The 57,671-nt window shown below is 41.6% G+C and carries 56 protein-coding genes and 1 pseudogene (1 of these 57 running past the window's edge); 17 read left to right on the forward strand and 40 right to left on the reverse strand.

Annotated features, from left to right (window positions below; all coding sequences use genetic code 11):
- Positions 1–19: 19 nt before the first annotated feature.
- The 4 genes from V7K62_RS20020 to aat form a co-directional block, all read right to left on the reverse strand.
- Positions 20–214, reverse strand: a complete 195-nt coding sequence (locus V7K62_RS20020; RefSeq protein ID WP_334867068.1) for a hypothetical protein — start codon at positions 212–214, stop codon at positions 20–22.
- A gap of 287 nt (positions 215–501) precedes the next feature.
- The gene (locus V7K62_RS20025; protein WP_334867069.1) at positions 502–996 is read right to left on the reverse strand and encodes a DUF3368 domain-containing protein; all 495 of its coding nucleotides are present in this window, start codon (positions 994–996) and stop codon (positions 502–504) included.
- Entirely contained in the window at positions 993–1,241 is a 249-nt protein-coding gene (locus V7K62_RS20030) for a UPF0175 family protein (protein ID WP_334867072.1), read from the reverse strand. The genes V7K62_RS20025 and V7K62_RS20030 overlap by 4 nt, the downstream gene beginning before the upstream one ends.
- Before the next feature lie 57 nt (positions 1,242–1,298).
- On the reverse strand, positions 1,299–1,874 hold the full coding sequence (aat, locus tag V7K62_RS20035) for a leucyl/phenylalanyl-tRNA--protein transferase (RefSeq protein ID WP_334867075.1): 576 nt from the start codon (positions 1,872–1,874) through the stop codon (positions 1,299–1,301).
- 102 nt (positions 1,875–1,976) lie between these two features.
- On the opposite strand from aat, the gene V7K62_RS20040 reads away from it, so the two are divergent.
- Complete coding sequence (locus V7K62_RS20040; protein ID WP_292760139.1) at positions 1,977–2,306, forward strand: hypothetical protein; 330 nt, start codon at positions 1,977–1,979, stop codon at positions 2,304–2,306.
- A 54-nt stretch (positions 2,307–2,360) separates the two neighbouring features.
- Here V7K62_RS20040 and rpsN read toward each other — a convergent pair whose 3' ends face one another.
- The 9 genes from rpsN to V7K62_RS20085 all read right to left on the reverse strand — a co-directional run bounded on the left by rpsN (position 2,361) and on the right by V7K62_RS20085 (position 12,449).
- A complete protein-coding gene (gene rpsN / locus V7K62_RS20045; protein ID WP_334867077.1) occupies positions 2,361–2,663 on the reverse strand; it encodes a 30S ribosomal protein S14 in 303 nt (100 codons plus the stop codon).
- 77 nt (positions 2,664–2,740) lie between these two features.
- Positions 2,741–3,412: an endonuclease III gene (gene nth, locus V7K62_RS20050; RefSeq protein WP_334867081.1), complete on the reverse strand. Its 672-nt coding sequence runs from the start codon at positions 3,410–3,412 to the stop codon at positions 2,741–2,743.
- Between the two features lie 16 nt (positions 3,413–3,428).
- Positions 3,429–4,529 carry an RIP metalloprotease RseP gene (rseP, locus tag V7K62_RS20055; protein ID WP_334867083.1) on the reverse strand — a complete coding sequence of 367 codons (1,101 nt, stop codon included), beginning with the start codon at positions 4,527–4,529 and terminating at the stop codon, positions 3,429–3,431.
- An 88-nt stretch (positions 4,530–4,617) separates the two neighbouring features.
- Positions 4,618–4,749 carry a hypothetical protein gene (locus V7K62_RS20060; protein ID WP_334867085.1) on the reverse strand — a complete coding sequence of 44 codons (132 nt, stop codon included), beginning with the start codon at positions 4,747–4,749 and terminating at the stop codon, positions 4,618–4,620.
- 21 nt (positions 4,750–4,770) lie between these two features.
- Positions 4,771–5,754, reverse strand: coding sequence for a hypothetical protein (locus V7K62_RS20065; RefSeq protein WP_334867087.1), 984 nt, complete (start codon positions 5,752–5,754; stop codon positions 4,771–4,773).
- An 18-nt stretch (positions 5,755–5,772) separates the two neighbouring features.
- On the reverse strand, positions 5,773–9,792 hold the full coding sequence (locus V7K62_RS20070) for a hypothetical protein (RefSeq protein WP_334867089.1): 4,020 nt from the start codon (positions 9,790–9,792) through the stop codon (positions 5,773–5,775).
- A gap of 213 nt (positions 9,793–10,005) precedes the next feature.
- A complete protein-coding gene (gene serS / locus V7K62_RS20075) occupies positions 10,006–11,286 on the reverse strand; it encodes a serine--tRNA ligase (protein WP_334867091.1) in 1,281 nt (426 codons plus the stop codon).
- Positions 11,287–11,435: 149 nt separating this feature from the next.
- Positions 11,436–11,636 (reverse strand): hypothetical protein, encoded by a 201-nt coding sequence (locus V7K62_RS20080; protein ID WP_334867093.1) that lies wholly within the window; start codon positions 11,634–11,636, stop codon positions 11,436–11,438.
- A 234-nt stretch (positions 11,637–11,870) separates the two neighbouring features.
- Entirely contained in the window at positions 11,871–12,449 is a 579-nt protein-coding gene (locus tag V7K62_RS20085; protein WP_334867095.1) for a DUF3611 family protein, read from the reverse strand.
- Between the two features lie 789 nt (positions 12,450–13,238).
- Here V7K62_RS20085 and V7K62_RS20090 point away from each other — a divergent pair.
- Complete coding sequence (locus tag V7K62_RS20090; protein WP_334867097.1) at positions 13,239–13,586, forward strand: PadR family transcriptional regulator; 348 nt, start codon at positions 13,239–13,241, stop codon at positions 13,584–13,586.
- Between the two features lie 52 nt (positions 13,587–13,638).
- The gene (locus V7K62_RS20095; RefSeq protein WP_334867099.1) at positions 13,639–14,169 is read left to right on the forward strand and encodes a cofactor assembly of complex C subunit B; all 531 of its coding nucleotides are present in this window, start codon (positions 13,639–13,641) and stop codon (positions 14,167–14,169) included.
- A 451-nt stretch (positions 14,170–14,620) separates the two neighbouring features.
- Here V7K62_RS20095 and V7K62_RS20100 read toward each other — a convergent pair whose 3' ends face one another.
- Positions 14,621–14,938, reverse strand: coding sequence for a DUF3155 domain-containing protein (locus V7K62_RS20100; RefSeq protein ID WP_041566316.1), 318 nt, complete (start codon positions 14,936–14,938; stop codon positions 14,621–14,623).
- 287 nt (positions 14,939–15,225) lie between these two features.
- Between V7K62_RS20100 and V7K62_RS20105 the strand changes: the two genes are divergently transcribed.
- Positions 15,226–16,581 carry an ATP-binding protein gene (locus tag V7K62_RS20105; RefSeq protein ID WP_334867101.1) on the forward strand — a complete coding sequence of 452 codons (1,356 nt, stop codon included), beginning with the start codon at positions 15,226–15,228 and terminating at the stop codon, positions 16,579–16,581.
- A gap of 106 nt (positions 16,582–16,687) precedes the next feature.
- On the opposite strand, the gene V7K62_RS20110 is transcribed toward V7K62_RS20105, so the two are convergent.
- From V7K62_RS20110 to V7K62_RS20125, 4 genes and pseudogenes are all read right to left on the reverse strand, one after another.
- Complete coding sequence (locus V7K62_RS20110) at positions 16,688–17,932, reverse strand: S-layer homology domain-containing protein (RefSeq protein ID WP_334867103.1); 1,245 nt, start codon at positions 17,930–17,932, stop codon at positions 16,688–16,690.
- 614 nt (positions 17,933–18,546) lie between these two features.
- A pseudogene (locus V7K62_RS20115) lies at positions 18,547–19,188 on the reverse strand (S-layer homology domain-containing protein); the annotation flags it as partial.
- A gap of 1,653 nt (positions 19,189–20,841) precedes the next feature.
- Entirely contained in the window at positions 20,842–21,564 is a 723-nt protein-coding gene (locus V7K62_RS20120) for a conjugal transfer protein TrbI (protein WP_334867105.1), read from the reverse strand.
- Positions 21,565–21,967: 403 nt separating this feature from the next.
- On the reverse strand, positions 21,968–23,947 hold the full coding sequence (locus V7K62_RS20125) for an NACHT domain-containing NTPase (protein ID WP_334867107.1): 1,980 nt from the start codon (positions 23,945–23,947) through the stop codon (positions 21,968–21,970).
- Positions 23,948–24,143: 196 nt separating this feature from the next.
- Here V7K62_RS20125 and V7K62_RS20130 point away from each other — a divergent pair, with 196 nt between their 5' ends.
- The 3 genes from V7K62_RS20130 (at position 24,144) to V7K62_RS20140 (ending at position 28,696) form a co-directional block, all read left to right on the forward strand.
- Positions 24,144–24,500, forward strand: a complete 357-nt coding sequence (locus V7K62_RS20130; protein WP_334839140.1) for a hypothetical protein — start codon at positions 24,144–24,146, stop codon at positions 24,498–24,500.
- Entirely contained in the window at positions 24,493–25,161 is a 669-nt protein-coding gene (locus V7K62_RS20135; RefSeq protein WP_334867109.1) for a hypothetical protein, read from the forward strand. The genes V7K62_RS20130 and V7K62_RS20135 overlap by 8 nt, the downstream gene beginning before the upstream one ends.
- Positions 25,162–25,669: 508 nt before the next feature.
- Positions 25,670–28,696 (forward strand): SMC family ATPase, encoded by a 3,027-nt coding sequence (locus tag V7K62_RS20140; RefSeq protein WP_334867111.1) that lies wholly within the window; start codon positions 25,670–25,672, stop codon positions 28,694–28,696.
- Here the strand turns inward: V7K62_RS20140 and V7K62_RS20145 are convergent.
- The 3 genes from V7K62_RS20145 to V7K62_RS20155 all read right to left on the reverse strand — a co-directional run bounded on the left by V7K62_RS20145 (position 28,693) and on the right by V7K62_RS20155 (position 32,691).
- The gene (locus V7K62_RS20145; protein ID WP_334867112.1) at positions 28,693–30,141 is read right to left on the reverse strand and encodes a peptidoglycan-binding domain-containing protein; all 1,449 of its coding nucleotides are present in this window, start codon (positions 30,139–30,141) and stop codon (positions 28,693–28,695) included. The two genes, V7K62_RS20140 and V7K62_RS20145, sit on opposite strands and share 4 nt — an antisense overlap.
- A 246-nt stretch (positions 30,142–30,387) precedes the next feature.
- Positions 30,388–30,897: an SH3 domain-containing protein gene (locus V7K62_RS20150; RefSeq protein WP_334867114.1), complete on the reverse strand. Its 510-nt coding sequence runs from the start codon at positions 30,895–30,897 to the stop codon at positions 30,388–30,390.
- A gap of 282 nt (positions 30,898–31,179) precedes the next feature.
- A complete protein-coding gene (locus tag V7K62_RS20155) occupies positions 31,180–32,691 on the reverse strand; it encodes an AAA family ATPase (protein WP_334867116.1) in 1,512 nt (503 codons plus the stop codon).
- A gap of 296 nt (positions 32,692–32,987) precedes the next feature.
- Here V7K62_RS20155 and V7K62_RS20160 point away from each other — a divergent pair, with 296 nt between their 5' ends.
- Both V7K62_RS20160 and V7K62_RS20165 read left to right on the forward strand, forming a co-directional pair.
- Positions 32,988–33,440, forward strand: coding sequence for a hypothetical protein (locus V7K62_RS20160; RefSeq protein WP_334867118.1), 453 nt, complete (start codon positions 32,988–32,990; stop codon positions 33,438–33,440).
- Between the two features lie 9 nt (positions 33,441–33,449).
- On the forward strand, positions 33,450–35,597 hold the full coding sequence (locus V7K62_RS20165) for an NACHT domain-containing protein (RefSeq protein WP_334867120.1): 2,148 nt from the start codon (positions 33,450–33,452) through the stop codon (positions 35,595–35,597).
- Positions 35,598–35,873: 276 nt separating this feature from the next.
- Here V7K62_RS20165 and V7K62_RS20170 read toward each other — a convergent pair whose 3' ends face one another.
- The 7 genes from V7K62_RS20170 to V7K62_RS20200 all read right to left on the reverse strand — a co-directional run bounded on the left by V7K62_RS20170 (position 35,874) and on the right by V7K62_RS20200 (position 40,174).
- Positions 35,874–36,392 carry a YceD family protein gene (locus V7K62_RS20170; RefSeq protein WP_334867122.1) on the reverse strand — a complete coding sequence of 173 codons (519 nt, stop codon included), beginning with the start codon at positions 36,390–36,392 and terminating at the stop codon, positions 35,874–35,876.
- Between the two features lie 209 nt (positions 36,393–36,601).
- The gene (locus V7K62_RS20175) at positions 36,602–37,129 is read right to left on the reverse strand and encodes a Jag family protein (RefSeq protein WP_334867124.1); all 528 of its coding nucleotides are present in this window, start codon (positions 37,127–37,129) and stop codon (positions 36,602–36,604) included.
- Positions 37,126–38,277: a membrane protein insertase YidC gene (yidC, locus tag V7K62_RS20180; protein WP_334867126.1), complete on the reverse strand. Its 1,152-nt coding sequence runs from the start codon at positions 38,275–38,277 to the stop codon at positions 37,126–37,128. The genes V7K62_RS20175 and yidC overlap by 4 nt, the downstream gene beginning before the upstream one ends.
- A gap of 212 nt (positions 38,278–38,489) precedes the next feature.
- Complete coding sequence (locus tag V7K62_RS20185) at positions 38,490–38,882, reverse strand: PH domain-containing protein (RefSeq protein ID WP_334867128.1); 393 nt, start codon at positions 38,880–38,882, stop codon at positions 38,490–38,492.
- On the reverse strand, positions 38,869–39,291 hold the full coding sequence (rnpA, locus tag V7K62_RS20190) for a ribonuclease P protein component (protein ID WP_334867130.1): 423 nt from the start codon (positions 39,289–39,291) through the stop codon (positions 38,869–38,871). Before rnpA ends, V7K62_RS20185 begins: the two co-directional genes overlap by 14 nt.
- A 25-nt stretch (positions 39,292–39,316) precedes the next feature.
- A complete protein-coding gene (rpmH, locus tag V7K62_RS20195; protein ID WP_094327629.1) occupies positions 39,317–39,451 on the reverse strand; it encodes a 50S ribosomal protein L34 in 135 nt (44 codons plus the stop codon).
- Between the two features lie 210 nt (positions 39,452–39,661).
- Entirely contained in the window at positions 39,662–40,174 is a 513-nt protein-coding gene (locus V7K62_RS20200) for a DUF2808 domain-containing protein (RefSeq protein ID WP_334867132.1), read from the reverse strand.
- Positions 40,175–40,934: 760 nt separating this feature from the next.
- On the opposite strand from V7K62_RS20200, the gene V7K62_RS20205 reads away from it, so the two are divergent.
- From V7K62_RS20205 to V7K62_RS20215, 3 genes are read left to right on the forward strand one after another with little or no spacing between them, the layout of a single operon-like run.
- Positions 40,935–42,101: a Re/Si-specific NAD(P)(+) transhydrogenase subunit alpha gene (locus V7K62_RS20205; protein ID WP_334867134.1), complete on the forward strand. Its 1,167-nt coding sequence runs from the start codon at positions 40,935–40,937 to the stop codon at positions 42,099–42,101.
- A 31-nt stretch (positions 42,102–42,132) separates the two neighbouring features.
- A complete protein-coding gene (locus tag V7K62_RS20210) occupies positions 42,133–42,426 on the forward strand; it encodes an NAD(P) transhydrogenase subunit alpha (protein WP_191757267.1) in 294 nt (97 codons plus the stop codon).
- Positions 42,423–43,829 carry an NAD(P)(+) transhydrogenase (Re/Si-specific) subunit beta gene (locus V7K62_RS20215; RefSeq protein WP_334867140.1) on the forward strand — a complete coding sequence of 469 codons (1,407 nt, stop codon included), beginning with the start codon at positions 42,423–42,425 and terminating at the stop codon, positions 43,827–43,829. The genes V7K62_RS20210 and V7K62_RS20215 overlap by 4 nt, the downstream gene beginning before the upstream one ends.
- Positions 43,830–44,313: 484 nt before the next feature.
- Here the strand turns inward: V7K62_RS20215 and V7K62_RS20220 are convergent, their stop codons facing one another.
- The 5 genes from V7K62_RS20220 to V7K62_RS20240 form a co-directional block, all read right to left on the reverse strand.
- Complete coding sequence (locus tag V7K62_RS20220) at positions 44,314–45,243, reverse strand: endonuclease NucS domain-containing protein (protein WP_334867142.1); 930 nt, start codon at positions 45,241–45,243, stop codon at positions 44,314–44,316.
- An 89-nt stretch (positions 45,244–45,332) separates the two neighbouring features.
- Complete coding sequence (locus V7K62_RS20225; protein ID WP_334867144.1) at positions 45,333–45,479, reverse strand: hypothetical protein; 147 nt, start codon at positions 45,477–45,479, stop codon at positions 45,333–45,335.
- A gap of 136 nt (positions 45,480–45,615) precedes the next feature.
- Positions 45,616–46,002, reverse strand: coding sequence for a type II toxin-antitoxin system VapC family toxin (locus V7K62_RS20230; protein WP_334867146.1), 387 nt, complete (start codon positions 46,000–46,002; stop codon positions 45,616–45,618).
- On the reverse strand, positions 45,999–46,277 hold the full coding sequence (locus V7K62_RS20235) for a hypothetical protein (RefSeq protein WP_334867148.1): 279 nt from the start codon (positions 46,275–46,277) through the stop codon (positions 45,999–46,001). Before V7K62_RS20235 ends, V7K62_RS20230 begins: the two co-directional genes overlap by 4 nt.
- Before the next feature lie 325 nt (positions 46,278–46,602).
- Positions 46,603–47,058: a DUF29 domain-containing protein gene (locus V7K62_RS20240; protein WP_334867150.1), complete on the reverse strand. Its 456-nt coding sequence runs from the start codon at positions 47,056–47,058 to the stop codon at positions 46,603–46,605.
- On the opposite strand from V7K62_RS20240, the gene V7K62_RS31605 reads away from it, so the two are divergent.
- A complete protein-coding gene (locus V7K62_RS31605; protein ID WP_442937315.1) occupies positions 47,005–47,172 on the forward strand; it encodes a DUF4351 domain-containing protein in 168 nt (55 codons plus the stop codon). The two genes, V7K62_RS20240 and V7K62_RS31605, sit on opposite strands and share 54 nt — an antisense overlap.
- Before the next feature lie 135 nt (positions 47,173–47,307).
- Here V7K62_RS31605 and V7K62_RS20245 read toward each other — a convergent pair whose 3' ends face one another.
- The 7 genes from V7K62_RS20245 to petN form a co-directional block, all read right to left on the reverse strand.
- A complete protein-coding gene (locus V7K62_RS20245; protein ID WP_334867184.1) occupies positions 47,308–47,607 on the reverse strand; it encodes a type II toxin-antitoxin system PemK/MazF family toxin in 300 nt (99 codons plus the stop codon).
- Positions 47,608–47,647: 40 nt separating this feature from the next.
- A complete protein-coding gene (locus V7K62_RS20250) occupies positions 47,648–47,944 on the reverse strand; it encodes a hypothetical protein (RefSeq protein ID WP_334867152.1) in 297 nt (98 codons plus the stop codon).
- Between the two features lie 298 nt (positions 47,945–48,242).
- Positions 48,243–48,572, reverse strand: coding sequence for a DUF5615 family PIN-like protein (locus tag V7K62_RS20255; RefSeq protein WP_334867154.1), 330 nt, complete (start codon positions 48,570–48,572; stop codon positions 48,243–48,245).
- 73 nt (positions 48,573–48,645) lie between these two features.
- On the reverse strand, positions 48,646–48,876 hold the full coding sequence (locus V7K62_RS20260; RefSeq protein WP_334867156.1) for a DUF433 domain-containing protein: 231 nt from the start codon (positions 48,874–48,876) through the stop codon (positions 48,646–48,648).
- Between the two features lie 267 nt (positions 48,877–49,143).
- Positions 49,144–52,293 carry a GAF domain-containing sensor histidine kinase gene (locus tag V7K62_RS20265; RefSeq protein ID WP_334867158.1) on the reverse strand — a complete coding sequence of 1,050 codons (3,150 nt, stop codon included), beginning with the start codon at positions 52,291–52,293 and terminating at the stop codon, positions 49,144–49,146.
- Positions 52,294–52,447: 154 nt separating this feature from the next.
- Entirely contained in the window at positions 52,448–52,612 is a 165-nt protein-coding gene (locus V7K62_RS20270) for a hypothetical protein (RefSeq protein WP_292718964.1), read from the reverse strand.
- Positions 52,613–52,616: 4 nt separating this feature from the next.
- Entirely contained in the window at positions 52,617–52,706 is a 90-nt protein-coding gene (petN, locus tag V7K62_RS20275) for a cytochrome b6-f complex subunit PetN (RefSeq protein WP_012408302.1), read from the reverse strand.
- A 278-nt stretch (positions 52,707–52,984) separates the two neighbouring features.
- On the opposite strand from petN, the gene V7K62_RS20280 reads away from it, so the two are divergent.
- From V7K62_RS20280 to V7K62_RS20295, 4 genes are all read left to right on the forward strand, one after another.
- Positions 52,985–54,871, forward strand: coding sequence for an ATP-binding protein (locus tag V7K62_RS20280; RefSeq protein ID WP_334867160.1), 1,887 nt, complete (start codon positions 52,985–52,987; stop codon positions 54,869–54,871).
- A 30-nt stretch (positions 54,872–54,901) separates the two neighbouring features.
- Positions 54,902–56,164, forward strand: a complete 1,263-nt coding sequence (locus V7K62_RS20285) for a sensor histidine kinase (protein WP_334867162.1) — start codon at positions 54,902–54,904, stop codon at positions 56,162–56,164.
- A gap of 125 nt (positions 56,165–56,289) precedes the next feature.
- The gene (locus V7K62_RS20290) at positions 56,290–56,724 is read left to right on the forward strand and encodes a hypothetical protein (protein ID WP_334867164.1); all 435 of its coding nucleotides are present in this window, start codon (positions 56,290–56,292) and stop codon (positions 56,722–56,724) included.
- A 452-nt stretch (positions 56,725–57,176) separates the two neighbouring features.
- A protein-coding gene (locus tag V7K62_RS20295) for a 3'-5' exonuclease (protein WP_334867166.1) crosses the window boundary here: on the forward strand, positions 57,177–57,671 show its 5' portion. 69 nt of this gene lie beyond the right edge of the window; the window shows 495 of its 564 coding nt (coding positions 1–495); the start codon lies at positions 57,177–57,179; the stop codon falls past the right edge of the window.

Genomic DNA, 57,671 nt, shown 5'->3' on the forward strand with positions numbered 1-57,671 from the left:
ATAAGCATTAATTATATACTTAGTAGTATATAGTACTTTGAAGTACGTAAACTTGATTAGCGATCGCTCTTGGGAAAAAACTTTTTGGTTTACTGTTAAATGCAGTTTGTGCTATTACCATTTGTTGTTTGTTGACAAACGCTTGTAGTTCATGGCGAACGTGAGAACCCTCGGCAATGAATGCAATAGCGGTATTAGTATCTAGATTAATCACGTTTTATGTGAACCAAAAATCACAGTGCCAAGTATATTTTGCTGTGATGTGATTGTCCCATAAGTGGTTGTGCAATTTAACGAAATTATCGCTAAATAATGGACATTGACCACTCTATTACCTGTAATAGTGTAAGTGGTTAAGATTGTGAATGGAAAAATATGTTGGGTTTCCTAGCTTTAACCAAACTTATAATATCAGCGATCGCACTAGAACCTATTTTCATCGTACCTGAAGAGCAAATTGAGCGATCGCTCCATCCATTTTAGAAAGATTATATTGCTTACTCAACCTTCATTTACCATATCTAAAATCTGATTGTATAAGGCTGGAGAGACTCTAAACTCTGATGTAGTAATCAAGGCATCCATCAACGGTTTGACAGTAACGATGAGATTTTGGTGTTTCGCCTCAATCAAAATACCCAGCAATCCAGTAATCCTCAACCCCAAGCGATTGGCTTCTGCTCGACCTCTACGCTCATCAATCAATAGTAAATCAGCACTCAGTTCTAAGGCGAGGGCGATCGCCTCAGACTCTCCAGCGTCTAATCTGACCTCATATCGAAGGCGTTCAACAATCTCACGGCTTGCAACTTGTCGAACTTCCAGCCAAGAAACAGCTTGAACTTCAGAGGTTCCAGGAACGGGAGGATCGATATCAGTAAGCTCACAATATACCGCTTCGGGAATGGTGACTTGAGTGTAGAGTTGAGGCAGAAGTTGCAAGTGTTGAATTGCTGCCAAATTTGTGATTGCCGACGTATCGCTGATAACAATCACAGCCTTCCAAGCTCTCGCAGATTTTTCAAATCCAATTCAAAGTCCTCTACTTCATAGGAGTAGAGAGGGATGTTTCGCTGCTTGAGGAGTTGGCGAAAGGTATTGGGTTGCATATCCGCTAGCTGACTGGCGTAGCCTATCGTTAACCGTCCTGTCTGGAATAGGAACAGCGCAATTTCTTGACAAAACTCGCTTGGGGTAAGCTGAGATGCTTGTAGAATTTCGTCTGAGATTACAACACTCATAACAAGGCTAATTTACCGATTGTATCTTTAGGGTAGCCCAAGAAAACTCAAACACCCCTATATCAAGCAACAAGCACGTTGCAACGCTTGCTTAAGTAAAGTTTGATATTCTTTATCCCCAACCCGATAAGCCCCAAATCTTTCCAAATGAGGATTCATCATTTGGGCATCAAAAAACACAAATTTCCTCTGACGCAATCTTTCCACCAACTTAACCATCGCCACCTTAGAACCTTCGGGAATGCGGTAGAACATCGACTCGCCAATGAAAGCCCCACCAATAACAATCCCTAAAATTCCCCCAGCTAATTCGTCACCCTGCCAAGTTTCAAAACTATAAGCATAACCATTCTGGTAAAGTAGCGAATAAATCTTTTGCAATTCCGGTGAAATCCAAGTTGTCTCTCTGTCAGCACACCCAGCCACCACAGCTTGGAAATCCCGATTAATCGCCACAGTAAACCGTTCTTGATTCAGGACACGCTGCAAAGACTTGGGGTAACGAAATCGCTCATCCAAAGGAATAAAAGTCCGATCGCGACTTCCGTACCAACTCAGGCGATCGCGCTCATCAGCCATGAGAAAATAGCCTTGTGCATAGCCCTCAACAATAGCGGCGATATCATATTGCATAAATAAATATAAAAAAACACTCTTAGAAACGCAATTTGATGCTAACAGTGATTCTTTGCGTTCCTCTGCGTTTCCCTCCGCGTCCCTCTGCGTTAAAAAAAAATGACTCAACCAATACCACCCATCACCCTACCACCGCCTGAAAATCCCCAACTCGAAGGTGAATGGTTACGAGAGCGCTTACAACGGTGGCTAGATACAGAATTTATCCCCGAAGCCGTAAACCAAAATATTGCCCAACGAGCCGCACAGATTTTTGTGCGTCAACGGATGGAAGGAGAAAATGACCTTGGTTCTCTGGTAATTGCCATTGTCACAGAGATGCAGTCCTATGATTTTTCCAATAGTTTCTATGGAGAGTTTGCGATCGCCAACGCCGTCAGCGATCTACTCTTAGAAAGTCTGGGAATTGATAAGTGTTGTGGTCAATAATTTTGTCATTAGTCCTTTGTTATTTACCAATGACTAATGACTAATGACTCTTGACTACCAACTAGACTTAACAACTCCAGGCAAAAGACCTTCATGTGCCCATTCCCGCAGCACGTTCCGAGACAACCCAAAATCGCGGTAAACACCTCTAGAACGACCAGTCAGCCAGCAACGGTTGCGGTGGCGGGTGGGCGCACTATTCCGGGGTAGCTGTTGAATCTTCCGGTGGATTTCCAGCTTATCCAGAGGAGATGGTGCACTTCTGAACTCTTCTAAAAGAGCTTCTCGCTTGTCAGCATACTTTTCTATCAACCTGGTGCGCTTTTTCTCGCGCTCAATCAAGCTCTTTTTTGCCATAAATTCTCTAACTTAATTTAAAGACACCGTTCTCCATTCTACAGTCTCTCCATCAATTCTGGGGTTACACATGTCGCTTACCCTACAACCACTGGCTTATTAGCAGCAGGACATAAATCGGCAAGCTCACAAGCAACGCAGACGGGAGAGCGGGCTTTACAAATAGCACGACCATGATAAATCAGCCGAATTGACCAATTTTCCCAATCAGGCTGAGGCAATAAACCCATTAAATCTTGCTCAATCCGAACGGGTTCTTTTGCTTGAGTTAAACCCAAACGTTGGCACAGGCGCTTGACGTGAGTATCTACTGTTACGCCAGCATTAATGCCATAAGCATGAGCCAAGACTACATTTGCTGTCTTCCGCGCCACACCTGGAAGCTTTAATAACTGTTCCATTTGGTTGGGGACAACAGAGTTAAACTCAGTGACAATCATCCGACAGGCGGCTTGAATGTTCTTGGCCTTATTGCGATAAAATCCTGTGGAATGCACCAAACTTTCTAATTCTACTAAGTCAGCGATCGCTAAACTTTCAGCATCAGGAAACTTACCAAATAAAGCTGGTGTCACCTTATTTACCCGCTCATCAGTACACTGAGCCGAGAGAATCGTTGCCACCAACAATTGTACTGGCGTTGAGTAGTTCAAAGAGCAAGTAGCATCTGGATAAAGACGCTTCAGACGAGCTAAAATTTCTAGCGATCGCTTCCTTAAAGGTAAAAGTTTCTTTTCCCTACTCCCCACTCCCCACTCCCTATTTTCACTGGAATAATTTTTGCACCCATTCCAATTGGCTAGTTAATTGGGTGGTTTCTTTGACTATCAGAAAAATTCCTAAGCCTAAGAGTAACACCAAACCGGTTTGCATTACACCTTCTTGAATCCGGGCTGGCACCGGCTTACCGCGCAAACCTTCAATCAGCAGAAAAGCGAGTTGTCCGCCATCCAAAGCGGGTAAAGGCAAAATGTTGATGATAGCCAAGTTAATGCTGATAATTGCGGCAAAAGACAACAGATTTGCACTATTATCCTCAGCTAACTTTGCACCTATTTTGACAATATTAACTGGCCCAGAAACTTGTCCAGCAGTTTGTTGAAAGTTGGTAATCAATTGTCCAAAACCGCTCAGAGTCCCAACAAATAATTGTTGAAACCTGTTAGCAGCAATGCCGAAAATTTCAAAAGGACTATTAGGACGGCGATAAACTGCTGTAGCGTTTGGACTAAGTGCCACACCAACTACACCTTTGCCATCGGCTCCGAGTTTTGGTGTTAATTTCAGGGATTGTTGTTGGTTTTCACGCAGAATTTTCAGTTCGATTTGCTGATTGGGATGAGTTTGAATTTCTTTTGTCAGCAAAGGAGTTGACTTATCAGAAGCCGGGAGTTCTTGACCGTTAACAGCCAGAATAATATCTCCTTCCCGAATTCCTGCTTGATAGGCAACAGATTCTTGATTAACAGGCTGTACAAGGACACCAGCTTGATAATTTAATTCCTTGGGAATGCCGACAATACCCAATTGCAGAGCCAACACCAAGTAGGCAAATATTAAATTAGCTATCACTCCGGCACTGATGACAATCGCCCGGTCTAAAACTGGACGGTTACGCAGCAGATTTGGGTCATTGGGTGGAACATCGCTATCGGGGTCATCATCGGGAAAGCCGACAAAGCCGCCCAAAGGAAAGGCGCGGACAGCATATTCGGTTTGTGAACCTTGGTACTTCAAAAGAACTGGGCCGAAACCCAAAGAAAAACGGTTAACGAGAATGCCTTGAGAACGGGCTGCAACAAAATGTCCCAACTCGTGTACCAAGATCAAAACAGCCAAGACTGCGATCGCTGCTAAAACTGACATAGAGTAAATTTAGTGAAGATATTAAGATACGGTTATCTCCATTCTAATTGGGTATTGGGCATTGGGCATGGGGCTTAGGCATTGGGCATTATTTCAAGTCAAAAGATGCATTAACAGTTAGCCAGGTAACTGCTTGCGATCGTGGTGGCAATGATGGAAGGAAGTTGGTCAACTGCTTCACAGGCGAAAAAAGTGGCGGCAACCCTAATCCAAACTGCATCAAAATCTATAGACGATAGAGTTAAGGATTGTAGGTAAACTGACTGTGAATGGCAACTCCGACGCAGGAAGCGGAACTATCCTGTTGGGAATCGTCTGTCTCTCCTAAAATATAAAGATGTTCATAATCCCAAAAACAAAAGCGATAAAGTAGCAATTTAGGAAACATAATATTTAAGAACTTGATTAAGTGAGTAATATTATCTGTATTATAATCTCTATCATCAACACGAAATCCCGAACCTCCATCTCCTTGAATCATAATTTTTTCAACTTTATAAATTTCAACTAAGCCAGATTTTAACAAAGCATTATTAATTGCTTCTTCTTGACTATTTCCTGATGCCAAAACGATGCTGTGATAATGAATATGACCATAGCCACCATCATAGTAGCCATATATCATGATCTCGCCTAACTCTTTAATCATGTTATTAATTGTCTTCTCAATCTTTGACAATTGTTCTGCTTCTAAATTAGATTGTTTTTGTTCTTTGTATGGCGAACAGTGAATAAGTTTATTAATAAATTTAGGTGTTTCTTGGGGAACAGTTGAAGCAAGACAAATCCAGCGTTGACTATCAGGAATTTTCCCCACAAGAACCGATAGGGAATAATGAGAGTTATAGCTAAAAGAAAAAGCCTGTAACTTCTTGATTTTCTTTGTTAATAACTTGATTAAATTAGAATATTGTTGATATCTGTGATTTTTAGTATCTTCATCTAGATTTTTTTTTGGGTCTTTATTATAAAGATGAATAAGACTCGATGCTAAACCATTCTGTTCTGGCCACAGCCAATTTGCCAAAGCAACTTCTGGGTCAGTTTCTATGATCCAACCTTCAGATTTAATCAGATTTAAGGGCGTGAATTGATCTTTTATAGTTCCATCCCACGCATAGGGTTGTAAAATTGCACCATCTTCATGACATGGAAGACCGTAGCGTATTTCTTCTTCCAAAATAACTTCCAGTGTCCCTAAGCGTTGCTCGGTTTCAGGTTTCATGAATTTTTACTCCTATACTTAATTTAAACTTGCGATCGCCACTGCTCTAACAATTCGATTACTATCTTCGGTAAGCTGTTGTTTAATATCTGTTGGTGTGGCGGGATTATCAGCCACTGCGTAACGTTCTAGCCAAGATGCTGAATGCGATCGCTGTTGCAACACCTCAGCAGGGGTGAGAGGGTGCAGCAATGCCACCAAACGTACAAAAGGAACATCTGACTCGGCATACTCCGATAATACTGTCTCTAAGTCATCTGTTTGGGGGTTGTAGATCCGGCTCAAACCGCGTAGTGTGGGACTGGTTGGGGGTTGATTTACAATCGATTTGACTAAATCTTGCAGAGAAGCACGCACCGCAGCAGGGGTATGAGGATTTTTCGCTACAGCACGTCGCACTTCTACTTTTTCATCACGGGCAAGTTGTTCGAGTTGAGCCGATGGTAAGTTAGGATGAGTTGCCACCGCAGCACGAATGGTTAAATCTTCATCTTGCGTCAAAGCTACTAATGCACTTGCTGGAGTTCGAGAATTTGTTACTACTTTCAGCCGCACTTCTACTTTTTCATCCCTTGATAAAAGCTCTAAAACCTGAGCCGGTACATTCCCACTAGCAGCAACAGCTTCACGGACTGGTAATGCTCTATCTTGGGCTAATTGTTGCCAATGAGCTTCGGTTAAGTTGGGATGGCGGACTAAAGCAATACGCACATTTGCATTAGAATGCTGGATAAATTGAGTTAATAGTTCTGGTGTTAGATTCGGGTTACGAGCAAGAGAAATTAAGACAGGTTCTTCTGGTTCTGTCGCAATTATTTTCGCCATCAATTCTGGAGGGAGATTGAGACTTGATGCTATAACTTCACGAATATATTGGGACTTATGTTCTAACAACCTTCCCATTAAATTGACAGGAATTTCATTTCTTTCTACCATTGCACCAGCAACTTCTTCATCATATTTATTTAGCAACTTCTCTAGCAATTGTGGTGAGCTATTAGGATTTCTGGCTATACCCCAAAGAACAGGTTCATAAGTATCATCTATCATTTTTTCCAATGCAGACAATGGAGTATTGCGATGATGGGCAACGTTCGATCTAATCCATGAAGTTGTGTTTGTTGATAGTTTTTCGAGGGTACTGGCGGGCATTTGAGAGCCTTCTAGATTTATGAGCAAATACTCGAACTCTTTCTTTTGTGTATAACTATTTTTTAGAGTAAATTCTACTACTGCTGCTAAGGCATTTCCTGGAGTTTTAAGATTGTAAACACTAGCAATTTGCTTTTCTACTCCCAAAAATTCGAGAACTTCTACAGGTGTATTCTGATTTCCAGTTAGTGCCTTACATACACTTATGCTCGAATCTTGAGCGAGTTGAGTTAATATTTCTACGGGAGTGTTTTTATTTCGTGCAACTTCTACCCTCACTAATTCTGATTCATCTTGAGCTAATCGTTTTAAAATTTCTATTTGACTGGAACGATTACGCACCAAAATCAAGCGGACATTCACATTCTCATCTTGGGTGAGTTTCAAGAGAGCAGAAAGCGGTAAGTTAGGATTTTGACAGACAACTTGACGAATGGTGGCATCACTATCTTTTGCTAGTTGTTCAAGGATAGTGATTGGAGTTTTGTTGCTACCGGCTGCGGTGATTTTAGCGTTTTTATCTCCAGTTTCAAGAACTTTGGCTAGAGCATAGGAACTGTTAGGACGATTAGCAAGAAGTTGATTTACTTGTGAAGTTTCTTCTCTTTTTTGTAGTTCTACTTGAATTTGATATTTAGTTAATTGATCAAGATGAGGATTTTGTAAAACGGCTTCACTGACTCCATAGTTACCTTTATTGAAAGCCAGTTGTTTTAACAAATCAATAGGTGTATTAGGATTTTTGGCAACATTAACTAAGGTGTGAGACAGTCCAGAAGAATTTTCAATTTGCTCAACAGCTTGCTCAAGAAGATGAACAGGTGCGTTAGGATTTTCAACAATTTTCTGTAATCCACCTACTCTTTTTTGAAGAATCTGTTCTAAAATTACTGCTGGTGTATCGGGATGTTTAGCAATAGCTTCCTGAATGTTTGTCCACGGAGCAGAAAATGCTTGCTGTAGGTATTCTAATCGCTCTATTTCAGTAACTGCTGAATTATAACCAAGAGCTAATCGCAGTGAAGCATCATCAGAATGACGATTTAAACTATCCGGTTCTTTTCTATATTTTTGCCATAAGCGATCGCGTAAAGTATTAGGTGTAGAAGGATTACCAAGCAAAGCAACAACAACATTAGACTGAGTGTTGCTATCTGACATTCCAATAATTAGTATCAAGCCATAGAGAACATAATTAGGCAGAATTTTGTTGTCTGCATCAAAAGGACTACCCTTCAACCACACGCGATCTTGAGAAGGAACACCACCATTTAAACCAATTGCGGGCAACATTGCGCCACCAATTGCGGTAAGTTGCTGTTTTTGTTGTTCATCAAGAGCATTTACTAATTCATTCCAATTTTGTAAAATAGGCTCTCCAAATGCTGCATCTTGTCTGAGCCAAAATAGAATTTGCTCTGGAGATTGATAGTGATTGAAAAAGTCAACAATTGTATCAATAAGAGTCAGAGAAAAATTAGGAATGTTTTGACTGATTTCTAAAATTTTTTGGCGAGACGAAAATAACTCTCCTGTTAATTGTTCCAAAATAGTAACAGGAGTGCTAGGATGTTCTGCAATCTTAGTTTTGGTGCGATCGCTTGAATTAGTTACTAAATCTGCTAATAATTGCAATCTCAGTTCTTCAGGTGCTTTAGTATTCTGAGCTACAGCCAACTGCACATTTTCATTAGGATACTGTGCGAATTTTTCTAAAATTTCTTCAGAAACTTGAGGATGTTTAGCAATATCTACCAGAAAGTCTAAAGCCTCTGCTGTCCATCTCTCTACTAATTCTGGTTCATGAGGACGGAGTGCAACTTTTTCTTGTCTGATAGCTTCTACATCCACATTTGCAAATCGTTCTAAAATCCAAGTGGGTGTATTCGGTTGCCGGAAAAAGAAATGGCGCTGATTATTGCTTGTTCCCACTTTATTAAAAACCTGCTCTAAAATACTGACTGGTAAATTGGCACGATTTTTAATAATTCCCTGTTGTGTCGCAAACAAACGATGTAAAATCTCTTCAGTAGCATTTTCATGCTGCGCCACCGCAGCTTGAATTTCGTGATAAGAGTCTGCTAATACCGCCAAAACTTGGGCTGAGGTAACGGAATTTTGCGCCACAGCTAACCGAATTTTCAAGACTTTATCCTCTGCCAAAGCCAGCAGGGTTTCTTGAGAAGTTGAGCGATTTTTTGCCACTGCTAAACGTATGCAATCCCAACGACTTTGTGCTAAATTTGCTAACTGTTCTGCATCCGTATCGCAATCACGCGCTATCTCATGCTGTCCTTGCACTAAGCGCACTAACTCCGGCGGACAACTGGGATTATATGACACAGAGAGACGAATAGCTAACTCCAAATCTCCCGCCAAAGATTCTAATAACGCCAATGGGGTTTGAGGATCTTCTGCGACTTGTAAACGCGGTTCTAGGCTGGGTTCTTTTGCTAACCGTTCCAGTAACTGGAGGTGATATCGTGGCGGTAAATAGGTATTGCTGAGGGCTTGAATGAGATATGGGTTAGGAACCCACTCACTGAGGAATAAGGGGGGAACAGGGGCAATTTTGAGCAGTTCAACTGCTAATTTGTCATTTTGCCCGATATAGCGCGATTTTAAGACTTCCTCAATGGCATTCTGCCCATTTTCACTGAGTTCTCCTGCCCAGTTGATGTGCAATTGTGCGGCTTCAGCAACGGGCGCGTAGGGGCTATTAACTAAGACTTCTAGCAAGGGGCGTGGCGTTGGGGAATAACTCGCCACTGCTAGTTGTAAGGCGACGGGTTGAGTGTTAAGCTGTGTCGGGTCAGCTAGAAACGGTTCTAAATCGGAAATAGTGAGCGATCGCAATAATTCCATTATCCCACCCCAAATCCTCATTGAAGGTCAACAGAATCTTATCCTGTTTGTTATTCCTTTAGGGTGTCCGCTTCCTCCTGGATAATCTATTTTCAAAAATTATTTATTACATTTACCTATGTATTGTTACATCAACACCCGCCCAAAGTACTGACTCGCCTTTGCATGAGACAAAAAATTATTTATGCAAGAAGCTATTGGTCAAATGACAAATGACAAATGACCAATGACTAATTACAACACTTCACGTCCCAAATAAGGTTGCAACACTTTTGGTATCTTCACCGTCCCATCAGGTTGTTGATAATTCTCCAAAATTGCTGCCATCGTTCTTCCCACAGCCAAACCCGAACCATTTAGAGTATGTACGAACTGAGTACCTTTCTTCCCCGCCTCTTTGAAGCGAATATCAGCCCGTCGCGCCTGGAAATCTATAGTATTAGAACAGCTAGAAATTTCGCGGTATTTGCCAGAAGAGGGCAACCAAACCTCTAAATCATAAGTTTTGGTAGAAGCAAATCCCAAATCCCCAGTACTTAAATTTATTACTCGGTAAGGCAACTGCAACGCCTGTAAAATTGCTTCTGCATTCCCCACCAATTTCTCCAATTCATCAAAAGACGTACTGGGTTCGACAAATTTCACCATTTCCACCTTGTTGAACTGATGCAGGCGAATTAATCCCCGCATATCGCGCCCATAACTACCAGCTTCGCGGCGAAAACAGGGAGTAAAAGCACAGTGGTAAATAGGCAAATCTTCAGCAGCGAGAATTTCACCCCGGTAGAGATTTGTAACTGGAACTTCCGCCGTAGGAATCAGCCACAAGTCGTCATCAGCGCATTTAAAGCTTTCTTCAGCAAACTTGGGTAACTGACCGGTCGCCGTCAAAGACTCGGTATTAACTAGCAGAGGCGGACTAACTTCTACATATCCAGCTTGAGTATGAAGAGTCAGCATAAATTGAATTAATGCCCTCTCCAATGCCGCACCAGCGCCCATCAATGTCACAAAGCGACTTTGGGCAACTTTTACAGCCCGTTCAACATTGAGAATACCTAGCTTTTCACCAATTTCCCAGTGAGGGAGAATATTCGGATTTTGGGGAATGTACTCATCACCCCAACGGCGCACTTCTACGTTATCTTCCTCATTCTTTCCAAGGGGTGTAGAGTCGCTTGGTAAATTGGGAAGTGCCAACACAAGTTGGGCAATTTCAGCTTTGAGTTCTTTTTCCTGGGGTTCCAGTTGGCTCAACGTAGCTTTGACAGAGTTACCTTCATCCCGCAAAGCTTTAATTTCTGGGTCTTGAGGATCGATCCCAGATTTAATCTTCTGACCGACAATTTTACCAATTTCGTTGCTACGGGCTTGGAGTTGACTACGCGTCCCCTCAAGTTCCCGTTGTTGCCGATCTAACAGTAATATCGGTTCGATGTCGTATTTACCACTACGACTATTCAATCCTTCTTGAACTAATTGCGGATTTTCCCGTATTTGCTTGATATCCAGCACAGATTTTTCTCAGTTTTTAGCCTATTATCTACCTGCCAACACATCAGCATATACTGATTTTGGCTTGGCATGAGCAGAAAAGCAACCATAAAAATTTTGTCCTGCCAATCTTGCCAGGGCTAGAAAAATTTAAAATCCCAAATTTGGGATTACTTTTGCGATTTTCCAAACTCCTGAGTATTCGCAGGTGAGGGTAGCCAGTAGGCAAGTACTCCTGATAAACAACTCCAGTACACTGCTTGATTTTGGCTATTATCGCGTTCCATAAAGATTAGGGAACTACACAATCCAATCATCAATGTACTAAAAAGTACTTGTATACCAAATTTCCAGATTTCTAGTTTTTTCATAGTGTAAGACCTCCGATAAAGATTAATTCACCCTTGTAACGGTTCTGATATCACTCTGTAGATGGGTGCTAATATAAGTAACTGGTATTATTTTTCACACTGTACTTTGATAATTTCGGAAAAGTACAATCAACATATTGGAATTATTCGCCATACAACCTCTCAAAAGGAGGAGAAAAGAAGTCAAAAGAATTGCTGATTTTTGACTATTACCTTTTCTTCCGACTCCCCTTTTTAAGGTCGGTTAATGCGATTGAGTAACCAAAGTGATGCCACCAGCCCTGCAAAGTGGGCTGAGACGGTGTTGGTATTTGCTTGTACCACAAGCATATCTAGACCACTAATAATTCGGGTAGGGTCAAAAAATTGGGTAGTTATAGCTTGAGGAGATATGGATCTTGCTACCAGCGTCCCAACGATCGCCTGCGCGCCCAAAAGAGTCACCAGTGTTCCTCCTAAATTCACCCACAGCCCCAAACGTAATACTTGCACAGTCTCACTTTTGCGAGGGCGGTTACTGGGATTGGAAGATTCTAATTGCTTGCCAATTCTAGTGTAACGATAAGCTAAATAAATGCCCCCACCCAAAACAACCAATCCACAAATTGCTAAAAATACGCCAAAGCCAGTCCCCGGATTATTACTAGAACTGCCAGTTCTTTGATTAAAGATGGCGAACAACAGCACAATTATGCTAGAAACAACGCCTAGTACTAGCTGAATCCAGAAGCTAATCCAACCTGTAAGGCGAAAAGTTTGGGCAATTGCCCGGAGAGTTGAGGAAGATGATGGGGCATCAGGAGTTTGTGACATAGTGAACCAATTTGCTGGGCGCTTGATTAAGGGACACGGGGATAAGGGGACGCGGGGACACGGAGAGTTCTTTCCCCACAACTCCCGCTCTTTTTTCTGAATTTTCACGGGATCTGAAAAACCTCTCTTCTTCATCCCTCTCCTAAAAGGAGAGGGATGAAGAATTTTCCCCCTTCCTGCTTCGGGAAGGGGATTAGGGGGTTAGGTTTTATAACGTGAAAAGTCAGGTCTTCTTTCCCCCCGCCTTTGGGTCTTCCTTGATAAATTTACTATCACACTTGCCATAACAGACAAGAAATTATCTGATCGAGAAAATCAGTAATGGTTACTGCTTAAGTGTTTCCACTGGCGTACCAGCTTTAACCCAGATATATCCTTTAGCGTAAGCTTTTAGAATTCGCATTGGGAAAATCACTGAAAAACAAAGTGTTTATTAACTTTTACAGACAAAATAGCATTTTACCTGTAAAATTTCTTCGATGGCATTTTATTGCTTAAGCGGTTCTAACCAGTTCGGCATCACTTAACACCAAGATAGTGACTTCGCCACTATCTGTTCGCTCCTCACCACACCGTATCGAGCTTGGGTAGGGATACATTATTTTGTGCCCCTAAAACTCGCAAACTCGTCCCACATCTGTGAAGTTGTGGGTAATTATTTGATGTTTACGCAATGGATATCTAGTCTCAGTAGCTTTATCTGTATTACTCACTTAGGAGTAGCACTGTATACTGACTACAAGGATTGTAGACCTTACCCTAAGGCATTTTTTTAGCCATTCACTAACCATGAAACTTGAGGATATATATCAATTTTTTGAGAATCCTCCGCCAACTTACCTTTGTCAGGAACTAGCAGTTTGTTACATACTGTCTGTTTTATTAAAAGGTGAATCCTACGGAACCGAGTTGATCGAGCAATTAGAAACTGAATATCCCATCTATCGGCTTTCAGATACCGTACTTTATAGTGCAATCAAATTTCTGGAAGACCAAAGGGCAATCACTGGATATTGGAAGAAACTCGAAGGACGGGGACGCCCCAGGCGGATGTACCAAGTTTCTCCCGAATGGCAAGTTCAAGCTCAGGATTTAGCTTTTCAATGGCTTGACTACATCAACGGGAGGAAAAAGTAACGAATAATTGATAATGAATAAGTCTCCTCCAGTCAAACACTAACAATTAGTTATGGATACTGCTATTCTGCCATCTACGTTCCTGCTAACCTTGTTGTTATCAGTTGGGCTGTTTTTCTTTATTCGTGCCTCGACTAAAGACCGCACAGAAATAGCGCAACTGGTATCTGAGCAAGACGAAGCTGCTTTAATGTCTCAATTAAAAGAGTATTTTCAATCGCGGTCTTACCGAGTGGCAGCGGTAGACGGACAACAAAACCAGGTGACTTTTGAAGGTAATGTTCGCCCCAGCTGGTTCTTAGCTATATTTCTAACTTCACTGGCAGCGACTGGGATTGTTTGTCTATCTCTGGTTGTATCCCTGCTTTTTCCTAGCTTCAGTACCCTTGTTTTGGCGATGGTACTACTGTCGCCTTTAAGTGGTCTATTTTATTGGAAAAAATCTGGAAGGCTTGAGAAGGTGTCGCTCAAAGTAGAAACAACTCAGAGCGAACAAACCTCCTCAAGTAAGATAACTGTAGTTGCCCATCGAGATGAACTCAGTGAGTTACAGAGGACTCTACAGCTAAAGCCTGGGAAATAATTGTTGCTTTTTACGACCATCTCTTAACTATGATATGCAGACTTCTGACCTGACCTACTCTTTAGGCAATGGAAAGTAGGAAGGAGAAAATCAAGATTGCTGCTTTGTCACTTTTCCCCACGACTTGGGTCGTGGGGAAAAAATTTAAATTCATTAACTTAAATTCATTGACATAGCTTGCCTAACAATTTAAGGCATAAGAGCGCAACTTCACTAGCGCTTTTGGACGCACTTGGCTTTATACCCATTCCCTTCTGCATCATCAAAATAGTATCAACCCATGCAATCTAGCATGGTTTGAGACAGGTTCACTTTCCAACTACCTGGACTAGATTTACTGCCAAATCAGCTACAAACTAAAAAAAAATTAAATTTTGCATAAACTTAGCAATTTTGCCAGTTAATAGTAGTCAGGAGCCACACTCAATGCCTAAGATGACCATCTATAGGTTCACCGACTAGCTAAAGCAAGAGGTTCTTGACCTGGCGAAGGTTCTAACACCCTCAAACTAGGAAACAAGAAATGGTTTTCCTCTACGTATTGAGCACCAAACAGTCCCTTTTCTGCCCAGAAATAACGGTCTGTAGTGTGTTCATTTCGCTTTACAAGTAGCAATGCCGGTGGCAAAATCCCTTCAGCTTGAATGAATCTTCTCGCTGCTGTCACAGGTTTTTCTTCGCCACTTTCGATGCTATATTGAGGCACGTGCTCCAAAATGCGCCGTCCTTCCTGGCGACGACGACTCTTCCTTTTGCGTCTCCTTGCCAATTTATTGTCCTCCTCTTTCAAGCTATAGATTGTAGTGATAGCTACAAAATACGTCGTCATTATATAGGTTCTAGTTCAAAATATCAATAGTTTTTAACCTTTTAATATAAGAAAATTAATATCTTTGAAAATTGAGAAAACAAAATTACTATTCAGATATAATCCCTTGCTATAAACCATCTCTAAGAAAATTTTAGTTAAGCTTTATTAAATGAGTGAGGTAAAAACTTAAGTATCCTCTCTTACATCATGCCTCAAAATCTATCATCTTGAGCAAGAACTAAAAAATGTTAATGTCTGCCAGTTCCGATTTTCTTGCTCTGTGTCGAGAGCAAATAGCGCTGCTAACCCAAGGGCTGGGAGCAACTTTAAGTATTGTGTACCTAACACAAGAATTGGTAGAGACTCCTTCCGGCGATGCCAAACTGATTCCTGTGGTAATTTACCCGGAAACAGCATTATTACCACCAGGGGAGGAGACTGCTGAAGCGACGCGATACAAGCAACTTCAAATTGGAAATGCGTTTATATTACCCAATCATCACCGAAGGTTATTGACAGCAGGTTCAGAATCTCCAACTTCGTCACGGGAGTCTGAGATACCAAATGCTTCTCAACCCGATCTAAAAGAGGAATACCTACTTAGTGGCAACCAAATTGTTTTACCTCTGGTCTATGAAGGTGTGATGATGGGGTTACTGGTGACAGGTAGGAAAGACCGGGCATGGAATGAACATGAGCAAAGTCAGATTCAACGAATAGCCCAAACATTAGCGATCGCTTGTATTTTAGATCAGCGGCGAGCATGGTTTGAACAGCAATTGCGTGAGCAACAAATTCTCCAAGAAAAACAGCGGGATTTGTTGGATAACCTGTTGCATCAGTTTCGTAACCCATTAACGGCATTGCGGACTTTTGGCAAACTGCTATTGAAACGACTACGACCAGCAGACGCTAACCGAGATGTGGCAAATAGTATTGTGCGGGAAAGCGATCGCCTCCAAGAATTACTGCAACAATTTGAGCAAGTAATTGACTTAACAGAGGCAGATTTAGCACCACTACATCTGACGGAAGATGAATTATTTGTAGAAGCAACTATCCAAAAAGATGCGAGACCGCTGTTATTATTGCCGGGAACGGGAGATCAAGCAGTTGATTGCTCGCTAGCAGATATATTAGAACCATTATTAATATCAGCCAAAGCAATCGCCCAAGAGCGAAAGCTAAAACTAATAACTGAAATTCAACAGAATTCATCTCTAGTACGTGCCAATGTCAAAGCATTACGAGAGGTCTTGACTAACATTATTGATAATGCTTTAAAATACACTCCCACCGGTGGCAAAATTTTGATTCAGGCGGGGCAAGAAAAAGCTAATTTTCAGGGAATTGTCATTAGTGATAACGGGCCTGGTATTCCACCCCAGGATTTAGAGCATCTTGGAGAACGGCATTATCGGGGTGTACAAGCGCAAACAGAAATCCCTGGCACTGGTTTGGGGTTAGCGATCGCGAAACAATTAATAGAACTTATGCAGGGCGAAATCGAGGTTTTCAGCCCTGCAATCAACTCTAAGCTAACTTCACCCGATGCGCCGGGGACTACGTTTATTATTTGGTTGCCGGAAGTTCAAAATTAGTCATTTGTCATTTGTTCTTTGTCATTTGTAAAGACTAATGGCTAATAACTGAAGTTGAGATTTGGTCATTTGTCCTTTGTAAATACTAATGACTAATGACTAATGACTATCTAACTGAAACCAACAAGTTTTGATTGATTGTCATTTGTAAATCGGTATTTGGGTCAATGGCGATTAAGTCAACACTACTCTTGCCCAAGAACAGACCAACCAACGCACCGATACCAGCACCACCCAAGACTTCTTCTGTGGCAATGGCGCGATCGCCAGTGACAGCAGATACCGCAGTTGCTGCACCTGCGCCCAATACAGTGTTCTTGATAATTGAACTAATACTAGTACCCTTTTTGACGGTTTCAGTTTTGGTAATCACTTCAGAGGTAGCGTTAAGCTGATACTCTTGACCACTGGGCAAAACTAGTTTCTCCGCAATGAATTGAGAACCGCCTGTAGCAGGTTTGAGTTGACCAATAACCTGAGTACCAGCAGGAATCACTACAGATCCGTCTTGCGCAACCACGTTTTGCGATACTGTCAAAGTCAAAGGCGCTGTTTCATCCTTTGTTACCAGAATTTTTTCTGCCTTGTCATACTTCACAGCAATGGCAGTCCCTTGGGGAATTGTGACTGATACAGGCGTTGGGGTAGTAGACCCGACAGCCGCCACAACATAAGGCGAGTTAATTGCTGAGGCTTGATTAGAACTAACCAATGCTTGGTAGATAAAAGCTGCTACCTGGGCGCGAGTGGCGGTTGCGGTTGGATTCAGGAACTTCACATTCGGATAGTTCACGACAATTTGCTTTTCTGTTGCTGCGGCGATCGGGCTACGGGCATAGCTAGCGATGTTAGAGGCATCGTTAAAATATTGGAGAGTGCTTTCGGTATTACCACTAGGAGTATATGCCAGACCGTTAGCCAGGGAAACCAAAACTTGCTCGCGGGGAATAGCCTGGTTAGGCTCAAAGCGATTTCCAGGATATCCTGATAAGAAACCAATGGTATAAGCTTGTTGAATGGCACTGGATGCCCAATAGTTGCTAGGTACATCAGCAAAATTGATTGCCTGCCGTTGCTGTGCTTTTTGGAAAGCTTTGTTGACCATCGCGGCAAATTGAGCGCGTGTCACTGGTTCTTCTGGGCGGAAGCTACCATCAGGAAATCCGGCAATTACGCCTCGCTGTGACAATTGTTGAATAAATTGTGCCGCCCAATAGTTAGATGAAACATCAGAAAAAGTAGTTTGAGCTAAAGATGGCGAAGCTGTAATGAAAGGCGCTACAGTACCGACTGTGATGCTCAAAGCCATGAGTGCAGCTGTTCGAGATTGCCAACGATTTAAAGTAAACATTAATTTTTAACTCCAGTCACAATTAGTTTTTTTTACTGTTAATTACCTAGACATTTACCGAAGTATTAGGTTCCCAATTATTTCTGCTTTTTGTAAAAACCATTACCTTAGTAATATAGTCACGCTCAAAAAATATCTGTCAAAGGAAATAGGCAAGTAGGCGAGAATAAAACAAAGTAGGTTAAGTAATGTAAAAAGTCTTGAGATTATATTGTCAGAAGGGCTGAAGCCCTCTCTTCTCTTCTTAGGCTGCGCCAACGAGACGCTACGCGAACGAGTGAGGACTAAACTTTCTACTCTACAAACCTTCGATTATTTACGCCGCTTTACTTAGGCAATAGAAGTAGTCTAATCACCGTATTATCTCTTAACACTAATTAAACAAGTATTCCAAGAAATATAGATACTGAGTGAGACGATACAGTGTATAGAATAGTTGCTGGAAAATAGAATTTTTAGGGTTAAAAATGAAAGCGATCGCACACTATATTTAAAATGGCGATCGCCTATTGAATAATTATCTAAGTCAACAGATTCTAATTGTGACTTATACAGATGTTGAAGTAGTAGACCCGACAACCACTGTATACGGTGAGTTAATTGCTAAGTTTTAACACAACATAAGGCGAGTTAATTGCTGAGGCTTGATTAGAACTAACCAATGCTTGGTAGATAAAAGCTGCTACTTGGGCGCGAGTGGCGGTTGCGGTTGGATTCAGTAACTTCACATTCGGATAATTCACGACAATTTGCTTTTCTGTTGCTGCGGCGATCGGGCTACGGGCATAGCTAGCGATGTTAGAGGCATCGTTAAAATATTGGAGAGTGCTTTCGGTATTACCGCTAGGAGTATATGCCAGACCGTTAGCCAGGGAAACCAAAACTTGCTCGCGGGGAATAGCCTGGTTAGGCTCAAAGCGATTTCCAGGATAACCAGATAAGAAACCAATGGTATAAGCTTGCCCAATCGCACTGGATGCCCAATAGTTGCTAGGTACATCAGCAAAATTGATTGCCTGCCGTCGCTGTGCTTTTTGGAAAGCTTTATCGACCATCGCGGCAAATTGAGCGCGTGTCACTGGTTCTTCTGGGCGGAAGGTACCATCAGGAAATCCAGCAATTACACCTCGCTGTGACAATTGTTGAATAAATTGTGCCGCCCAATAGTTAGATGAAACATCAGAAAAAGCAGTTTGAGCTAAAGATAGCGGCGAGCATCCCACTTTGATGAGTTTGCCTTGCAAAGGATAATTCACTGGATCGCAAACAAAACCTGCCGACTTAACCTCTATATTCCGCGTTGGCGGATTTTGTTTATCTTGCTGTGATTTCAAATCCTCAGATATTTTTTCGAGAGTGGGATGCTTACTTAAAAACTGTGAGTCTGCAACAATATCGTGAGGCCCCTTAACACTTATCTTAGAACTATTGAGATAGATATTATAATCATAAATAACGTTTTTATTTTTCGTGTTATTATTAATATTTTTTCCAGGAAAAGCATAGAGAATGTTCCTTAGAATTCTGACATCAGATGAAGTATGAGCAAATATTTGCCCACCACCGAGTTCTGGACTCTGATTATTTAAAAAAGCGGTGTTATTTACAATATCAACATGCTCGCTTAAAAATGCATGAATCCCGGAACCACCATTATTAAATGCCAGATTGTTTTTAACTAAAGTACGTCCTTTATATGCACCCAATTTTGAATTGTCATCATTTCTTGTACTATCGATAATAATGCCATTACCGTCTGTGATCTTTCCGACTGCAATCCAAGGGATGTACATGCGATTGTTGTAGGTCTTGTTGTTGGTAACAAACATCTTGTATCCCTGGTTGTTGTCAGAATTCCAATTATTCAACATTGAAATACCACTAGAACCATAAACACCATACCAGGCATTATTGAACACCACGTTATTATCTACTGTCACATAGTCCGCTTGAATCGCTGAAATACCTGCTCCTCCACAGTCATGCGCTTTGTTGTTCAAAATACGGATATGATGAACATGACCATTCGTTCGTCCATCAACGTTGATACAGTTTCCATTAGTCAGTGGGTTTACCTTGTTACTCTTCTGACTCATGGCATAATCAAGGGTTATATTGGCATTGTTTCCTATAACCTCTAGGCCATTGATCTCGATATATGAAGCTCTATTTGAAATCGTGATACCATTCCATGTCTTGTGCTGAATTTTTGGGAAATGCCCAGGATATGCTTTATACCTAATCCATGCATTTGCAGTTCCAGAACGTTTAATATTTACTACACTCGTATCTTTGGGTGAATTTGTGTATACTCCGTTCATAATCAATACTGTATCGCCAGGGTTGGTAAGGTCTGCTGCCTTTTGAATTGTCCTAAAGGCGGATGAAGTAGAGAGTCCGCTATTATTGTCGTTTCCAGTACCACTAACATAGTATGTTTTCGGTGTTGAATTCGCGCTGATTAGCTCGTCGCGGCTGGATAGGCTCACTTCCTTGTTAGTGGATACCTGAGCGAAGTTTTCAACTAAAGATGCTTTTATCCTTTCTCCGTGAGCCAAAAGACTTAATACTACGGGAATTGCAAGATATGTGCTTAAACCGAAACCTTGAATTACCACAAGAAAAGGCTCCTTTATCGCCACTACTTAACAAAAGTATCAGGATATTCCGTAATTTTGAATACTCATTTGGATACAGAATACAATAGAGCCAACTTTTCTAGCTCTCCCAGAGCGCAATTAAATAAGTATTCCAATAAATATCGATACTGATTAAGACGATATAGAGGTAGAATGGTTGCTGTTAGATAGAATTTTTTCGGGTTAAAAATGAAGGCGATCGCACACTATAGTTAAAGTGGCGATCGCCTATGGGGAATGATTAAATTCACAACTTGAATGAAGTTAAATCTAGTAGCGGGATTGGGGTACTAAATTCAAGTTAGAATTCAGTGTAAGCCTTAAATCCTGTGCAGGTCTGAGGACAAAAGCATTTCCTTCTTTTTTCCGCAATAGTACACTCGCACCCGCACCCGCAGCCGCACCGAGAACAGGTTTTAAATCGTCAATTCTGCGATTACCAGTAAGTAGTGAACCTAAAAGACCAGCACCCCCACCTATAGCTGCGTCAGTTAAAACCTGACTGGTGTTGGGCCCCTGTGAAACTTTTTGAGTTGTGGTGTATGTCCGAGAAGTTGCATTAATCGACTGACGCTGACCATTAGAAAATTCTAATTCTTGAGCGACAAACCGCACGCCTTTTCCTTGGTTATCATCTGTATTTCTTGTATCTCTTGAATAACTATCTAAGTCAACAGATTCTAGCCGTCCATTTACTTTAGTACCAGCAGGAATCAAGACATTTCTATTTTTGTCGATAATGTCATTGGCTATTCTCAAGGTTAGAGATTTACTTTCCCCAGGAGCAATAGTAATTGTCTCTTTTTCGTAGGTGACAGGAAAAGCAACTCCAGAAGGAATGGTAACGTTTCCGTATTGTCCAGTTCTGTCTTGGCCAATTCTGTATTGAGCATTAGCAGGAGCCGAGCTAAATAGGGGGCTAATGACGCTTGTAGTAACAGCCATTGCCATAAGTGCAGCAGTTCCAGATTTCCATTGATGTAGGCGAGTCATAAGAGGGTTATCCTTTGTGTATGTGATGTATTTAATGACGAGGATTCACTGAGTTTGTTTCTGACTGTTTTGGAACCTGTCTATGGGCGTATACAAGTACTTATTATGATCGGAAGTCTGTGCGATCGCGTGGGTGTAGACCGTCGTAGACATCGCTGTTCAGAATTTCTATCCTGCTAATGTGCGTTACAAAAAGTAAGAGGCTAAACACTCATAAGACGTAAAATGAGTATCATTTTGTTCCAGAATGTTATTTTACTACTCATATCCACATATCTAAGCCATTGAATAGAGGCGAATAGGCTGACTGTGAACTATTACTTTTATTATAAATTTATTTGCTAGGAATTGGAAAATTTTTTCACTTTTTTAACGAATTATTTACTATCAGCTATATGGGTATTTAAGATTGCTGTTGGCGCTGTTTAATCTCTGCGATCGGTAATAGCAAGGTGTCTTCTATTTGCTGTCGCACTTCAAGGCTGACATAACAATCGCTTTTTAGGCAATCTATCAGTAGTTTATTGGCATCATAATACTGCTGAAGCAATTCCTTTTGCTCATTACTGAACTGCCAATCATCACCGATATAGTCTTGTCTCGTTGGTAGTTGCTCTCGAATTTTTTGCAGCCAATTTTTGAGTTCTGGGTCGAGGTAAAAGGCCCTAACTGCTGCTGGTTTATAATAAACCTCAACGGAAAGAGATTTTTTTTGTACCCAGAGAAGAAACTCCTGCAACCTCTGATCGCCAGCCACCATAAAATCAATTTTCTCTTTCATTAACAGCAATAACCGATCTGCACTTGGAGACATCCCAACCGCCAGCAAAAAGACTTCCCGCCAGTATTTCTCAGTAATATGGCTAACAAGATTTTGCAGCGCTTTTTCTGATGACTGTCTCACAACCACAAATTCTCTAGCTGTGAAATACTCATGAAATGTCAGGTGAGAAAATGAGTAAATCCTTTTCGCTCTTGCGACAACTAGCCCATGATGATGCTCAATCGAACGCAAAACTTGCTCACTGTCAAGTTGCAATGTTTCTTCGTCAGTATTAGCATCGGGTAAATTGCGGATGTATTCTGTAATATATTGTTCTGCTACTTTCTGCTTGAAGAAATAGTCACCGCGCTCAAAAGTAGTCAACGCCATTTTGCTGAGTAAATCTTCTTTGCGTTGAACTGATAGCTTTTTGTAAATCTGCTCGCGTTGAATTCCCCGCTTGGCATCCCATTTTTTCAATAACGCATCCAGTCCTTCTTTATATAACTCAGAACGATTTGCAGGAAAATCTCCTGACTCTTCAAATGCTAAACAAAGTAACGTCAGCAGCAGCGGACTTGCAGCAAGTTCTTTGATACGGCTATTCTCTTCGAGACGTTTGATAAAAGTCTCTGGTTTTACAGCTTTATCCTTAAACCAATTATTGGCAAAATTGGAAATTTGGTTATCGTCAAAATCAGCAACTTCTACCTCTGTGAACTTCTCAAAAATATACTCTCGTGCTGCAATTCGGCAGGTCATCACAAACTGATTTTTTGGGTAACGATCAGAAAACTCACGAATTTCTTTTAAGATGCGATCGCTATCCTCTTCTCTAACCTCATCCAACCCATCGAGTAAAACTAATGCCTTGCCATAGGTTAGTACATCTCGGATAGAAGAGATAGGATTTATCGTCTCTTCAGTGACGTGTTGCAATAATCCAGGTTTGTTGGCAGCTTCCGCAAAGTTTTTGAGGTTAACAAAAATCGGGACACGTTCAGCCTGAAACTTACCTTCAATACACTGAATCGCTAAATACTTCAAAAATGTGGTTTTACCTGCACCTGGTTTACCCAAAATCATCAGCTTGGAATATTTCTCAACCGCTTCCAGTCCTGGCACTCGTTTTTCAGTAATTTTATTGAGTCCAAAGAGGTCAAAATCCTGGCTCTTATACTGTTCTAATAATTCATCAATTCCTAGCCGTTGTCGCCCAGTGATTTTTTCCAGGATATTAACGCTGGTGTAAATGTCATTCAACCCAATGGGTTGAGTCATATCTAACACCCGCATTGTGCCGCAGCGCTGTTGAATGAGGGGTTTTATCTTTTCGCGTACTAATTGTACGATCGCATCAATATCAATACTATTGTCTTGATTTACCTGTGGTTCACTAACTGGTTCCGCAACGATCTCTTCCCACTCTAGGTTTAGCCTGTCGCAAATCTGGACAAAAAGATTGCGGTCAACAGGTTTACCTGTAAAGAATTTTCCGATCGGCTGGCGAGTTACTTCTAACTCTTCAGCTAATGCCTTTTGAGTTAAAGAATAACCAATTAAAGCTCTCTTTGCTTTTTGGATACCTTCTGGAGAACAGCAAAGCGATCGCCCTGTCATATAAAAATATTCATAATGTTAATTATATAATAAATAAAAATTTATATAAAAATCATTCACATCGCAATCTTTAATCATACCCATCGCAAGCCTAAATTCAATCTAAACACAAACATGATTCTGTGAGAATGATATAAGGGGTAAACTAACTTCCTATTTTCGTAAACCTTAGAGTTTTAAGCTTGGAGGTAAAAGAATGTCTACTTTCCCGAAAGCAATCATTGAACAGCTAGATTCACCTGTAAGTTTTGACTACAAAGGTCAACAGGTTACTCTGCGTCACTTCCTTAAGGATAAGAACAAAGAGTCGCTTTCTATATCAAGTTTGACCCCAAAGCAACGAGTTGACCTTACCGTAGAACGGATAAAACGCGAACCAGAAGTGACAATTGCCACTATTGGAGGTGATGTTATCAGTAAAGAGCGGGCAATTGCTGAGATTCAGTCACAAACACCAATTGGACAAACTTTGGTTGAGGCAGAACAACGTTTAATTAACCGACTAATTAAAGAAGCAGAAAGTGGGCGGTTAAAAGGAATTATCAATGATTGATCAGCCTCAGCGCCGAAAAATTAAAATTAAAATGGATGCGGCTGTAATAGCAATTGATTCTAACCATGATTTCGTTACTACAGCCGCATTTAATTATAGGCAAGAGAAAGTTTATCCTTATTTATATGAAAGAGGCTTTGTTATTGAACGTTGCCAAGGTCAATTGGCTCGCCGTATCTATGTTACGTCAGCAGCAAGAAGGTCTAATGTTGTATATTTGACAGGTGTGGGACATGGTAGCTACGACACCTTTACTGGTCAATATAATAATCCAATTTTTACAGTCGGAAACTACAGTACAGAAGAATCTAAAGGCAAAATTATTCATTTTTTATCCTGCCAAATAGCTGCACTACTCGGAGTTGATTTTGTCCAACATGGTTGTCGTGCCTTTTTCGGTTACGATATAGACTTTATTTTTACTGTTCAAAGTGCTGATATATTTTTTGAATGTGATTCAGAAATTGATCGCGCTTTCGCTGAAGGCTTGACTGCTGAGGAAGTTTATCAACGTGTTTATACTCTCTACACTAAATACGCTGATGAAAGCTTCTGGCAAGGTGATTTGAATACATTTAAGTATCTTGAGACTGATCGCGATCATCTTTGTGCACCTTCTGTTGATCGGCGCTGGGGTGATCCTCAAGCAAGGCTTAAGTAAACCTTAGCTTCTTTATCAATACTCATGCCCAGATATTTTCTGGTCTATGGTGATACTTGACACAATTAAAACCTTCGTTAGCAGGGTTTGATTTTTTTAGTATTTTTTACAAAAAAGCGACATCTGATGACAAGCTCCTTCGGATCTACGCCTAATCTCCTAAAACAGTCATAGCAAAGACAATTTCCGGCTACCCTTCCTTTTAAAAAGTAAAGAACCTTGGAAAATCAAGCCAAAATAATCTCCCACAACTCCGAGAGCAACTATTATTTTCATGTTTTCCTCTCAGTCAACAGAAAGAAATAACGAAAAGCCTCCAGGAGAGTTTCATTTTTCTCTGAAGACAGCAAAACTTTTTCATGCAACAAGAAAAATTCACTCATAATATTGTTAATTTTTGTAAATTTGATGTCTTCAAGACTAGAAACCTGATATCCAGATAGCTAAACTAACAAACAGTGCATCTGTACTGTTATTTATTAAAAGTAGATGTGGCGCTATAGCCTGAATGATCCCAGTACAACTTATCCTCAAAAACTTTCTTAGTTACCGTGATGCAAATTTAGATTTTGGCGGTTTGCATACGGCTTGTATTTGTGGTTCCAATGGTGCGGGTAAATCTTCTCTTTTAGAAGCAATCACTTGGGCAATTTGGGGTGAAAGCCGTGCCACTGTTGAAGATGATGTCATCTATTCTGGTGCAAAAGAAGTTCGGGTTGATTTTACTTTCCAAAGCAACCAGCAAAAATATCGGGTGATTCGCACCCGAATTCGGGGAGGTACTAGCGTCCTCGAATTTCAAATAGAAATACCATCTGGGTTTCGCTCACTCACCGGCAAAGGAGTCAGAGCAACCCAAGATTTGATTTTAGAACACATCAAGCTTGATTACGATACTTTTATTAATTCTGCCTACTTACGTCAAGGTCGTGCAGATGAATTCATGCTCAAGCGTCCCACAGAACGCAAAGAAATTTTAGCGGAGTTGTTGAAACTCAATCAGTATGATGATTTAGAAGAACGGGCAAAAGAATCTTCTCGTCAGTTCAAAGCACGGGCAGTAGAGTTAGAGCGTTCTTTGGAGTCGATTAAAATTCAGCTGCAACAACGCGAAATCACCCAAGCGCAAAGAGTAGAGTTAGAAGCACAACTCAACCAACTGCAACAGGTGCAAGCCTTTGATAATATTCAATTACAAAGTTTGCAAGTTGTCCAGCACCAGCGCCAAAATTGGGAACAACAACTCAATTTTGTAAAGCAGCAATACCAAAATCTTACCCAAGATTGCGATCGCCTCCAACAAGAACAATCAGCTATTGGCTCTCAGCTATCAGATTTAGAAAAAATATTACACCAAGAAGCTGAGATTAAAGCTGGATACGCCCAATATAAAAGTCTCCAATCTCAAGAAGAAGCTTTTGCTGTCAAATTTGAAGAGTACACCCGCGCCCAACAAACTCGCCAACAAAAGCAACAACAGCTTACCAAACAAATTCACGAAATCGAACGGCAACTGCAACAAGCCCAAGCGCAGCTAGAAGCTTTACAGCAACAAGAGCGAGACATTCAGCAAACTCTCACTAAATCAGGTGAAGTAGAAGCCGCTTTGTCACAACTAGCCGCAGCCCGTCACCATGTTGCTCGTTTGGATCAACTGCAAATGCAAGTTACTCCCTTGTTGCAACAACGAGCAACTTTACAAAGCCAACTCGATCGCACTCATGCTGGTTTAGTAGCGCGACTCGAACAACTCCAAAGTACTGAAAACCAATTGCAACGCCAGCAGCGACGACAACCGCAACTGCAACAAGCGGTGATGGATGTGGGAATCCAGATTGAGGAACTGGAGAAAAAGCGGGTTTATCTGCAACGAGTCCAAGAAAAAGGGCAAGAAAGGCGTCACTTTATCGAACGTCTGCAAGCTCATCAACATGACTATGAAAAACTGCTGGCAGAATTAGAGCAGAAATTGCTTATGCTCCAAAATCCTGAAGCTCTTTGTCCATTATGCGAACGTCCACTGGATGAACATCACTGGAGTCGGGTGGTGGAAAAAACCCAGGCTGAGTTAGAGGATACTCAAGGGCAGTTTTGGGTAGTGCGAGAACAAATGGCTGTGTCAGACAGAGAAATTCAAGTACTTAGGCAGGAATATCGGGAAATTTCGCAACAGTTGGCGAGCTACGATGGTTTACGCGAACAACGGGGACAGTTGGCAGCACAGTTAGAAGCGACAACTGATGTCCAACAACAGTTACAACAAATTGCTGCCGAAAAACAGCATTTAGAGCGATCGCTCCAAGCTGGTGATTACGCTCCCGATAAACAAGCCGAACTCCGGCAGCTAGAGCAATATCTGCAACAAGCTAATTATAATGAACAAGATCACGCCCTGGCTCGGAGCGAAGTTGAGCGGTGGCGATGGGCAGAAATTAAACAAGGGCAGATTAAAGATGCTAATAAGCGACAAGCGCAACTATTAGCCCGAAAACCAGAACTACAATCCCAAATCGCCCAATTACAAGCCAGAATCCAGCAAGATCAGATTGATTCTGAATGTGCTAAACAAATCGCGGCTCTTGAGCGTCACATTGCCGAAATTGCCTACAGTTCTGAGCAGCACAACAATCTCCGCATGGCTGCAAAGAAAGCTCAATCTTGGCATTTGCGGTATCAACAACTGCTATCAGCCCAGCAGCAGTATCCGCAACTCCAGACGAGATTGCAAGAGTTAGAAGAGTCTAGAAGCGCCAGATTAACGGAGTGGCAAAAACTCGGCGGACAAATTGAAAGCATTATCCAGCAACTACAAGCAACAGCTAACCCCTCTGCCCAAATTCAAACTCTTGAGCAGCAGTTAGCAATCCGTAGACGGCAACTCGATGAGCAAATTACAAAGTTAGGGCGTTTAGAACAGCTGGCGCATCAACTGGAAACGCTGCAAATTCAGTGTGAAGAACAGCAGCAGCAATTACAATCTTGTAAGCAGCAATATCGTGTGTATCAGGAATTAGCGCAAGCTTTTGGTAAAAATGGTATCCAAGCACTGATGATTGAGAATGTGTTACCGCAACTGGAAGCCGAGACAAATCAACTACTTTCGCGGTTGAGCGGGAATCAGTTTCATGTACAATTTATTACTCAAAAAGCTGGGCGGAGTGCTAAATCAAGTAAGAAAAATGCCAAGTTGATAGACACCCTAGATATTTTAATCGCCGATTCTAGAGGAACACGAGCTTATGAAACTTACTCAGGTGGTGAAGCTTTTAGAATTAACTTTGCCATCCGTTTAGCTTTGGCGAAATTATTAGCGCAACGGGCGGGGGCGGCGTTGCAATTGTTGATTATAGATGAAGGTTTTGGTACACAGGATGCTGAAGGATGCGATCGCTTGATTGCCGCGATTAATGCGATTTCCTCCGATTTTGCCTGCATCCTCACCGTTACCCACATGCCCCACCTCAAAGAAGCTTTCCAAGCCCGGATTGAAGTCAATAAAACTCAAGAAGGTTCGCAGTTGAGTTTGTCAATTTAATTGAATTTTACCCGTGCATCAAGACCTAATGAGCGGAGCTTTTTCGTTAGGGTTTCTGCTTGGGCGCGATCGCTAAATGCTCCAGCATTCACATAATCCCCTAGATTGGATTGCTCCGCCATAGCATTGGGTATATATTGTTGCACTTTACTCAGAGTATCATTATTGGAAATGGGAATTATTACTCTGTAAGGATTATTGGCAACCAATGTGTTGCCATTGGTAACAGGTGCTACATAGTCATTTGCAGGAGGTAATGCATAGCGATTAGTTTCAGCTAATACATAACCATTATTCTCAGTATAATTGCCCCCAGTTGAACCATTCAACCCTAATGCTTGCCAAGTTTGCCAATCTACATTTCCAGTCGAATTAAGTCGAGAAGATTGCTGGAATGCAATCACAGATTGTCTGGTGTAATCGTTGAAAAAGCCATCAGGATTGGTATTAGAGAAACCCAACTGCGACAAACGCTCTTGAACTAATCTGACATTTTCTCCCTGATCGCCTACAGTTAGATAATTTCTACTTGGTTGTTGAGTAGTAGATCCACCAGTCGAGGCTCTACGCACTGAGTCCAAAACTTGGGCATTGGCGATGCCATCAACAGGTAGGCGATTATTTCGCTGGAATGCAATTACAGCTTCTCTAGTCATTGGGCCAATATTCCCAGTAGCATCAGTATTTAAATAACCTAGCTGCCGTAAACGCACTTGGAGTTCTCTCACTTGTGGAGTGGAGAGACTCGATCTAGCTGAAGTCTGAGAGGAACCCATTAGTGCGTTCCAAGTTTGTTGATTCACAATCCCGTTAGCAGGTATGCGATAATTTCGCTGGAATGCAATTACAGCATTTTTAGTAATTCGTCCAAAATTCCCAGTGGGATTAGCATTAAAGTAGCCTAACTGCCGTAGACGCTGTTGCAACCTTGTCACGGGTGCACCAGTTTTGCCTTGAGAGAGAGTCGGATATTGAGCAACTGGCGATGCCTGGGTTGGGCTGCTCCTACGCAATGCGCCACCGGTATTTCTATTAGAACTTCTACTTTGACATGCTCGTTGCAAGGCTCGTTGAGTACTAGCACCCACAACTCCATCAGCAGATATTCTATTAGCTTGCTGGAATTTGATCACAGCATTTTGAGTCAAGGCAGCAAACTTACCTGTCACCGGGCCGTTAAAATAGCCTAACTTTTTTAAACATCTCTGGCTACTGGTCACTTCAGTCCCATTACTTCCTATTTTCTGAAGTGCTAAAGCTTGTCCAGCAATACTCACAAGCCCCGTAATCAGTGCCACAGACAAAAGACGTATCGCCGCACTGCTAGATAACTTTTTCCAATTCAAAAATTTGAAATTAGCTACGGTAGGAACAACCTTGACGCTTTCGGATGCCTCGTGGACTGAGGCAAGCTTGGTTAAATAGCTATCTACCCCTGTTTTCACTTGCTTTTTTCAAGTTGATGACTATAAAAAAGTATACCGCTTTCTCTGTGTAATAATTACTTTTCGTATGATTCTTTACAAGTAATTGTCCTGCGGAGATGAGGGAGCAGAGGAGTAAGAATTTTAGATTTTAGATTTTAGATTTTAGATTGAAATTGAATCCAAAAGACGCGACTCGAAAATACTCGCTACCGCTCCGCGATCGTCAATCCAAAATCTAAAATTGAATTGCCCCATACCTCATACCTATTGATCATCAACTTTTTCAGTATTACCTGCTTTCACCCAACCTTCTTGTTCGCTACCTTCCAAACGGATTTTTTGCCAGGATTTGTCGTCGCTTTCTGACAAAATAATAATTTTTTGATTAAAACCAACCCCACCAATCTTTTCAGCTTCTTGATTTGGTTGCGATCGCAAACTCAAGCCTTCAGCCCAACTAACACGCCCTCGGTAAGCTCCTGATGGCAATGGTTTTGGTGATGGGGTAGCCTTTGGTGATTCTGTGGAAGTAGAGGTTGGGCTTGGAGACGATTGAGCCGAAGTCCCAGGTGTCAGGGTGGATTTATTTCCTCCAGGCTCAGTTGCTTTTGGAGCTTGGGCTTTCACCGAAGGACTATCGTTGGAAAAAACGGGTTTAGCAGGGGGTATACCAGTGCGATTCATGAAGTAGAGTGCAACTGCAACACCGCCACCTACTAACACAGCGATCGCTAAGAAAAACCCCAGTATAAACTTTGTGAAGCCAGACAACATAGTTAAACCTGATTATCAAGAGTCAAGGGTGAAAGTGAGCCAGTCACGTGGGTATTTTCCCCCATTAAGGGGAGTGGCGTTGAACTGGCTCTTAAGGGTTACGAGTAGAGAAGCAAGTAACCGTTCAAAATCAATAGTCCATAATAATTCATCATTAACTATTGACTTTTGACTAACTCATTATTGTAGCTATGCTGAATAGACATCTGGTGAAATTAAATATGGGTTATCCAGAACCCTTATAGAGAAGTAGCAGTGATACCTCTCGAGATTTTTTCGGGTTCACGTAGTGCGCCGGAGGCGATCGCTCAAAGGATTGTGTTTCGATGCTAAACGCGCTCTCCCCGCCGCCGCCCATTCTTGGAGTTGCTGAATTTGCTCTACAGCGGTTCGCGCCAAGGGGATGATCTGACTGGCTGCTTCTAAAACGTCGTCGGTAGCAAAGTCGCGGTTTTGGCTAAATCCAATATGCATCGCTTCAATTAAAGTTTGCTCAATCTCTGCCCCAGAAAAATCGGGCGTTTCATAAGCTAATCTTTCGATGTCATAACTTTTTAAGTTATGGGGGCGCAATCGGGATAAATGAACATCATAAATTGCTTTTCTCTCTTCTTGGGTGGGCAAACCGACAAAGAAAATTTCATCAAATCGCCCCTTACGGAGCATTTCCGGCGGTAAAGCTTGGATGTCGTTAGCGGTGGCGACAACAAACACGGGTGAGCTTTTTTCGGCTAGCCAGTTAATAAAAGTGCCAAAAACACGGCTGGCTGTTCCGGCATCACCTTTGCTACCAACTCCAGCAAAGGCTTTATCTATTTCATCAATCCACAAAATACAGGGAGCGAGGGCTTCAGCTACTTGGATCATTTGACGAGTCCGAGATTCTGATTCACCCACCAAACCACCAAATAACCTTCCCACATCTAGACGTAGTAAGGGTAAATGCCAGTGATGAGCGATCGCTTTTGCTGTTAACGATTTACCAGTTCCCTGAATACCCACCAACATTAAACCACGGGGGTGCGGTAATCCGTACTGTCGCGCCTTATCAGTAAATGAGCCTCCCCGACGAATCAGCCAGTCTTTCAAGTTATCCAGTCCGCCAATATCAGAAATTTGCTCAGTGGCGGGGTAGAAGTCCAGGATTTGGGTTTGGCGGATAGTTTGGCGCTTTTCTTCCAAAACCAGATCCACGTCTTCTGGTTGCAATTCTCCGTGGGTTGCGATCGCTTTTGCCAAAACCCGGCGAATCCGTTCCATCGAAAGTCCTTGACAAGAGCGCACCAAGTCATCTAAAACTTTCCCAGAAAGGGAGTTAGCAGTGCTTTGTAGTAACCGTTCCACCTCAGTTTTAATTTCTGGGGCGGCGGGTAAGGGAAACTCGACGACTGTCAAAACTTCGGTTAAATCGTCAGGAATGGCGATGCGTGGCGACAAGAGTACAATATTTTTGGGTTGCGACTTGAGCAGTCGGGACAGGTTGCGGAGTTTGCGAGCGATCGCAACATCATCTAAAAAGCGATGATAATCTCGTAAAATCAATACCGCAGGTGCGGAAGCTGGTAATTTTTCGATAAATTCTAAAGCTTGTAACGGGTTACGTCGCCCAAACCCAACATCATTGGGGTTTCCTTGATAGCCATCGACAAAATCCCAAGTATACACTGGGCGATTACCCTGGTTGGTTGCTTCTTCCCGGATAGCTGCTTCTACCCGTTCCTCCTCATAAGTGGGAATATAAATCAAGGGGTAGCGGGCACGTAGCAGCAGTTTAAACTCTTCACGGAAGTTCATATTTAGCTGTGGTTATTTGTTCTTCTCTCATTGTTCAGGTTTGTATTCTGTCTCACAACTAAAAACGAATATATCTCTCGTTACCTGCGTCTACCAGGCAATAAAACATAAAAGTAGAAGCAGAGTCGCAAACCTTGCATTTGCAAGTGGAAACTGTGAATAAGTGAATTTACGCTAGCATCTTTAATGTATTAATTAGCTCACTATATACGCAATTATTTTTAATATTCGGGAAAGTTGTCTGCTCAATCTGGAATAAAGCTTAAATAAAGTTATGTTTTTATCAAGCAAATAAGATGGCAGATAATAACTCACAGCCTAAAAATCCTGGAGGAATGTCCCTGAACATTGGCGGTGGTCAATTTTCCGGTGTTCAAGTTGGACAAGCTGCTGGCGACATGACCCAAAATCAGCAAAATACTCAAGGTGGGGCTGAGAAACAATTGACCTTACCTGAGGTTGCGGAATTAATGGCAGAAATTGAATCCATATTTCGTAATTCAGATTTACCAGAAGAGCAAAAGAAACAAGCACTGAAACATCTGGATTATGCAACCGACGCAGTTAATGAAAAAGAACCAGACAAAAATACTGCGGCAACAAGTTTGCAAAAAGCTAGTAAAGTCCTCAAAGAAACGAACGAAACGTTTAATGCAGGCCAAGGAATTTGGCAAAAGTTAGAGCCAATTGCCAAACAATTAGCTCCTTGGTTAGGAGTTGCAGTTAAAAGTCTTTTATTTTTTACATGAAGAAAGGTTATGAATCAAGAACAACCCCTTCAGAATTTGAATATTGATGATGCTTTGATTCGGGAAGCTCAAATTGGACAGGCTGGACGCGACTTGCACCAAATTCAGTATCTAACTGTGAATGAAAGCTTTAGCCTAGCTAAACTAATAGGTCATAGGCAGGTAAAACCTCCTTCAGGGAAAGAGGAGTACCGTTTCCGAGAAGTTTTACTTAATAAAGTCAAACAGTATTGGATTAAAGGCGTACTAGAAAAATCTTTGTATACCAAAAGTCTAATTGATTTGGGACTAGAAGAACGATTAGACGCAGTAAAGCGCCCGTCTAACATTGTTCAAGAAATTCCTAATGAGTCTGGGCAAACCTTACCTGAAGGTAAAAGTGTCTCTGATGTCTTCAATCAGATGGGAAAAGGACGAACCTTACTGATTTTAGGAGAACCCGGTGCGGGTAAAACGATCACTCTCCTGAAGCTGGCACAAGAATTAATTGCTCGTACCGAAAAAGATTTTAGCCAACCTATTCCAGTAGTGCTGAACTTATCTTCTTGGGGGAATAAACAGCAAACAATTGCTGATTGGCTGATTGAGGAATTGAATAGTACATATCAAATTTCTAAGGCGCTTGGTAAAGTCTGGATTGAAGATCAACAAATATTACTGCTGTTAGATGGTTTAGATGAGGTGAAAATTGAGCGTCGGGAAACCTGCATTCGAGCCATCAACGAATTCATGCAAGAATATGGGTTGATCGAGATTGTGGTGACAAGCCGTATTCGAGATTATGAAGCTCTCTCTACTCGTTTACAATTGCAAGGTGCTATCTGCCTCCAATCTTTGACATTTCAGCAAGTTAACCAATATTTAGACAGGGCTGGTGAACAACTGGAAGCAGTAAAAACATTGCTTCAAGAAGACACTACGCTGCAAGAGTTAGCCAAGTCTCCCCTGACTTTAAGCGTTATGACCCTAGCTTATAAAGGTAAGAAACTTGAAGATTTACCCAATACAGGTTCTAAAGAGGAACGCCGAAAGCACCTATTTGATACTTATATTGAACGGATGTTTAAGCGTCGTGAATATGAGCCAAGATACTCAAAATTGCAAGCAATGTGCTGGCTAATTTGGCTAGCACAGCAGATGTTTCAGAAGTCTCAAACGGTCTTTCTTCTTGAAAGAATACAGCCTACATGGTTGTCAAATCCAGTGCAAAAAATACTTTATCAATTGGTCAATTGGCTGGTTGGAGTAATAATTTGTGGGTTTATCGGCTGGCTAATACATCAATCACCCGGGGCGTTAATTGGTGTAATTACGGCTGGAATACCTTTAACTTGGAGTACGGTAGAAATCCAACCAGTTGAAACTTTGAAATGGTCTTGGCAAGAAGCCAAAAACTTTTTGAAGAATGGACTACCAGGTGGATTAGTTTTGGGGCTGATTATAGGAGTGTTTTTTAAGCTAGTTAAGACTCCATTTGATCTCAAAACTGGGCTGCAATTAGGTTTACTATACGCGCTAATTGATGGACTGATTTTAGGATTGTTAGGTGGACTGAGAGGCCCAGAGATAGTGATAAGAACAATTCCTAACCAAGGGATATGGAACTCAGCGAAGAATGCCCTGATAATGGGATTGATTGGGGGATTACTTGGCGGATTATTTGGGAGATTAATTGGTGAACAAATCTTCGGAAAAACTGAATGGATGCAATTGTGTTTAGTGTTTGGGCTTGTAGCTGGGCTTGTGTTTGGGGGTGGTCAAGCTTGCCTACAACACTTTACCTTACGCCTCTTTCTTTACAGACAAAATTCCATACCTGGAAACTATGTCCGCTTTTTGGAATATGCGACTGAACACATCTTTTTGCAAAAAGTTGGAGGTAGTTACATTTTTATCCATCGAATGCTGCTGGAGCATTTTGCCCAAATGGAGCCAGTATTTATTCAACCAACTTCACAACCAATTCATCAGTCTACTGATAGGAATAATGCACTCACTCAATTCAATTCAACCAACAATTTTAATAGAGACACTCCACCTCAAACTCCAGTTGAGAAAAATATAGTGTGTACCAATTGTAGTTGCAATAATCCGGTGAATTTCAACTTCTGTACTAAATGTGGAAGACGATTAAATCAACCACTTAGCCGAGACTAAATCAAGCATAGTCATAATGATAAATAAAGAACATTATTTGCCAGTTTGTGTTTATTATTACGGCTAAATGCTTTCAGTTGCTGGCTTTACTGTGTACCCTACAGCTATAGCAATCCTGAATCATTCGTAACAAACAAGATCCCCGACACACTTTTACGAAGTCGGGGATCTGCGGGTTGCAATTCTCACAAATCAAATAAGATTGCTATATAATAATTGACTTTTTGGAATAAACGCGCTTGTAAAAGCGCGTTAACGAAGTTGAAAGTCATCTGTCTATCCCGGAAGTTGCTTTTTCAGTGCTTCCAGAGAAGCCCAACGATTATCAACTGGCGTTTCAAGACTATCAGAACTCTCAACAGTAGTACTTACAGGAATACCTGGACAATTGCGATCGCACAGTTGCCTCTGAGGTACTGCCAAGGACATCTGTTCATACAGCCACTCGTTGGGATAAAAATAACCATCGGGCGGTAGGGTTTCAAGCAAATCTTCCAGAACCACTTCCCTTTCTAGGGGCAAGTCATTTGGCTGATTTGCAGTTTCGTCTAACCAGATGATTTCTTTCGTATCAAGCCCTAAACGTCGATTGTATTGCTGCAAACAGCGGTTGCAGGTACAAGTAATAATTGTTTCTGCCTGACCAGAAACTTCTAAGTAATTACCATGATGCTGTAGGCGCAGATGACCGCGAACTGGTGTCAAGGTTTCCAGACCAGGCAGAAATTCATTAACCTGAACTTCCTCTGTCCGCTCTGGGGCTTGAGTTAGCTGCGGAATATAAATTGCGTCCATAGGATTTGTGAGACATCCTCACTAAAATTTATCTTGACTATCAGCAATTATACTGATAAGACATCTTTACTTTATCTCTTAAGAACAAGAGAAGTTTTGAAATTATATGGTTATGAGTTTTGAATTAGCTTCAAACTCTGCCAATTTTAGATTTTCAATTTTGGATTTTGGATTGAATCTAAAATCTCAAATCTAAAATTGAATGGCTTCTAACTCCTAACTCCTTCCAACGAAGCTGGACAGACAACCAGATGACGATGTGGCTCTTTACCTCGGCTGAAGGTTTCTAAATCTCCAAATTCCTTCAAGAAGGTATGAACTTGACGCCGTTCAGCAGAACTAAGAGATTTGATCTCCACTTCTCTACCAGAAAAGCGCACTTCATCGGCTGCTGCTTCTGCTAATGCGCGAATTTCGGCTTCTCTTTTGACGCGGTAGCCATTCAACTCAATCGTGTAAGAGGCTTGTTCTTCCGGGGGTTGGCTGAGGTTTAGAACCGAATTTGCTAGATACTGAATCGCATCTAACACAGAACCATCAGCACCAATTAATAGCTGGATTTGTTCTGATGTCAAATTGGTTTGGTCAATAGTCAACCAGTAGTTATCTGGTTCTGGGGAATCACTGTCTTGAGATTGGGCAGTATCTAAATGACTCTGAATCTCAGCAGGTATTCCAGTGAGTTCTAGCAGGGTTTTTAACCACTGCTGACCTCGCTGCATCGGAATGTCGTTCATGATCCCCCTGTCGCCTTTTTCTTAGAACTTTTTGGTTCAAACGGCAATGCCTTTTGTTCTGTGACTACTGCTTCTTTCTCCTGGGTTTCTACGATTTTTTGCAGTTCTTCTGGTAGAGGTTCGCGGGAGAGAAAATAAGTTTGTGCAGTCTGGAAAATATTACCAATCACCATATACATGAGTACCCCAGCTGGTAGGGGGAAAAACAAGAACATCCCAGAAAAGATGACGGGGGTGATTTTGTTAACTGTATCCTGCTGCGGATTGCCACCGCTGGAATTTTGCCCAGAAAGCATTTGGCTAACATAAAGGCTGATCCCAAAGAAGACGATCATGGCGACGATATCCCAGTGGATTGTGCCATCTGGATCTTGTGCGCCAACCCTGCCTAAAGCATCAATGAATAGAAAGCCTTTTTCTGCTGCTAGTCCCGGAATTGTACCTTGAATGGTGACATCTCCCGGCTGCAAGGCTTCTACATTGCCCTGGGCATCAATTTTTATCCTATCTTCCCCTTTGGTGACTTTCCAATCAGGAATTAGCTTATTTTCTGGGTGTTCTGCTAAAAGTACCTGAAATGGTTTGCCCTCAGTGGTCTGATATTGGATCTTAGTTTGTTCTCCCACCGCTAGTTTGTTTCCGCTGGGAAGAATGGCAGCTACTTTAACGTGTTCCCCATCTGCAACATAAATATTTTGAGAAGCAGTGGCAAAGGCTTGCGGTTGAATTTGTTCGATTTGTTCTGCGGGAAGAATTTGCAGGTTAACGCTGTAGCTGGCACTTGCAAAAGGCGAACCCCGCAAAGTGGCGAACAGCGCTAACAAAACTGGCATTTGTACTAGTAATGGAAAACAGCCTGCCAAGGGGTTGCCAAATTCTTTTTGGACATTGACCATTTCCTCTTGCTGCTTTTGCGGTTCATCCTTATAGCGCTCTTTGATTTCTGCCATCCGCTTCTGCATCAGAGGTTGTACAATTCGCATCTTCCGCATGTTGCGAATTGAGCCAGCACTCAGGGGATAGAGCGCAAAGCGGACTATCAAGGTCAAAGCAACGATCGCTAATCCGTAGCTAGGCACAATACCATAGAAAAAATCTATGATTGGCAGCATCACGTTGTTCGAGAGAAAGCCGATACCAAAATCCATTATTCTGAATTCAACCTGAGGTACTGTAAACTGAATCTAATTTATCTAAATAGATGATTTGTCGGCGACTATCTTTCGCTACGGATAGCCGCACATTCAAATGGGGCAATTCAATTTTGGATTTTGGATTTTAAATTTTGGATTAAATTTCAATTCTTTAATCCAAAATCTCAAATCTAAAATTCTTGCTCCCCCTACTTCCCGTACTCCCATCATTTGTTGGCAGCAGCGCTAAATTCGGGATTTTTCGCAGCAATTCTTTCATTGATGTAGTCATAGACTTCCCGAAAATTGGGAATTGCACGCAATTCGAGACGACTGCCGTTTTTTAGGGTGATCGCCATATCTCCCCAAAAGCCAATGCCACGGGGGACTTTGACGATTTTGACAATTTCTGAGTAAATTACGTCAGTGCGATCGCGCCCTTGCCAACCTCCGATCACGGTAATTCGGCGATCGGTGATGCGGAAACGCAGCCACAATGCCCTGACAATTGCCCCAACTGTTAAGGGTATGCCAACGACGGTTAGCCCAATCAGCAGGTTGATAATTAAATCCCCAATATGGGGGCCACCTTCATAATAAACATCTTCACGAATTCCCATCGAACACCTCAGCTTGTGCCAACAACTGCTCTAATTCTTGCAGAAATTGTGGGCTTACGCACTTAGATTCTGCTGCTGTGGGTTTGACAATGACCACTAGCCGCCATCCTGGTGATAATTTTGGCAGCAAGTTGTGTAAAGCAGCAGTAATTTGCCGTTTGATTCGGTTGCGAACCACTGCCCTTTTGCTGACTTTTGTGCTAATCGAAATGCCAATCTGCGTGCTGGCAAGATGTAGTGAGTCAGTTGTTTGTGTCGTCTGGGTGGCAGTGTCCAAAGAAGGTTTCGTTGAACATAACGGCTTTAAGGCTCTCAATGTTAAATAAGAGCCATGACGCCGAATTCCTTCCCGGAAAACTGCCTGGAAATCCTTTCGGGATTTTAGCCGATTTGCTTTGGGCAAAGCCACAGATGCTCTTTTAGCTTGATATGCCCTAAACGCTCAGACGGTGACGTCCCTTTCTTCTTCTAGCGCTAATCACGTTTCTGCCGTCTGGTGTCCGCATCCTGGCGCGAAAACCAGAGGTTCTTTTTCTCTTACGGCTAGTGCCGCCCAGTGTTCTTTTCATACTGTTCTCCTCTTAGGTGATTTTTATAAAAACTCACAATCTCTAATTGTATCACTTTATTCGTGAATTGGGAATTGAGGGATTCAATTTTGGATTGACCATAGCACACCGTTAGCGAGTCATTGAGCGTCATAGGGGTCTTTTGGATTAAATTTCAATTCTTTAATCCAAAATCCAAAATCCAAAATCTAAAATTCTTACTCCCCACTCTTAATTGATGCTCAAAATCCATGTTCCCATATAGCGCAATAGTGGCACATCACCAGGGGAGAGTACTTGACAGTTAAAATAGTAAACTCCGCCGAAGGCTGGGTTTTTCACGTTAGATAAGACTACCTCAACTGCACTACCTGCTGGCACTGGCTCTTGGGGAAAAATATTAATCAGCTTACCTTCTTTGTCCCACTTCACCTCAGAAAGCGGAACTGCTTTGCCTTTGACTCGGACTTCAATTTGTTTCTGGTCAAAAGTTCCTTTGTAATAATCAGGGTAGGTAATGGCAAATTGACCAACAGCCAATTTCATTCTTTGGGCTGGAATCCTTAATATGTATCGATCCCAACCATTCGCTTGTCCACCAAAATCTAACCGGAAGGGCAGTTGATTTTCGGCTTTGACACCGCTAAAGAGCGTAAATCCTGGTAAGCTATCTGCCCACGTCATAGCTGGAAATCCAGTCACTAAGCAGCTAGTCACGGCTAAAGCGGAAAGTAAACGTCGCATAATTGGGTTTCCTCCACCAAAATATAAATCTGTTATCTAATTAACCGTGTCTTAGTATTCGTTACTAAAGTTTACTACTCACTTCCTGACAATTGACGTTTAGTAACAACAAAAGGTGCCATCCCCCCTGATGTTTGGGCGGTGGCAAAATTACTTAGTTATAAATTCAACACGAGATCAATTGGCTTCATTACCCTTATAGGGTGCTGATTTGATGACTAGATTGGTCAAATATTGAACTAAATAGAAACACAGTTGGGATTAGATTGTATTTCAAAATATGTATAAGTGTATCTAAATTTGAAAACTTTGTTATAAAAATTGAGCCGTGTCATCAGCGATCGCCAGTAAACTTGAGCTAAATTGATTAAAATAAGTTGGAATCCAAGTCGTAATCATTAAAATTTGATTGGGAAATTATCAAGCTTCAAAAATTTGGTCAATATTACTCTATAAGAAAGGAATACCAAAATTTCTCAATCCCGAAAATAAGCTGAAGATAAAGATGCAAAATTTGGGAATCAATTTAGGATGTGCAATACGTAACCCTGTTTGCAACTATCTGAAAATATGACATCTGCGAGCGGCAAAGTCAGGCTTTGCCTGGAGAGCGAAGAGTGGGAGAGGAAAGATTCGAGGTTCAATCTACAAGTAAAATTCATCGCTGATGTTCCTGCCTAAGTACTATGAGTGTGGGATATCCCTCATCTAGACAATCGCTTACTTAGCAGAGATTAGGTATTTATCTTCAGGAGATTTCATGAGAATAGCAGTTGCTAAAGAGATTGAAGTTTGTGAACGTCGTGTGGCATTAATTCCTGACGCCGTTGCCCGATTGGTAAAACAAGGTTTGGAAGTCTGGGTAGAAACAGGTGCAGGAGAGGGAGCTTTTTTCAACGATTCTGCCTATGAAGCAGCAGGAGCCACAATAATCAGCGATACTGCCAAATTATGGGGCGAAACAGATATTCTGCTGAAAGTCAGCCCACCGCAAGAACGAGAAGATGGACGCTCAGAAATTGACTTGTTAAAGGAAGGGGCTGTATTAATCAGTTTCCTCAATCCCTTGGGAAATCCTGTTGTAGCAGAGCAACTGGCAAATCGGAAAGTCACAGCCTTGAGTATGGAGATGATTCCCCGTACTACCAGGGCGCAAAGTATGGATGCTTTGTCCTCGCAAGCTTCATTAGCAGGTTACAAAGCAGTATTAATTGCCGCAGCAGCATTACCGAAATATTTCCCGATGTTAACCACAGCCGCAGGTACGATCGCTCCAGCGAAAGTATTTATTATGGGTGCTGGTGTAGCCGGATTGCAAGCGATCGCTACCGCTAGACGTTTGGGTGCAGTAGTAGAAGCCTTTGATATTCGTCCCGCCGTCAAAGAAGAAGTGCAAAGCTTAGGGGCAAAATTCGTTGAAGTCAAATTAGACGAAGAAACTGTCGCCGCAGGTGGTTACGCCAAGGAAATTTCTGAGGCTAGCAAACAACGTACCCAGGAAGTTGTCGCCGAACACGTCAAAAATTCTGATGTTGTAATTACCACCGCCCAAGTTCCTGGGAGACAAGCACCACGGCTAGTTACAGAAGAAATGGTAGCACAAATGAAACCCGGTTCAGTGATTGTGGATTTAGCTGCTGACCAGGGTGGTAACTGCGCTTGTACAGAACCCGGTAAAGATATTGTCTGGAACGGCGTGACAATTATCGGCCCGATCAATCTCCCATCATCAATGCCAATTCACGCCAGCCAATTGTATGCCAAGAACGTAACTTCGTTGATGCAACTGCTAATTAAAGACAAAGCTTTGCAGGTTGACTTTAGCGACGACATCGTTGATGCAGCTTGCGTTACCCACGCTGGTGAAATTCGCAATCAACGAGTGCGGGATGCACTACAAGCTTTGAGCGGCGTTGGAGCAGGTTAGTAGCCAAATTACCATAAGGAGTTTTGATTTCATGACAGAGGCATTACTTGCTGCTTTGTTTGTATTTGTTTTGGCATCTTTTATTGGCTTTGAAGTCATCAACAAAATCCCACCGACTCTACACACGCCCTTAATGTCAGGCTCAAACGCCATTTCTGGGATTGCGGTACTTGGGGCAATAGTTGCTGCTGGTGCGAGAGACACGAATGTATCGGTAATTCTCGGTTTGATTGCTGTGGTATTGGCAACAATCAACGTTGTCGGTGGCTTTTTAGTGACAGACAGAATGTTGCAAATGTTCAAGAAGAAGGAGATTAAGGCGTGAGCGACTTTTTACCAACTGGCATTCAGCTGACGTACTTAGTCGCTGCATCGTTATTCATTCTGGGGTTGAAAAAGCTGGGATCACCTGCTACAGCGAGAAACGGTAATCTCGTCGCGGCTGTAGGGATGCTGCTGGCGATCGCCGCGACAATGCTCGATCAACATGTGTTGAACTACGAGATGATATTGTTGGGCTTGGCGATTGGATCGGGAATTGGTGCGATCGTAGCCTACAAAGTCCAAATGACCGAAATGCCCCAAATGGTCGGTTTACTCAACGGCTTGGGCGGTGCGGCTTCGGCACTAGTAGCTGTTGCCGAATTCTGGCGGTTGTTAGATAGTTCTCAGTCGATACCCCTAGATGTGAACATTTCCATACTTTTGGACGTGTTAATTGGTGGTGTTACCTTCACAGGTAGTTTTCTCGCCTTTGCCAAATTGCAAGGTTTAATTAGCGGTTCCCCGATTACATTTCCATTCCAGCAACCATTTAACCTTGCGCTTCTGGGTGCTTATGTAGTGGGCAGTGTCTATTTAATCATCACACCAGATAGCTTACCCATATTCTTGGGAGTGGTTGGCGTTTCATTGGTGCTGGGCGTGATGTTCGTCATCCCCATTGGTGGCGGCGATATGCCTGTGGTAATCTCGCTGTTGAACTCGTTGTCTGGTGTGGCGGCGGCGGCGGCGGGATTTGTGGTGATGAACAATATGTTAATCATCGCTGGGGCTTTGGTGGGAGCATCTGGGTTAATCCTCACCGAGATTATGTGTAAGGCGATGAACCGCTCCTTATTTAGTGTGCTGTTCAGCGCTTTTGGTACAGGTTCTAGTTCTGGTGGTGCTGCTGCTAGTGGTGGTGCAACTGATCAAACCGTCCGCAGCATCGATCCCGAAGAAGGGGCGATGATGTTGGGTTATGCCCGTTCTGTGGTAATTGTGCCCGGTTATGGTATGGCAGTTGCCCAAGCGCAACATAGCGTCCGGGAATTGTCGGATCAGTTGGAAAAAATGGGCGTTGATGTCAAGTATGCGATTCACCCCGTTGCTGGGAGAATGCCGGGGCACATGAATGTGTTGCTGGCGGAGGCAAATGTGCCTTATACGCAGTTGTACGACATGGATGATATTAATCCCCAGTTTGATCAAGCGGATGTGGCTTTAGTAATTGGGGCAAATGATGTGGTAAATCCGGCGGCGCGGAGTGATAAGAATAGCCCGATTTATGGTATGCCGATTTTGGAAGTAGATCGGGCGAAGCAGACGATTGTGATTAAGCGCGGGATGAGTACGGGTTTTGCCGGTGTAGATAATGAGTTGTTCTACAAAGATAAAACGACGATGCTTTTTGGTAGCGCTAAGGATATGGTGGCGAAGTTGGTTTCTGAGGTGAAGCAACTTTAACGAACCGCGAAGGGCGCGAAGTAAAGAAAGAATTAGAGAGTTGGCTTGCTTTGGGGGTGTGATGCTTCTGGGGCAAGTTTTTTTGTTGGGGAATTACCTAACGCAAAGGCGCAAAGAAAGGAAGTTAGGACTTACGCATCAAGTAGGAAATGTAGGGGCAATTCATGAATTGCCCCTACGGTAAATCAAGGCTTTCACTACCCTTTTGCGTAAGTCCTGGAAGTTTCAAATCTTATTCACTAATAGTGTTGATTGTTCATAGACTGCATAAGTAGGTAGGCACAAATAAACCTAACTATGTAACGAAAAGTAAAAGCGGTGAAAACCTTGTGATTGCTTGTCTACGACACGCTACGCGAACACTCCACTTCGTTACGTACCCTGCGGGAACGCCAAGGGCGAACGCAATGACATAGTTATAAATTTTCTCACCTACCTACTTACTAAAATTAACAGCAATATTAGCAATGAAGTCATTTCGCAATTAAATTCTTTCAAACCACCTCTGTAAAGCCTCATCAATAAATTTATTTAAACTATGATTTGTAGCTGCTTGCTTTGCAAGTTCAATATCAATTGAAGTTATCTTACCAAGTCCTCTAGCAGCAGGTCTAACAATAGCTGCCCTTTGCCAATCTGTCCAGATTCTGAATCTTATAATATTGACTTGTTCACCAGTATAAAACTTATGAGGTAGCCACAAAAAACACACAAGCTCTTTTTTGCTATTTAGTCTTAATTCAGCACAGTATTTATTTCTGCCTTTTCCATATAAAATACCTCCGTCATGCACTACTTCTTCCATACGATAGTCAAATATTAAAACTTTTTCTCTAAACTTTGCAAGCTTAGATTTTTGTTCATTTGTACATCTTTCAAGCAATTGATAAAACCGTTTAGGAGGGATGGGAATATTCTTATCTGATAATGTTTTAAATGAATAGTCGAAATTTAAGTGGAAGTTTTCATTGGTATCTACATCAATTAGATTGAGACTAAATCTTTCATTTTTACAAATAACATGAAAACTCAAAAACTGAAATTTTAGCTGATGATATTTTCTATCGATGTAGTTATCCCTATGAAACTTTGGAGCAACAGCAATAAGAGTAACAGGAATTTGAAAATTGATTTGTTGATAAAAATGTTTTTCCTGCAAAAGAGCGTCATAGTAGCGAGTAAGCTGTTGCACAATATATCTGTCCTCAGAGTTTTTCAGTTCTAACACCACAAGTTCCTGACTCTTACCAACAGCTATAATGTCACAATATTGACCATTGACTTGATGCTGTCGCTTTAAAGGTTTATAGCCAAATAGTTTTTCCAAGTTGCTCCAAACGAAATTCTCTAAATGTCTCTCACTTTCAAATTCCCATCCAGAAGCAACTTGTCTTAATTTAATTTGGCTCTCCATATAAAACTGCTACTGTAACTATTTTTACTAACTTTACCTTAACATTCTGCCCTCATACTATATCCTTGGTAAGCCACACTAAGGCGCTTTTAAAACGATCGCTCCTCTTCTTCCTCTGTGTCCTCTGTGCCTCTGTGGTTCGTTAAAAAAGCGATCGCCTGAAAAATTTGCACCGTGCGATCGCTCTCTTCTTCCTTTGCGTGAGATAAAAAGCGATCGCCTGCAAAAATCTCCACAGTGCGTAGGCGAAGCCCGCCGTTCGCCTAGCGTCTCGTAGAGAAGGCTTCGCTCTGACAATATAATTAAGACTGCGGTGTAAGACTGCGCGGATCAACAACTACAATCGCAGAAAAACGTTTAAAGTCATCAATATTAAACGTAAGTAGATGTGTAATCTGATGTGTTCTCATCGCCGCAACTAAACACTAAACGTGCATCATGCACCTGTTTTCCCATGACTTGGTATTTAACAATTAGATATTCCCACTCACCAAAAATTGCCGGTGTATCAAGGTATAGTATAAATATCTTCTTGAGTTTCTCAGTTTCTTGTACTGCTTGAGCGGTGGATAAACCTAAACCATTACTATTAATCGGTCTTGTAGCAACAGCCCAAAACTCAATGAGATTCTGTGGAATTATATATAATAATTCACCTTGTCTCTTTAACACCAATATTGCTTTTTGAGTATCAGAGTGCATTGGGCTATTCTTCTGCACCAAACGCAGCAAAATATTAGTATCCACCAAATAGCTCATAACATTTCATCTTCTCTGGTGTAAATACTCTCTCGACTAATCGCTGCATCTGAAAGTGCTGGTGCTAAAGAAAAAGCAGGGCTATTTATTAAATCTGTTAATATAGATTCCCATTCTTCCTGAGTTGATACTTGATAAAAACATTTTTCTTCATGGCTGGTTAAACTATCTTCAATCAGATATGCAAGATAAGCTTCTACCGATAAACCTTGTGCAGCAGCTTCAGCAATGAGACGAGCCTCTATTTCTGGTTTCAATTGTAGCTGTATGGTCATTTTTTGTCTCCTAAAGCAGCAATCAAAAGTGATGGACTAGTAATTCTCCCACAGGCGCAAAATCTAAGATAATAACCTTACTCATCCTATTTTAAATAGAAATGCCTTTCAGAGATTCAATAATTTCTTTGCTTCGCTGCGACTTTGCGCGAAACAAAAAAGCGATATCCGAAACTCCTAAAGAGCGTAGGCGTTGGCGTAGCCTCTCCAAGAGTTGCCCGCCGTACCACTTCGTGGAAGCAAGCTACGCGTAGCGTCTCGTTGGCGTAGCCTCTCGTAGAGAAGAGAAGGCATCGCCTGCAAAAACTCCACCGTGCGATTATGATTAATTTGGAAAAAAATCAGAATCTAAGGTTTCATCAACAGAAAAAGGATAGTCTTTAGGAAAAATAGGCAGAGGAAGACCTGTTTTAATAGATGCTTCTTTTCTAGCGTGTTGGTAACAACTGTCAAAAACTTCCGTGTAATAGTATTTTAAGCTAGGACTATCTACAAATGCTTCTTCTAATCTTTGACGATGTTCATAGATTGTATATAACCAGCTATTAGATCGGTTCTGGGGTTGAAATTTGTATTTGAGAAGGTGCATTAAAAGCACTCTAAGATTACTCCTTAAAGCATTTTTCTCACTTCTTACCATACTTTCAATTTCTTCAATTAAATTTTCTAACTCTAATTCTAAAAAGTTTTTGTTTTTTAATAAATCAACAGTGTATTCTAACCACAAGTGATAATCTTGTGCATAGAGACTATTTGTTTTAGGAACAGATTGATTGCTCATAATCTTCTCCTTTATGGATATATAATTTTAACATTGTTAGAGGATTTAGCCGAAGCCTTACTAGATTTATCCACTGAAACTGATTTAGTGGCTTGGTTGCAACATCAGCAATAAAATATGTATTCTACCAAGCGATCGCTCTTTTTTTAGTCTTCGCCGTTCATTCAAAACAGCGATCGCCTGAAAAATTTTCACCGTGCGTAGGCATCGCTCTCTTCTTGCTCTGTGGTTCGTTAAAAAAGGCGATCGCTAAGATATTGAGTGAGAAATATTTAAGACAACAGCTAATGCTTGAGAAATAAGTTGCATTTCTGAGTCGGAGAGTTGACCTAGTTTTCTCACTAATCTTGTTTCTGAAACTGAACGTATTTGAAAAGTATCTACACCAGAAACTTTGGCTAAACTGTTCTCTGTGCTTGGTTCCAGCCGTACAATCCAAGGTCTAACAGCATATCTTTCTTTCCAATCTGTAACTGGGACAATAACCTTCAAAGGCAAAATCCCAATAGCATCATCATTGACTATAATACAAGGACGTTTTTTGCTAATTTATGTCCCTACTGTTGGATCTAAATTAACTAACCAGACTTCACCTCTGTACATAATTCCCTGAGTTGTGGAAGTCTTCATCTGGATAGTCGCAAAAATCTTCTCCCTCTAAGCCAGAGAATATATCTAATTCACTACCAGGTGCATAGTCTGCAATCGCTGCGATCGCGGCTAGTTCTAATTGGCGTTTTTGCTCATCTTTGGTAAGTGAGTGTTTTTCTTGAAGAACTAATTGCAGGGCTAATTCAGCTATTTTCAGGCGTTCACGAAGTGACTCCGTAGGAGTATCGCTTATGCTCAAACTTGGAAGTGCTTGGAGAATTTCTTTGGTTTCCATATTAATTCATAGAGCAACTATATTACTAATACTAGTGAAATTATAATAAGCGATCGCCTGCAAAATCTCCATAGTGCGTAGGCATTCGCGAAGCGTCTCCAAGAGTTGCCCGCCGCAGGCATGGCTCCGTTAAGCTGCACTAACAATTAATCAACTTAACTCATATCGGTAATCGCCTTAGAGGATGTTTGAAAAGTATTTGGCTGTGATTTTAGGCACTTTGATCCCCCCTAACCCCCCTTAAAAAGGGAGGAACCGGAGTCAAAGTCCCCCAATTTATCGCGGGATTTAGGGGGATCTAAAATATTTTGATACCGACAAGAGGACTTTTCAAACAACCTCTAACCCGGAAAGTTTCATTACTGACAGAAATAATTGCCCCTACTTCTAAATCTACCTGACATTCCTTTAAAACTTCCGTCAAACGCTCATTAATTGCATTGTAATTTTCATTTCCTAATCTAAACAAAATTACACTGGGTAAATTATCCCCACTAGTAGCTAAAAGTTGGGCAAAATCCAAGTCTACAGTTAATAAAATTCTCCCTTCTGTACGAGCTTTCACTAAAATCTGATCATCTGGTAGTCTTTGCAACCCTTCATCGCGCAAATGTACCACATCATACATAATTAGCACTACGCAACCAAGACACAGTGCGTAGAGAAATTCCCATATCAGCTAAAAATTTCATTTTACTTAATTAAGCCGTTTTGAAGGGATAAACCCGTTCTTGAGTTAACCAAGCTGCGTAAAGTAAAGATTGACGAATATCCTCTGGTTCTAAATCAGGATATTCTTCTAAAATCTCTTCTACAGGTTTCCCATTAGCTACCAAATTAACCACCAATGAAACTGGAATCCGTATCCCGCGAATGCACGCTTGTCCCGCCATAATGCAAGGATCAAATGTAATTCTTTCCAGACCCAACATAAATTATTTTTTTGTAATATCTTCTAGTTTCTCATAAATTGCCTGAGCATAGAGGCGATACCTACAGTAGGCTAGGCAGTTCCAAAACTCTACCAAGCGTTGGCGTAGCCTCTGGCAGAGAAGCCCACCGTTCTCTCGTAGAGAAGGCATCGCTCTGACAATATAATTAACACTGCGGTATAACACTGCGCCAATCAACAATTACAATCGCAGAAAAATCTTTAAAGTCATCAACGTCTCGTAGAGAAGGCATCGCCTGATTTTTTCTTAATTAACTGTCCGTTTCATCGGAATTTGTATCCAGAACTCACAGCCATTACCAGGTTCAGAAACACACTTGATATTACCGCCGTGTTTTTCCACAATAATTTGGTAGCTAATAGATAACCCCAAGCCAGTACCTTGTCCAGGTTGTTTGGTGGTAAAGAAAGGTTCAAAAATGCGCGATCGCGCAATCTCTGGAATCCCACAACCATTGTCAGTAATCAAAATCAGAATAGTATTCTCTTCGATGACTTCTGTACGTATCAAAATTTTAGGATTTTCAATTATTTTTCCACTAGTTGCTGAGTTTTCCAGTGCATCGATTGCATTGTTGAGAATATTCATAAACACTTGATTTATCTGGGCTGGATAGCAGAGTACAGGGGGCAATTCACCATATTGCTTAATTACCTCAATAGTAAAAGAATTAGTGTGTGGTTGCAGTCGATGTTGCAAAATTAGCAAAGTACTGTCGATGCCTTCATGAAGGTCAACGGGCTTTATTCCTGCTTCGTCAAGTCGAGAAAAAATTCGTAATGACAAGACTAGTTGAGAGATCCGCTCTGCCCCCATCTTCATTGAAGTCAGAATTTTGGGCAAGTCATCACTAATGAAATCTAAATCTATTGCTGCTGCTTGCTTTTGAATTTCTCCTGTTACTTTGGCATACTGTTTCTGATAGAGGTGCAGTAATTTAAATAAATTTTCGGTATGTTCAGTAACATAGCTTATGTTACCGTAAATGAAACTAATCGGGTTGTTAATTTCATGTGCTACACCAGCAACTAACTGCCCTAAGCCTGCCATTTTCTCACTTTGAATTAACTGGCTCTGAGTGTACTGTAATTCTTTAATAATCTGGCTGAGTTCTTCTTTTTGACGTTGAGTCTGTTTGAGTAATTCCGCTTGCTGAAGTCCTACCCCTAACTGAGTACCAATCTGCATCAGCAAATCTACCTCATGTTCTTGCCAATCACGGGGTTTGATATTTTGATAAGCTGCTAATAATCCCCAAAGTTTCTCACCCTGAAAAATCGGCACAATCATATATGACCTAGCATCCATTAGTTCAATCAGAGCAATATCAGGAATAGAATCATCGGTGCTGTAAATATCCTTAATAACAAGAGTTTTACCATTAGCAAAATCCCCGCCTTGGGTTTCTTGCAAGTAATTACTTGCGTAGGGGTAGCCCGTCGTAGACATCGTAGGTACAATTCCCTTTACTGGTGTCCAACCTTGGGCTAAAGACTCAGCAACAAATTCGCCACTCCAATCAGCCCCGAATCGATAGATTGTCACTCGGTCAACTTCCAATAGCCGTCGGACTTCTTCTGTACTGGTAGCAAAAATGGTATCAATATCAAGAGAGCGGCGAATTTTCTCCACCGTTGCAGCTAAAGCCTTCTGCCTTTCGGCTGCTTTCCGTTCTCGTTCGGCGGCTTTAGCCAGTTTTTGGGCTTGCACTTGCATCTGTTTCAAGGACTCAGCTTGCTGTAATGCTACCCCCAATTGAACGCCAACTTGTGCTAGCAAGTTGATTTCTTCATCTTGCCAATAACGGGGCTGGGAGTTTTGATAAGCTACTAGCAATCCCCACAGCTTTTCGCCCTGAGAAATTGGTACAAAAACTTCATTACGTGCATATTTACCCGCTTGTTTTCCTTGCACAAGAACGCCTTCCGTCACTGGCTGCGGCTTAACCATTGGTGTCCAGCCATCAACAATGGAATCAGCCACAAATTCCCCACTCCAATCAGGATAGAAGCGATAAATTGCGACTCGTTCCACTTCTAATAGCCGACGAACTTCTTGAGTAGTGGTTTTAAATATGGCTTCAATCTCAAGAGAGTGACGAATTTTTTCAACCGTGTTCGCCAACGCCCTTTGCCTTTGGGCAGCTTTGCTGATCTCTGCTGCTTGGCTCTGCATTTGCTGTATAAATTCTGCTTGCTGCAAAGCCACACCTAGTTGGGTGCCCACTTGAGTAAGCAAGTAAACCTCATCTTTTTGCCAATCACGGGTTTCAGCATTCTGGTACACTGCCAGTAAGCCCCAGAGCTTCTGACCGTGGTAAATGGCAATGATTACATAAGCTCTTGCTTGATAAATCTCTAAAATTTTAATGTAGCAGTTGCTAAAGCCGGAATTGTAAATATCATTACAAATCCGGTATACTTCACAGCTGCTAAAGCTACCACCTTCGGTATCTTGTAAGTAGGTGTCAGCGATTGGAGGTTTAGCTAAATCTTTGGCGCTACATTCACTGACGTTTTCCCTCAATTCCGGCCGCTGCAATTGTTCATGGATGAGGGAAATCCAACCCTCTGCCACTGATTCAAACACAAATTCACCACTCCAATCGGGATTGAAGCGATAAATAGCCACGCGGTCAGCATTTAATAGCTGCCTAAGTTCTCCAGTGCTTGTGCGGAAAATGCTTTCCAAGTCTAGGAATTGACGAATTTTCTCAATGGTTATGGCTATGGTTTTCTGCCATTGAGCTGCTTTTTCTCTGGCTTTTGCTTGTGCTAGTTGTGCCGATTGTAGTTTTACTTGTTCCAGGTAATCTGCTTGCTGCAAGCCAACTCCCAGATGTTCGGCAATTAATTGCACAAACTCAATTTCTGATGCTTCCCATTCGCGAGGACTACTACACTGATGAATACACAGCAATCCCCATAATTCTTTACCTTTCATCAAGGGGGCAGCTATATTGGCACGTACTTGGAATTTTTCTAGCATCTGGACGTGACAATCACTGACAGTAGCTTGATATATATCAGCCATTGCTTTAATCCGACCTTGCTGATATAACCCTGCAAACTCCGTAGCAAAGCAGTGGTCGCGCAGTTTGGCTGCTAGTACCGAACCCCATTCTGCTCCCACATCTTCATAGATAAATTTCCCTTCCCATGCCAAATCAGGATAAAAACGAAACACGCCAACCCGATCCGTTTTCAGAAGTTGGCGGACTTCAGTGACTGTAATTTTGAAGACCACGTCTATGTCTAGAGACTCCCGAATGCGGGCAATAACTCCAGACAAGGCTTTTTGTTGCTCATTCTGACGCAAGGGGAATGTCATATCTGAATGAGATTCTTGATGTTCTGAATTTGGTTCTATGGGTTGAGTAGTAGAGGAGTTTTCCATTCCCAGTGGGACTTTAAATATTGAAAGCCTTCTATCTCATGATTCCCATTGCGATCGCAAAGGTAACAGTTATTTCCTTAGAATGTTATAAAAAATAGTGTAGGGACACGATATTATCGTGTCCCTACAAAAATATTTTTCAACTACGAGAAAATTATCGCCGCTTGGGAGTGGCGCTGCGGGTGGTGCGTTTCTCTTCATCTCGGCGGCGGCGATCGCGCCAATCTGCCAGGGTCAAGTAACCAATACCACCAGTGACTACTACGAGCAGCACTACAGCAAATAAAGCCAAAATACTCAAGAATGGACTTTCCACCATACCTCTACAGTCCGTTACGTCCCCACACTACCATTGCAATTGACCAAGTGAACACAACTAACAACGATACCCAACCTAGTGTCAAAATCTCCATAGTCCCACTTTTCAAATAATTACAAAAGGTTTCTAATATTTATCATACAGGGATTGGGCAGACTCAGATTTTTTTATCAATCACATTGTAAGTTTTCCGTAGGCGTAGCCCGCCGTAGGCATCGCACGCAAAAAAGACACCAGATTCTATTGGTACGCTAGTAATTTAAGGAATGATAAAGACGAATATAAAAAATTAGCGATCGCGTTTTCTGACTTGATGGTTTGGGAATACTAGGGCTATGGATATATATTTCAAATCCAGCAACCCCTAGTATTATGCCGACATTTTTCAACTATCCTTTCCACTCTAACGGTTTTATTCCCCACGGACATTGTTATCTCTGGCAAACTGGATTAGTTTGGCTCCACATTATTTCTGATGCCACGATCGCTCTTGCCTATTATTCTATTCCCTTCTTACTAATTTACTTTATTTCCAAGCGCAAAGACGTTCCTTTCAATGGAATCTTTTTATTATTTGGTGCTTTTATCATTGCCTGCGGTACTGGACATTTGATGGATATTTGGACGCTTTGGCATCCAGACTATTGGATTGCAGGTGCTTTAAAAGCTCTAACTGCCATTATTTCGATATATACGGCATTTGCGTTATTTTATCTCATGCCTCAAGCTCTGACACTACCCAGCCCTGCCCAGTTAGAAATTATCAATCAAGCGCTTTTAAGCGAAATAGTAGAGCGCAAGCGCATCGAAAAAGAACTACGCCTTGCACAGGAAGTCGCTCAAAACTCCAGCCAAGCCAAGAGTGAATTTCTCGCCAATATGAGTCATGAACTACGTACACCCCTCAACGGTATTCTGGGCTATACACAAATCCTCCAACGCACAGAATCTTTGAGTGAAAAAGGACGCAAAGGAGTCAGCATCATTTACCAATGTGGTTCCCATCTTTTAACCCTGATTAATGATGTTCTGGATCTCTCCAAAATAGAAGCCCGGAAGTTGGAATTGTATCCTGTTGATTTCTACTTGCCCGCCTTTATAGATAGCGTGACTGAAATTTGCCGCATCCGAGCAGAACAAAAGGTCATCGCATTTCACATCGAACTCGATCCTGATTTGCCAATAGGTATTCATGCTGATGAAAAACGCCTGCGGCAAGTACTGATTAACTTGCTTAGTAATGCCATTAAATTTACTAATCAAGGTAGTGTCACCTTCAAAGTTCAGGTCATTGGTCAAGAATCAAATACCAATGGAAAAACTAACTACAAAATTCGCTTTCAGGTAATAGATACCGGCACGGGTATAACCCCTGAACAAGCTGAGAAAATCTTCCAGCCCTTTGAGCAAGTGGGAAGTCAGAAACGACAATCTGAAGGTACAGGCTTAGGATTAGCAATCAGCCAAAATATTGTTTTGTTGATGGGTAGTCAAATTCAGGTGCAAAGTGAATTTGGCAAAGGTAGCACTTTCTGGTTTGAGGCAAAACTGTCAGAATCTAAAGACTGGGCAAAGGTTTCTAGAGTAGTTGAGCAGGGGACTATTATTGGTTATCAAGGACAAAGGCGCACCATTTTGATTACGGATGACAAATGGGAAAACCGATCAGTAATTGTAAATTTATTAGAGCCTGTTGGGTTTACTGTTGTAGAAGCTAGTCAGGGTCAGGAAGCATGGGAACAGGCTCTAATCTACAAACCAGACATGATTATCACTGACCTAGTAATGCCTATATTGAATGGATTTGAGTTGATCGAACGTTTGCGTCAGTCTGGCCCATTTAAAGAGATTGCTGTCGTCGCTTCATCAGCCAGTGTGTTTGCAATCGACCAGCACAAGAGTATTGATGTCGGTGCAGATGCATTTCTACCAAAGCCTGTAGAAGCTGAGACGCTGCTGGAAATGCTACGACAATTTTTGCACCTAGAATGGATTTTTGATGGTAAGGTAGACGCAATCAAAAAAACCTATCCAGGTGGTTTGGATCAACAAAATGAGATGATTTATCCTGCCAAAGAGGTTTTACAAGAGTTACTAGAACTGACACAAGACGGCGATATTCAAAAAATCTTGAAACTGGCTGAGGAACTTTCTATATCTGATCAGCAGTTAGGCATTTTTGCCCAGCAAATCGTCCAGCTTGCTAGTAATTTCCAACTCAAACGTTTGGAAACTTTTATTCAACAATACATTAATTAATTTGAGTTAAAATTCAGTTTTAAATTCATCATGAGCAAAACTCAAAATAACGGATTCATTTTGATTGTGGATGATAATCCGACAAATTTATCTGTTCTGTGTGAAGCACTCAATAGTGAGGGTTTTCGTTTCCGTGTTGCAGTCGATGGAGAAAGTGCGATCGCTCAAGCTGAACGCAATCAACCAGAGTTGATTTTGCTGGATGTACAAATGCCAGGTATTGACGGATTTGAAACTTGTCGCCGCCTGAAAGCCAATCCTGTTACTCAAAATATTCCAATTATTTTCACCACTGCCTTAGCAGATACGGAGAGCAAAACGAAGGGATTTTCTCTCGGTGCAGTAGACTATATCCCTAAACCGTTTGCACAAGAGGAAGTCATTGCTAGAGTGCGCGTGCATTTACAACTCAAACAATTGACTGAATCTTTGGAACAACAAGTTAGCGATCGCACCAAGGCTTTGCAACAAGCCCAAGTCAAACTAGTGCAGCAAGAGAAGCTATCAACACTTGGAGAGTTAATCGCTGGTGTTGGCCATGAAATCAATAACCCTATCAATTTTATTTCCAGCAATATTCCACCCTTGCAAGAACACATTGCCGGAGTAACTAAGTTGTTCCTACTATATGAACAAGAGTATCCAAACCCAACAGCCAAAATTACCAATGCCATTGAGGACTTGGATCTGAACTTTGTTCTCGAAGATATGGTAAAAATCTTAAACTCACTCCAGCTAGGAAGTGAACGAATTAGGAACCTTTCTAATTCACTCCGCAACTTCTGCCGCTCAGACAGGGATGCCAAAATATCTGCTGATTTGCACCAAGGATTAGATAGTACACTAATGATTTTGCAACACCGCCTCCATGCTAATGGCCATCGTCCTCGCATTGAAGTTATTAAAAGTTATGGAGTATTACCACAAGTCAGCTGCTATCTTGGGCAAATGAATCAAGTATTTATGAACATTCTGGCAAATGCAGTTGATGCCCTTGATGAAGCTATAATGCAAGGCAAAATTAACAATCTAATTCCTGAAATTAAAATTGCAACAGAAATAGATTCTGAACAATTGGTTGTAATTCGGATTGCTGACAATGGAATTGGTGTTCCTGAACGGCTTAAAAAACGCTTGTTTGAGCCGTTGTTTACCACAAAAACCGTTGATAAAGGTACTGGACTTGGCTTGTCTATCGCATATCAAATAGTTGTAGAGAAACACAAAGGTGTATTAGAAGTGAATTCTCAACCAGGTAAGGGAACCGAGTTTATCATCAAAATTCCCACTTGATAACAACATTTAATTAATTACAAAACTGCTCTAGCATTTATCATACTGGAGAGTAAGGAAAAATTTTCCCAATACCCAATCCCTAATTTCTATATAGAGTGAACCCAACTTTAGATCCTCAATTAATGGCAGAACGCATAGAATCCCTGAAAGCTGGAATAGTTGGGGGTTTATCTGTGTGTTTCGCTTTTGCAATTGCCAGTCTTTTGAATACTTTAGTACTGACAAAGTATTTTCAGACACTCGCATGTCTGCAAAGTGATGTTAACTGGCACTTGTGGGGGAGTCTTGCAGTTGCAACTTTTATTGGTTTCCTATTTGGTGTCACCTACCGATATATCATTCGCTCAGATAAAAATCCTCAACTCAAAGCTGGTGGCGTGTTAGCCTTTGGCTTAGTGCGTGGATTAACTCAGATAGAACTTGGGTGGAATTCCCACAGCACAATTTGGCCTTTTTTGGTGTTGGCGGGAGAAAGTTTGTTATGGTTTGCACTGGCTGCGTTGGCTCTTGATATCGCTATCCAATTCCGTTGGGTTAAACCTTTTTCATCAATCTAAATTCCCTTTCCGTAAGTTCTTGTTTACTGAAGTGGAGAAAATGACTATAAAATTTGTCTTTTCAGCATAGTAGGGGCCCACAGATGTGCATTGGTGTCAACTTAAGCTGAAAGCCTTTTCAAATCTCGTTTCCAGCCTCTAGGCTGGAAATGCTGCTCCTGGCGGCTCTGCCGCCAGCAAGGGAGGCGGAGCCTCTAGGACAGCATTCCCAGTCGGAGACTCTTAACGAGACAATATCTAAAAGCTGGTTCTAGGCTGGCTTTCACGTTAAGTTGACACCAATGACAGATGTGCTTCCATACTGGGGGTTGTGGTTCAAATAGATGAAAAAGGCTGTCAACATTGCACTCTTGTAGCACAACTAATACAAATAGAATACAGAATTGATTGTGTAAGTTAAAAAGTACGTATAAATAATTACTATCATTGTGTATCAATCTCTATTACCTAATATGCAAACTAAAATATCCCCCTATTATTTGATAGTCGATCTGGAGGCTACGTGCTGTAACACTGGAACTATTCCCCGTCACCAAATGGAAATAATTGAAATCGGTGCAGTGATGCTCAATCGAACAACGTGGGAAATTGATTCCGAGTTTCAGCAATTCATCCAACCTGTGAGACATCCACAACTGACAAGTTTTTGCAGTGAATTGACTAGTATTCAGCAGCAAGATGTTGACGAAGCACCAAAATTTTTAGAGGCAATCTCTCGCTTCCAAGAATGGATGAATTTATTTCCAAATCATATTTTTTGTTCTTGGGGAAATTACGACAAAAAGCAATTTATTCAAGATTGCGCGTTTCATAATTTTCCTTATCCTTTTACTTCAGAACACATAAATATCAAAGAGGAATTTTCCGAATATCTTGGCGTATCTAAAAAGTTTGGCATGGCACTAGCTCTCAATGAGTTGGGGATAGAATTAAAAGGCACACACCAT

Source organism: Nostoc sp., assembly GCF_036917935.1.
GTDB lineage: Bacteria > Cyanobacteriota > Cyanobacteriia > Cyanobacteriales > Nostocaceae > Nostoc.

Bases quoted from the DNA above. Each gene is read 5' to 3' on its own strand.
- V7K62_RS20030 (WP_334867072.1), bottom strand. From the start codon at position 1,241: ATGAGTGTTGTAATCTCAGACGAAATTCTACAAGCATCTCAGCTTACC.
- aat (WP_334867075.1), bottom strand. From the start codon at position 1,874: ATGCAATATGATATCGCCGCTATTGTTGAGGGCTATGCACAAGGCTAT.
- V7K62_RS20040 (WP_292760139.1), top strand. From the start codon at position 1,977: ATGACTCAACCAATACCACCCATCACCCTACCACCGCCTGAAAATCCC.
- rpsN (WP_334867077.1), bottom strand. From the start codon at position 2,663: ATGGCAAAAAAGAGCTTGATTGAGCGCGAGAAAAAGCGCACCAGGTTG.
- rseP (WP_334867083.1), bottom strand. From the start codon at position 4,529: ATGTCAGTTTTAGCAGCGATCGCAGTCTTGGCTGTTTTGATCTTGGTA.
- V7K62_RS20060 (WP_334867085.1), bottom strand. From the start codon at position 4,749: ATGCAGTTTGGATTAGGGTTGCCGCCACTTTTTTCGCCTGTGAAGCAG.
- V7K62_RS20065 (WP_334867087.1), bottom strand. From the start codon at position 5,754: ATGAAACCTGAAACCGAGCAACGCTTAGGGACACTGGAAGTTATTTTG.
- V7K62_RS20070 (WP_334867089.1), bottom strand. From the start codon at position 9,792: ATGAGGATTTGGGGTGGGATAATGGAATTATTGCGATCGCTCACTATT.
- V7K62_RS20080 (WP_334867093.1), bottom strand. From the start codon at position 11,636: ATGAAAAAACTAGAAATCTGGAAATTTGGTATACAAGTACTTTTTAGT.
- V7K62_RS20085 (WP_334867095.1), bottom strand. From the start codon at position 12,449: ATGTCACAAACTCCTGATGCCCCATCATCTTCCTCAACTCTCCGGGCA.
- V7K62_RS20090 (WP_334867097.1), top strand. From the start codon at position 13,239: ATGAAACTTGAGGATATATATCAATTTTTTGAGAATCCTCCGCCAACT.
- V7K62_RS20095 (WP_334867099.1), top strand. From the start codon at position 13,639: ATGGATACTGCTATTCTGCCATCTACGTTCCTGCTAACCTTGTTGTTA.
- V7K62_RS20105 (WP_334867101.1), top strand. From the start codon at position 15,226: ATGTTAATGTCTGCCAGTTCCGATTTTCTTGCTCTGTGTCGAGAGCAA.
- V7K62_RS20110 (WP_334867103.1), bottom strand. From the start codon at position 17,932: ATGTTTACTTTAAATCGTTGGCAATCTCGAACAGCTGCACTCATGGCT.
- V7K62_RS20120 (WP_334867105.1), bottom strand. From the start codon at position 21,564: ATGACTCGCCTACATCAATGGAAATCTGGAACTGCTGCACTTATGGCA.
- V7K62_RS20125 (WP_334867107.1), bottom strand. From the start codon at position 23,947: ATGACAGGGCGATCGCTTTGCTGTTCTCCAGAAGGTATCCAAAAAGCA.
- V7K62_RS20130 (WP_334839140.1), top strand. From the start codon at position 24,144: ATGTCTACTTTCCCGAAAGCAATCATTGAACAGCTAGATTCACCTGTA.
- V7K62_RS20135 (WP_334867109.1), top strand. From the start codon at position 24,493: ATGATTGATCAGCCTCAGCGCCGAAAAATTAAAATTAAAATGGATGCG.
- V7K62_RS20140 (WP_334867111.1), top strand. From the start codon at position 25,670: ATGATCCCAGTACAACTTATCCTCAAAAACTTTCTTAGTTACCGTGAT.
- V7K62_RS20150 (WP_334867114.1), bottom strand. From the start codon at position 30,897: ATGTTGTCTGGCTTCACAAAGTTTATACTGGGGTTTTTCTTAGCGATC.
- V7K62_RS20155 (WP_334867116.1), bottom strand. From the start codon at position 32,691: ATGAACTTCCGTGAAGAGTTTAAACTGCTGCTACGTGCCCGCTACCCC.
- V7K62_RS20160 (WP_334867118.1), top strand. From the start codon at position 32,988: ATGGCAGATAATAACTCACAGCCTAAAAATCCTGGAGGAATGTCCCTG.
- V7K62_RS20165 (WP_334867120.1), top strand. From the start codon at position 33,450: ATGAATCAAGAACAACCCCTTCAGAATTTGAATATTGATGATGCTTTG.
- V7K62_RS20170 (WP_334867122.1), bottom strand. From the start codon at position 36,392: ATGGACGCAATTTATATTCCGCAGCTAACTCAAGCCCCAGAGCGGACA.
- V7K62_RS20175 (WP_334867124.1), bottom strand. From the start codon at position 37,129: ATGAACGACATTCCGATGCAGCGAGGTCAGCAGTGGTTAAAAACCCTG.
- yidC (WP_334867126.1), bottom strand. From the start codon at position 38,277: ATGGATTTTGGTATCGGCTTTCTCTCGAACAACGTGATGCTGCCAATC.
- V7K62_RS20185 (WP_334867128.1), bottom strand. From the start codon at position 38,882: ATGGGAATTCGTGAAGATGTTTATTATGAAGGTGGCCCCCATATTGGG.
- rpmH (WP_094327629.1), bottom strand. From the start codon at position 39,451: ATGAAAAGAACACTGGGCGGCACTAGCCGTAAGAGAAAAAGAACCTCT.
- V7K62_RS20200 (WP_334867132.1), bottom strand. From the start codon at position 40,174: ATGCGACGTTTACTTTCCGCTTTAGCCGTGACTAGCTGCTTAGTGACT.
- V7K62_RS20205 (WP_334867134.1), top strand. From the start codon at position 40,935: ATGAGAATAGCAGTTGCTAAAGAGATTGAAGTTTGTGAACGTCGTGTG.
- V7K62_RS20210 (WP_191757267.1), top strand. From the start codon at position 42,133: ATGACAGAGGCATTACTTGCTGCTTTGTTTGTATTTGTTTTGGCATCT.
- V7K62_RS20220 (WP_334867142.1), bottom strand. From the start codon at position 45,243: ATGGAGAGCCAAATTAAATTAAGACAAGTTGCTTCTGGATGGGAATTT.
- V7K62_RS20230 (WP_334867146.1), bottom strand. From the start codon at position 46,002: ATGAGCTATTTGGTGGATACTAATATTTTGCTGCGTTTGGTGCAGAAG.
- V7K62_RS20235 (WP_334867148.1), bottom strand. From the start codon at position 46,277: ATGACCATACAGCTACAATTGAAACCAGAAATAGAGGCTCGTCTCATT.
- V7K62_RS20240 (WP_334867150.1), bottom strand. From the start codon at position 47,058: ATGAGCAATCAATCTGTTCCTAAAACAAATAGTCTCTATGCACAAGAT.
- V7K62_RS20250 (WP_334867152.1), bottom strand. From the start codon at position 47,944: ATGGAAACCAAAGAAATTCTCCAAGCACTTCCAAGTTTGAGCATAAGC.
- V7K62_RS20255 (WP_334867154.1), bottom strand. From the start codon at position 48,572: ATGTATGATGTGGTACATTTGCGCGATGAAGGGTTGCAAAGACTACCA.
- V7K62_RS20260 (WP_334867156.1), bottom strand. From the start codon at position 48,876: ATGTTGGGTCTGGAAAGAATTACATTTGATCCTTGCATTATGGCGGGA.
- V7K62_RS20265 (WP_334867158.1), bottom strand. From the start codon at position 52,293: ATGGAAAACTCCTCTACTACTCAACCCATAGAACCAAATTCAGAACAT.
- V7K62_RS20270 (WP_292718964.1), bottom strand. From the start codon at position 52,612: ATGGTGGAAAGTCCATTCTTGAGTATTTTGGCTTTATTTGCTGTAGTG.
- petN (WP_012408302.1), bottom strand. From the start codon at position 52,706: ATGGAGATTTTGACACTAGGTTGGGTATCGTTGTTAGTTGTGTTCACT.
- V7K62_RS20280 (WP_334867160.1), top strand. From the start codon at position 52,985: ATGCCGACATTTTTCAACTATCCTTTCCACTCTAACGGTTTTATTCCC.
- V7K62_RS20285 (WP_334867162.1), top strand. From the start codon at position 54,902: ATGAGCAAAACTCAAAATAACGGATTCATTTTGATTGTGGATGATAAT.
- V7K62_RS20290 (WP_334867164.1), top strand. From the start codon at position 56,290: ATGGCAGAACGCATAGAATCCCTGAAAGCTGGAATAGTTGGGGGTTTA.